The organism is Kitasatospora cinereorecta (genome assembly GCF_024172095.1).
In the GTDB taxonomy this organism is placed as follows: Bacteria; Actinomycetota; Actinomycetes; order Streptomycetales; family Streptomycetaceae; genus Kitasatospora; species Kitasatospora cinereorecta.
Map to the genome: position 1 here is coordinate 167,918 of NZ_JAMZDX010000003.1, position 56,586 is coordinate 224,503.

At 71.3% G+C, this 56,586-nt stretch carries 50 protein-coding genes and 3 tRNA genes (1 of these 53 running past the window's edge); 36 read left to right on the top strand and 17 right to left on the bottom strand.

Features of this window, described 5'->3' with window-relative positions; translation table 11 throughout:
• Nucleotides 1–609: 609 nt before the first annotated feature.
• Complete coding sequence (locus FHR36_RS14355) at nucleotides 610–1,215, bottom strand: TetR/AcrR family transcriptional regulator (RefSeq protein WP_253796969.1); 606 nt, start codon at nucleotides 1,213–1,215, stop codon at nucleotides 610–612.
• 79 nt (nucleotides 1,216–1,294) lie between these two features.
• Here FHR36_RS14355 and FHR36_RS14360 point away from each other — a divergent pair, with 79 nt between their 5' ends.
• Nucleotides 1,295–2,224, top strand: a complete 930-nt coding sequence (locus FHR36_RS14360) for an alpha/beta fold hydrolase (RefSeq protein WP_253796970.1) — start codon at nucleotides 1,295–1,297, stop codon at nucleotides 2,222–2,224.
• On the opposite strand, the gene FHR36_RS14365 is transcribed toward FHR36_RS14360, so the two are convergent.
• Nucleotides 2,187–3,446: an amidohydrolase family protein gene (locus tag FHR36_RS14365; protein WP_253796971.1), complete on the bottom strand. Its 1,260-nt coding sequence runs from the start codon at nucleotides 3,444–3,446 to the stop codon at nucleotides 2,187–2,189. The genes FHR36_RS14360 and FHR36_RS14365 overlap by 38 nt on opposite strands.
• Nucleotides 3,447–3,857: 411 nt before the next feature.
• Here FHR36_RS14365 and FHR36_RS14370 point away from each other — a divergent pair.
• The 9 genes from FHR36_RS14370 (at nucleotide 3,858) to FHR36_RS14410 (ending at nucleotide 9,007) form a co-directional block, all read left to right on the top strand.
• Nucleotides 3,858–3,930 (top strand) — tRNA-Thr (locus FHR36_RS14370).
• Nucleotides 3,931–3,970: 40 nt separating this feature from the next.
• Nucleotides 3,971–4,043 (top strand) — tRNA-Met (locus tag FHR36_RS14375).
• 84 nt (nucleotides 4,044–4,127) lie between these two features.
• The gene (rpmG, locus tag FHR36_RS14380) at nucleotides 4,128–4,292 is read left to right on the top strand and encodes a 50S ribosomal protein L33 (RefSeq protein WP_004571794.1); all 165 of its coding nucleotides are present in this window, start codon (nucleotides 4,128–4,130) and stop codon (nucleotides 4,290–4,292) included.
• A 108-nt stretch (nucleotides 4,293–4,400) separates the two neighbouring features.
• Nucleotides 4,401–4,859 carry a MaoC family dehydratase N-terminal domain-containing protein gene (locus FHR36_RS14385; RefSeq protein ID WP_253796978.1) on the top strand — a complete coding sequence of 153 codons (459 nt, stop codon included), beginning with the start codon at nucleotides 4,401–4,403 and terminating at the stop codon, nucleotides 4,857–4,859.
• Between the two features lie 2 nt (nucleotides 4,860–4,861).
• The gene (locus FHR36_RS14390) at nucleotides 4,862–5,284 is read left to right on the top strand and encodes a MaoC family dehydratase (RefSeq protein ID WP_301330243.1); all 423 of its coding nucleotides are present in this window, start codon (nucleotides 4,862–4,864) and stop codon (nucleotides 5,282–5,284) included.
• Between the two features lie 138 nt (nucleotides 5,285–5,422).
• On the top strand, nucleotides 5,423–6,001 hold the full coding sequence (locus FHR36_RS14395; protein WP_253796989.1) for a TetR/AcrR family transcriptional regulator: 579 nt from the start codon (nucleotides 5,423–5,425) through the stop codon (nucleotides 5,999–6,001).
• An 84-nt stretch (nucleotides 6,002–6,085) separates the two neighbouring features.
• Nucleotides 6,086–7,513: an MFS transporter gene (locus FHR36_RS14400; RefSeq protein ID WP_253796991.1), complete on the top strand. Its 1,428-nt coding sequence runs from the start codon at nucleotides 6,086–6,088 to the stop codon at nucleotides 7,511–7,513.
• A gap of 45 nt (nucleotides 7,514–7,558) precedes the next feature.
• A complete protein-coding gene (locus tag FHR36_RS14405; RefSeq protein WP_253796999.1) occupies nucleotides 7,559–7,957 on the top strand; it encodes a DUF3291 domain-containing protein in 399 nt (132 codons plus the stop codon).
• Between the two features lie 9 nt (nucleotides 7,958–7,966).
• Nucleotides 7,967–9,007, top strand: coding sequence for a UDP-N-acetylmuramate dehydrogenase (locus FHR36_RS14410; RefSeq protein WP_253797001.1), 1,041 nt, complete (start codon nucleotides 7,967–7,969; stop codon nucleotides 9,005–9,007).
• A gap of 12 nt (nucleotides 9,008–9,019) precedes the next feature.
• Here the strand turns inward: FHR36_RS14410 and FHR36_RS14415 are convergent, their stop codons facing one another.
• Nucleotides 9,020–10,039: an adenosine deaminase gene (locus FHR36_RS14415; protein WP_253797003.1), complete on the bottom strand. Its 1,020-nt coding sequence runs from the start codon at nucleotides 10,037–10,039 to the stop codon at nucleotides 9,020–9,022.
• A gap of 90 nt (nucleotides 10,040–10,129) precedes the next feature.
• Nucleotides 10,130–11,362: a pyridoxal phosphate-dependent aminotransferase gene (locus tag FHR36_RS14420; protein WP_253797011.1), complete on the bottom strand. Its 1,233-nt coding sequence runs from the start codon at nucleotides 11,360–11,362 to the stop codon at nucleotides 10,130–10,132.
• A gap of 238 nt (nucleotides 11,363–11,600) precedes the next feature.
• Between FHR36_RS14420 and FHR36_RS14425 the strand changes: the two genes are divergently transcribed.
• The 15 genes from FHR36_RS14425 to FHR36_RS14495 all read left to right on the top strand — a co-directional run bounded on the left by FHR36_RS14425 (nucleotide 11,601) and on the right by FHR36_RS14495 (nucleotide 29,630).
• Nucleotides 11,601–11,673 (top strand) — tRNA-Trp (locus FHR36_RS14425).
• A 144-nt stretch (nucleotides 11,674–11,817) separates the two neighbouring features.
• Nucleotides 11,818–12,180, top strand: a complete 363-nt coding sequence (gene secE / locus FHR36_RS39910; protein WP_253797013.1) for a preprotein translocase subunit SecE — start codon at nucleotides 11,818–11,820, stop codon at nucleotides 12,178–12,180.
• A gap of 155 nt (nucleotides 12,181–12,335) precedes the next feature.
• Nucleotides 12,336–13,199, top strand: coding sequence for a transcription termination/antitermination protein NusG (gene nusG, locus FHR36_RS14435; protein ID WP_253797015.1), 864 nt, complete (start codon nucleotides 12,336–12,338; stop codon nucleotides 13,197–13,199).
• 167 nt (nucleotides 13,200–13,366) lie between these two features.
• Nucleotides 13,367–13,801 carry a 50S ribosomal protein L11 gene (gene rplK / locus FHR36_RS14440; protein ID WP_253797017.1) on the top strand — a complete coding sequence of 145 codons (435 nt, stop codon included), beginning with the start codon at nucleotides 13,367–13,369 and terminating at the stop codon, nucleotides 13,799–13,801.
• 77 nt (nucleotides 13,802–13,878) lie between these two features.
• A complete protein-coding gene (gene rplA / locus FHR36_RS14445; RefSeq protein WP_253797019.1) occupies nucleotides 13,879–14,601 on the top strand; it encodes a 50S ribosomal protein L1 in 723 nt (240 codons plus the stop codon).
• Nucleotides 14,602–14,741: 140 nt separating this feature from the next.
• Nucleotides 14,742–15,641 (top strand): SCO4651 family lipoprotein, encoded by a 900-nt coding sequence (locus FHR36_RS14450; RefSeq protein ID WP_253797027.1) that lies wholly within the window; start codon nucleotides 14,742–14,744, stop codon nucleotides 15,639–15,641.
• 151 nt (nucleotides 15,642–15,792) lie between these two features.
• Nucleotides 15,793–16,584, top strand: coding sequence for an SCO4651 family lipoprotein (locus FHR36_RS14455; protein WP_253797029.1), 792 nt, complete (start codon nucleotides 15,793–15,795; stop codon nucleotides 16,582–16,584).
• A 306-nt stretch (nucleotides 16,585–16,890) separates the two neighbouring features.
• Nucleotides 16,891–17,454 carry a 50S ribosomal protein L10 gene (gene rplJ, locus FHR36_RS14460; RefSeq protein WP_253797032.1) on the top strand — a complete coding sequence of 188 codons (564 nt, stop codon included), beginning with the start codon at nucleotides 16,891–16,893 and terminating at the stop codon, nucleotides 17,452–17,454.
• An 86-nt stretch (nucleotides 17,455–17,540) separates the two neighbouring features.
• Complete coding sequence (rplL, locus tag FHR36_RS14465) at nucleotides 17,541–17,927, top strand: 50S ribosomal protein L7/L12 (protein ID WP_253797034.1); 387 nt, start codon at nucleotides 17,541–17,543, stop codon at nucleotides 17,925–17,927.
• Nucleotides 17,928–18,511: 584 nt separating this feature from the next.
• Nucleotides 18,512–21,988, top strand: coding sequence for a DNA-directed RNA polymerase subunit beta (rpoB, locus tag FHR36_RS14470; RefSeq protein WP_253797042.1), 3,477 nt, complete (start codon nucleotides 18,512–18,514; stop codon nucleotides 21,986–21,988).
• Between the two features lie 119 nt (nucleotides 21,989–22,107).
• Nucleotides 22,108–26,001: a DNA-directed RNA polymerase subunit beta' gene (locus FHR36_RS14475; RefSeq protein ID WP_253797044.1), complete on the top strand. Its 3,894-nt coding sequence runs from the start codon at nucleotides 22,108–22,110 to the stop codon at nucleotides 25,999–26,001.
• 230 nt (nucleotides 26,002–26,231) lie between these two features.
• A complete protein-coding gene (locus FHR36_RS14480; RefSeq protein ID WP_253799261.1) occupies nucleotides 26,232–26,900 on the top strand; it encodes a DUF4097 family beta strand repeat-containing protein in 669 nt (222 codons plus the stop codon).
• 76 nt (nucleotides 26,901–26,976) lie between these two features.
• Nucleotides 26,977–28,152, top strand: a complete 1,176-nt coding sequence (locus FHR36_RS39325; RefSeq protein ID WP_301330244.1) for a sensor histidine kinase — start codon at nucleotides 26,977–26,979, stop codon at nucleotides 28,150–28,152.
• Nucleotides 28,153–28,185: 33 nt separating this feature from the next.
• Nucleotides 28,186–28,869, top strand: a complete 684-nt coding sequence (locus FHR36_RS14490) for a response regulator (RefSeq protein ID WP_253797046.1) — start codon at nucleotides 28,186–28,188, stop codon at nucleotides 28,867–28,869.
• A 173-nt stretch (nucleotides 28,870–29,042) separates the two neighbouring features.
• A complete protein-coding gene (locus tag FHR36_RS14495; protein ID WP_253797048.1) occupies nucleotides 29,043–29,630 on the top strand; it encodes a hypothetical protein in 588 nt (195 codons plus the stop codon).
• A 1-nt stretch (nucleotide 29,631) separates the two neighbouring features.
• On the opposite strand, the gene FHR36_RS14500 is transcribed toward FHR36_RS14495, so the two are convergent.
• Together FHR36_RS14500 and FHR36_RS14505 are read right to left on the bottom strand one after the other, a co-directional pair.
• Complete coding sequence (locus FHR36_RS14500) at nucleotides 29,632–31,398, bottom strand: vWA domain-containing protein (RefSeq protein ID WP_253797050.1); 1,767 nt, start codon at nucleotides 31,396–31,398, stop codon at nucleotides 29,632–29,634.
• Nucleotides 31,395–32,459, bottom strand: coding sequence for an ATP-binding protein (locus tag FHR36_RS14505; protein WP_253797057.1), 1,065 nt, complete (start codon nucleotides 32,457–32,459; stop codon nucleotides 31,395–31,397). Before FHR36_RS14505 ends, FHR36_RS14500 begins: the two co-directional genes overlap by 4 nt.
• A gap of 111 nt (nucleotides 32,460–32,570) precedes the next feature.
• Here FHR36_RS14505 and FHR36_RS14510 point away from each other — a divergent pair, with 111 nt between their 5' ends.
• From FHR36_RS14510 to FHR36_RS14520, 3 genes are read left to right on the top strand one after another with little or no spacing between them, the layout of a single operon-like run.
• Nucleotides 32,571–33,335 carry an SIR2 family NAD-dependent protein deacylase gene (locus tag FHR36_RS14510; RefSeq protein ID WP_253797059.1) on the top strand — a complete coding sequence of 255 codons (765 nt, stop codon included), beginning with the start codon at nucleotides 32,571–32,573 and terminating at the stop codon, nucleotides 33,333–33,335.
• 3 nt (nucleotides 33,336–33,338) lie between these two features.
• Nucleotides 33,339–34,550, top strand: a complete 1,212-nt coding sequence (locus FHR36_RS14515) for a cytochrome P450 (protein WP_253797061.1) — start codon at nucleotides 33,339–33,341, stop codon at nucleotides 34,548–34,550.
• 16 nt (nucleotides 34,551–34,566) lie between these two features.
• Nucleotides 34,567–35,604, top strand: a complete 1,038-nt coding sequence (locus tag FHR36_RS14520; RefSeq protein WP_253797070.1) for an ADP-ribosylglycohydrolase family protein — start codon at nucleotides 34,567–34,569, stop codon at nucleotides 35,602–35,604.
• On the opposite strand, the gene FHR36_RS14525 is transcribed toward FHR36_RS14520, so the two are convergent.
• The 6 genes from FHR36_RS14525 to FHR36_RS14550 all read right to left on the bottom strand — a co-directional run bounded on the left by FHR36_RS14525 (nucleotide 35,570) and on the right by FHR36_RS14550 (nucleotide 42,830).
• The gene (locus tag FHR36_RS14525) at nucleotides 35,570–36,727 is read right to left on the bottom strand and encodes an amidase family protein (RefSeq protein ID WP_253797072.1); all 1,158 of its coding nucleotides are present in this window, start codon (nucleotides 36,725–36,727) and stop codon (nucleotides 35,570–35,572) included. The genes FHR36_RS14520 and FHR36_RS14525 overlap by 35 nt on opposite strands.
• A gap of 258 nt (nucleotides 36,728–36,985) precedes the next feature.
• On the bottom strand, nucleotides 36,986–37,699 hold the full coding sequence (locus FHR36_RS14530) for a VWA domain-containing protein (protein ID WP_253797075.1): 714 nt from the start codon (nucleotides 37,697–37,699) through the stop codon (nucleotides 36,986–36,988).
• A 4-nt stretch (nucleotides 37,700–37,703) separates the two neighbouring features.
• The gene (locus FHR36_RS14535) at nucleotides 37,704–38,879 is read right to left on the bottom strand and encodes an ADP-ribosylglycohydrolase family protein (RefSeq protein WP_253797077.1); all 1,176 of its coding nucleotides are present in this window, start codon (nucleotides 38,877–38,879) and stop codon (nucleotides 37,704–37,706) included.
• Between the two features lie 38 nt (nucleotides 38,880–38,917).
• Nucleotides 38,918–40,183, bottom strand: coding sequence for a DUF2786 domain-containing protein (locus tag FHR36_RS14540; RefSeq protein WP_253797079.1), 1,266 nt, complete (start codon nucleotides 40,181–40,183; stop codon nucleotides 38,918–38,920).
• A gap of 173 nt (nucleotides 40,184–40,356) precedes the next feature.
• Entirely contained in the window at nucleotides 40,357–41,934 is a 1,578-nt protein-coding gene (locus tag FHR36_RS14545) for a transporter (protein WP_253797081.1), read from the bottom strand.
• A gap of 116 nt (nucleotides 41,935–42,050) precedes the next feature.
• Nucleotides 42,051–42,830, bottom strand: coding sequence for an ABC transporter ATP-binding protein (locus FHR36_RS14550; RefSeq protein ID WP_253797088.1), 780 nt, complete (start codon nucleotides 42,828–42,830; stop codon nucleotides 42,051–42,053).
• 230 nt (nucleotides 42,831–43,060) lie between these two features.
• Between FHR36_RS14550 and FHR36_RS14555 the strand changes: the two genes are divergently transcribed.
• From FHR36_RS14555 to tuf, 5 genes are all read left to right on the top strand, one after another.
• On the top strand, nucleotides 43,061–43,636 hold the full coding sequence (locus FHR36_RS14555) for a DUF1707 and DUF4190 domain-containing protein (protein ID WP_253797090.1): 576 nt from the start codon (nucleotides 43,061–43,063) through the stop codon (nucleotides 43,634–43,636).
• 468 nt (nucleotides 43,637–44,104) lie between these two features.
• Nucleotides 44,105–44,476 (top strand): 30S ribosomal protein S12, encoded by a 372-nt coding sequence (gene rpsL, locus FHR36_RS14560; RefSeq protein WP_014144289.1) that lies wholly within the window; start codon nucleotides 44,105–44,107, stop codon nucleotides 44,474–44,476.
• 2 nt (nucleotides 44,477–44,478) lie between these two features.
• Nucleotides 44,479–44,949, top strand: coding sequence for a 30S ribosomal protein S7 (rpsG, locus tag FHR36_RS14565; RefSeq protein WP_030457432.1), 471 nt, complete (start codon nucleotides 44,479–44,481; stop codon nucleotides 44,947–44,949).
• Nucleotides 44,950–44,991: 42 nt separating this feature from the next.
• Entirely contained in the window at nucleotides 44,992–47,097 is a 2,106-nt protein-coding gene (fusA, locus tag FHR36_RS14570) for an elongation factor G (protein WP_253797100.1), read from the top strand.
• Between the two features lie 198 nt (nucleotides 47,098–47,295).
• Nucleotides 47,296–48,489, top strand: coding sequence for an elongation factor Tu (tuf, locus tag FHR36_RS14575; protein ID WP_253797102.1), 1,194 nt, complete (start codon nucleotides 47,296–47,298; stop codon nucleotides 48,487–48,489).
• Between the two features lie 283 nt (nucleotides 48,490–48,772).
• Here tuf and FHR36_RS14580 read toward each other — a convergent pair whose 3' ends face one another.
• From FHR36_RS14580 to rfbA, 5 genes are all read right to left on the bottom strand, one after another.
• Nucleotides 48,773–50,041 (bottom strand): acyltransferase family protein, encoded by a 1,269-nt coding sequence (locus FHR36_RS14580; RefSeq protein ID WP_253797104.1) that lies wholly within the window; start codon nucleotides 50,039–50,041, stop codon nucleotides 48,773–48,775.
• Between the two features lie 79 nt (nucleotides 50,042–50,120).
• Nucleotides 50,121–51,068: an NAD-dependent epimerase/dehydratase family protein gene (locus FHR36_RS14585; protein ID WP_253797112.1), complete on the bottom strand. Its 948-nt coding sequence runs from the start codon at nucleotides 51,066–51,068 to the stop codon at nucleotides 50,121–50,123.
• A gap of 30 nt (nucleotides 51,069–51,098) precedes the next feature.
• Nucleotides 51,099–51,995: a glycosyltransferase family 2 protein gene (locus FHR36_RS14590; RefSeq protein WP_253797114.1), complete on the bottom strand. Its 897-nt coding sequence runs from the start codon at nucleotides 51,993–51,995 to the stop codon at nucleotides 51,099–51,101.
• Between the two features lie 38 nt (nucleotides 51,996–52,033).
• Nucleotides 52,034–52,633: a dTDP-4-dehydrorhamnose 3,5-epimerase family protein gene (locus FHR36_RS14595; protein WP_253797116.1), complete on the bottom strand. Its 600-nt coding sequence runs from the start codon at nucleotides 52,631–52,633 to the stop codon at nucleotides 52,034–52,036.
• Nucleotides 52,630–53,505, bottom strand: a complete 876-nt coding sequence (gene rfbA, locus FHR36_RS14600; RefSeq protein ID WP_253797125.1) for a glucose-1-phosphate thymidylyltransferase RfbA — start codon at nucleotides 53,503–53,505, stop codon at nucleotides 52,630–52,632. The genes FHR36_RS14595 and rfbA overlap by 4 nt, the downstream gene beginning before the upstream one ends.
• Before the next feature lie 113 nt (nucleotides 53,506–53,618).
• Between rfbA and rfbB the strand changes: the two genes are divergently transcribed.
• From rfbB to FHR36_RS14615, 3 genes are all read left to right on the top strand, one after another.
• Nucleotides 53,619–54,596 (top strand): dTDP-glucose 4,6-dehydratase, encoded by a 978-nt coding sequence (rfbB, locus tag FHR36_RS14605; protein ID WP_253797127.1) that lies wholly within the window; start codon nucleotides 53,619–53,621, stop codon nucleotides 54,594–54,596.
• Nucleotides 54,593–55,933: a lipopolysaccharide biosynthesis protein gene (locus FHR36_RS14610; RefSeq protein ID WP_253797129.1), complete on the top strand. Its 1,341-nt coding sequence runs from the start codon at nucleotides 54,593–54,595 to the stop codon at nucleotides 55,931–55,933. Before rfbB ends, FHR36_RS14610 begins: the two co-directional genes overlap by 4 nt.
• A gap of 75 nt (nucleotides 55,934–56,008) precedes the next feature.
• Nucleotides 56,009–56,586 carry the 5' portion of a glycosyltransferase family 2 protein gene (locus FHR36_RS14615; protein ID WP_253797131.1) on the top strand. Its footprint extends 112 nt past the window's final position, so the window shows 578 of its 690 coding nt (coding positions 1–578); it begins with the start codon at nucleotides 56,009–56,011; the stop codon falls past the right edge of the window.

Sequence of the window (56,586 nt, forward strand, 5' to 3'; positions counted from 1 at the left end):
GTCAGTGGAGTTCCAGTCGGGAAGAGGGCCAGCTGCAATGAAGGTCTGCACTTCGGGTCTCACCCGAGAATGATCGGCTCCTGCGGTCGGTCGGGCAAGGTGGTGGGGTGATCACGACTCGGGCACGCGCCTACGCGGGTCCCGGTCCGGGCAGGTGGGTAAAGCCGCGGAGCCGCTCGCCCCAGCCCCGGCGGGGTTTTGGGCTCTGCCCTTGTCTGGCCTCTGCTGCCGGCGCGGCCGAGGCGCCGCCGGAGCGAGGCGAAGAGAGGAGCGTCGGCGAGCGGCCAGGGCCGCGCGCTGGCGCGCTGCGCGCGCCTTGATGTAGTAGCGAAACTCGCAACAGGCCGCCCCCTCCCGCGCACATGCACCCGTTGGGAGGGGTAGCCGAGAGCATGATCCGGACCAGGCACAGACCGGATCCGGTCCATGATCAAGAGTCCGCAGGTCAGAAGGTCCCTGGTGGGCGGCCTATTAGGTCTGCCGCGCAAGCTACGCAGGTTCGAACCCTGTACCAGCCACAGGATAGAGAACAGCCCCTGATCTGCGGAAACGCAGGTCGGGGGCTGTTTCGTTTTCCTGCGCTCCGGGGCTCTCCGGGCGGTGGTCGCTTCATGGCGTCAGGAAGAGCTCGTCCAGGTGGCGGGTGAGGATGGCCAGGGCGTCCTCGCCGGTGCGCTGGCCGGCGAGGACGCTGGAGCCGAGGCCGTTGACCATGGCGAGGAGTCCGGCGGCGGTGGTGTCGGGGTCCTTGGCGGGGGAGATCTGTCCGGCCTGCTGGGCTGCGCGAAGCTGCTTGGTGAGGAAGGCCTCCAGGATCCGGGGCTGCTGGGCGCCGTGCTTCTCCAGGACTTCGGGGTCGCCGAGCACCAGGGCGTAGTAGGCGGCGTAGGTGCGGGTGATCCGACGGCTCTCCGGGTCGGTGGGCAGGATGCAGGAGAGGACGGCGGTCACGGTGCCGCGCGGGGTGGGCGGGGTGCCGGCGGCTTCGATCCAGCGGGCCATCCGGGCCTGGAGTTGGGCGCCGAGTCTGGTCAGTGCGTCGAGCAGCAGACCCTGCTTGGACTCGAAGTAGTACTGGACCAGGCGCAGGGAGACGCCCGCCTCGGTGGCGACCGCCCGCATGCTGGCGGACTGCAGCCCCTGGGTGTCGGCGATCCGGAGCAGGGCTTCGGCGATCTGGCGCCGGCGTTCCTCGTGGTCGGGTCGCGGGTTCACGGGGCCGCCTCCACGGGGTCGGGCTGTCACGGTTCAGGCTCTCTGGTACACCCGTATCATGGCGTGATACAGATGTATCATGCGAATCAGCCAGTTCAGGAACGAGCAGGCCGGCGAACGGTTCCGGGCTGTGTACGAGCGGACGTTGACGGACCTGTGGCCCGGTCCGCGTACGGCGCTGGACCTGCCGACCGCGTACGGGACCACCCGCGTCTACCGGGCCGGTCCTCCGGGAGGCGAGCCGATCGTGCTGCTGCCCGGCTCGGGCGGGAACGCGTTGATGTGGCACCGGTACGTCGAGGCGCTGGCCCGGCACCGCCCGGTGTTCGCGGTCGATCCGGTCGGCGAGCCGGGCGCGAGCGTGCAGAGCGCTCCGATCGGTGGTGGTGAGGACGGCGCCGCCTGGCTGGAGGAGGTCCTGGCCGGGCTGGAGGTGTCGGCCGCCCACGTCGTCGGCTGCTCGTACGGCGGCTGGCTGGCGCTGAGCCACCACCTCCACCGCCCGGGCCGGACGGCCTCGCTGACTCTGTTGGACCCCGCGGGCTTCGCCGGGTTCGGACCTCGCTTCTACGCCTGGCTGATCGCCGGCGGACTCGCCGCGGCGGCGCCGCGCCCGCTCCGCCCGCGACTGGCCCGGCTGGTCGGCAACAGCGCCGTCCTGGAGAGCGAACTGATGGGGCTGATGCGGGCGTCGATGGGGTTTCGCCGCGCGCTCCCGGTGCCGCCGGTCTTCTCGGACGAGGAGCTGGGCCGCATCCGGGTCCCTGTGCTGTTCCTGCTCGGCGCGCGCAGCGCGATGCACGATGCGCGCGAGGTCGCGGTCCGGATCGGCGGGCTGGTGCCCTCGGCCCGGGTGGAGGTCGTGCCGGGCGCCGGTCATGCGCTGCCGACCGACTGCCCGGAGCTGGCGATCGAGCGGATCCTCGAAACGGCCGGGGTGGAACAAGGCCCCAGGCGGCGGGAGGGCCGGGTCAGCCGTGGGTGGTCTGGCGGGGGAGGGCGAGGGTGACGGTGTCGGCGAACTCGCGGACGGCGCTGGTGCGGCTGACCACCCGGCCGCTGTGGATGACGAGTCGGCTGTGGCCACCGGAGAGGGCGCCGGTCAGGCTGTCGCCGCGGACGGCGAGCAGTTCGGCCGGGAAGCCGGCGTCCACCCGGACGGGTGGGAGGCCGAGGGCGGCCCTGGCCTGGCCGGAGACGGCGTCGTAGGCGGCCTCGGGGCTGAGCGCGCCGCCGGCGGCGAGCACGTGGGCGGCCTCCAGCGGGTCGGCCCGGCCGACCGGGTTGGCGGGGTCGCGCAGGGCGCCGCCGCCGGCGGTGAGGGGGACCCGGGCGTCGCTCAGTTCCCGTACCAGGGAGGGGCGCAGGCCGGGCGGGGGGCCTTCGAGGCCGGTGCAGCCGCCGTTCTGGGGCAGGCAGACGACGCGCATGCCGGCGGTGGCGAGCACGGTGCAGCCGCCGGGGGTGAGCGAGCTGCACGGCCCGAGCGTCACCCGGGGCCGGTGGGGGGCCAGGGCGGCGGCGAGGCGGGCGAGTTGGGCCTGGTCGGCGCCGGCGGTGTGCAGGTCGACGGGGCAGTCGGCCTCGCCGGCGGCCTCGACCAGGATCTGCACGTAGCCGATCGGGTCGGGGTCGAGGTCGGGGCAGCCGCCGGCCGCGTCGGCGCCGAGCCGGAGCGCCTCGCGGAGCTGCGCGCGGCCGTCGGCGCCGGCCAGGCCGGTGAGCAGGCGGGGCATGGCGACGGCCTGGAGGTCGGCGAGCCCGCGCAGGGTCTGGCGGGCGGTCAGGACGGCCTCCAGGCGGCGCAGCCCGTGGACGTCGCCGATCCGGACGTGGGTGCGCTGGGCGGTGGCGCCGTAGCCGAGGGAGGTGAGGGCGGCCTCGGTGACCCGGCGGACCAGGTCGGCGGGGTCGTCCGGGGGCGGGCCGGGCAGGGCGGCGGAGAAGGCGGTGTCGTAGTGGCCGTGGGGTTCGGCGGGGGCGGGCAGCAGGAGGTAGCCGCCGAGGTCGATCCGGGCGCCGGTGGTGACAGTGGGCCGTCCGGGGGTGACGGGCAGCGGGCCGAGGCTGCCGACGGTACCGACGGCCTGGATGCGGTCGCCGCTGATCCGGACGTCCACCACCCGTCCGTCGATCAGCCGCGCGCCGGTGAGGAGCAGGACCGGGCCGTGTTCGAGCGGGTTGCCGGACGGCCCCTGGTCCGGCCCCTCGGCCGGTGAGCTGTCCGTCATGCGACCTCCTCGCGGCCGGCGGGTGTACTCGCAAGATCACTGACGATCGAGCCTATTGCGGCCCCGGCCGGGACGCTCGGAGGCGGGCATAAGTCGTATCGGTCGGGCCGCCCGGCGCCTCTCAGGTCGGGCCGCCCGGTACCTCCCGGGTCGGGCCGCCCGGCGCCTCGCAGGTCGGGCGGGTCGGAGCGTCCCGGACCGGGCGGTCGGGAGCGTCCCGGGCCGCGCCGCCGTGCGCGCCCGTCGCGCCGATCGGCGGGGTGCGGCCCGCAGGTCATCGAGACCGGGAGCCGGGCAGCTCGAACGGACGTGCCGGACGGGTGCGTCAGTACGACCCCGCCGACCTGCGGAGATCCGGCCCGGATACGGATTTCACCTCTGGCCGGGAAACGTGTAATCTCTTCCTCGTTCGCCCCTATAGCTCAGTCGGTAGAGCGTCTCCATGGTAAGGAGAAGGTCTGCGGTTCGATTCCGCATGGGGGCTCTGGTGAGAGGCTTCCGCTTCGGCGGTCGCTGATCATCTAAGCGGTGTAGCTCAGTTGGTAGAGCAAGCGGCTCATAATCGCTGTGTCACCGGTTCAAGTCCGGTCACCGCTACCCCGCGTAGTCGATCGGGGGGTCACTCTCCCGATCGGCTACTCTTGTCTGTGTTCTTATTCGTTGTCCCAGGAAGGCACTCCCGTGGCTGCCACCGACGTCCGCCCGAAGATCACGCTGGCCTGCGTGGAGTGCAAGGAGCGGAACTACATCACCAAGAAGAACCGGCGCAACGACCCGGACCGTCTTGAGATGAAGAAGCACTGCCCGCGTTGCAACGCCCACACGGCGCACCGCGAGACCCGCTGACTTTGCCTCGACTCCAGGCCGCACCCCACTCGGGGCGCGGCCTGGAGTCATTTCTGCGTCCCCTTCGTGACGATGCCCCGAGTGACGATCCTTCAGAGGAGTAGGCCCATGCCGCTCGATCCCTCGTTCATCGGGCGGACGTATCCGCCCACCGAGCCGTACGAGGTCGGCCGCGAGAAGATCCGCGAGTTCGCCGTCGCGGTGGGTGACGCCAACCCCGCGTACACCGACCGGGAGGCGGCCAAGTCGCTCGGCCACCCGGACGTCATCGCGCCGCCGACCTTCCCGTTCGTGATCACGTACGGCGCGGCGGCCCAGGTGGTGAACGACCCCGAGCTCGGGCTGGACTACAGCCGGGTGGTGCACGGCGACCAGAAGTTCTCGTACACCCGGCCGGTGCGGGCGGGTGACCGGCTGGCGGTGACCGTGAGCATCGACGCGATCAAGTCGCTGGCCGGCAACGACGTGCTGACGGTCCGTGGCGAGGTGCACGACGAGAGCGGCGAGCACGTGGTGACCGCGATCATGACGCTGGTCGCCCGGGCGGCCGACGAGGCGGGGGAGTGACGATGGCGATCAGCTTCGACGAGGTCGAGGTCGGCACCGAGCTGCCGGCGCAGTCGTTCCCGGTGACTCGCGCCACCCTGGTGCAGTACGCGGGCGCCTCGGGCGACTTCAACCCGATCCACTGGAACGAGAAGTTCGCGCTGGAGGTCGGCCTGCCCGACGTCATCGCGCACGGCATGTTCACCATGGCCGAAGCGGTCCGGGTGGTCACCGACTGGGTGGGCGACCCGGCCGCGGTGGTCGAGTACGGCGTCCGCTTCACCAAGCCGGTGCCGGTGCCGAACGACGGCGTGGGCGCGGTGATCGAGGTCACCGGCAAGGTGGCCGCGCTGCTGGAGGACCGCAAGGTCCGGGTCGACCTGGTGGCGACCAGCGGCGGGCAGAAGGTGCTCGGCATGTCGCGCGCCGTGGTCCGACTGGCCTGAGGTGCGCCGGAAGGGGCGCGAGGGAGATCTCTCGCGCCCCTTTCGCCCGTTCGGAGGTCTTCGGCGGTTGGCCGTGCTTCTTTTGGGGCAGCCGTGCTCCTCTTGCGAAAGTAGTGATTGGCCACTAACTTGAATTCCATGGTTCGGATGACGGCGGAGGAGCGGCGCGAGAGCGTCATCCGCGCGGCGATGGTCGAGTTCGCCCGCGGTGGGTACCGCGGCACGTCCACCGAGGCGATCGCCAAGCGGGTGGGCGTCTCGCAGCCGTACCTGTTCCGCCTCTTCCCGAGCAAGCAGGCGATCTTCCGGGCGGCCTCCGAGCGGTGCATGCAGGAGACCTGGCAGGCCTTCGACAGCGCGTCCGAGGGGCTCACCGGCGAGGCGGCCCTGGAGGCCATGTCCGCGGCCTACCTCGCGCTGATCGAGGACCGCGAGCGGTTGATGATGCAGATGCAGATCTACGTCTCGGTGTTCGCCGCCGAGGCGGGCGGCGACCAGGAGATCGGGGACGCGGCGCGGGCCGGCTGGCTCGAGCTGTTCGACCGGATCCGGATCCGGCTCGGTGGCGACACCGAGGAGGCGACCCGGTTCATGGCGTACGGGATGCTGATCAACACCCTGGTGGCGATGGGCTACCCGCCGGACCACCGGATCTGGGCGGGCTTCGAGAGCCCGAAGCACCCGGACGCCGACGGCTGCGTCCCGAAGTCCGACTGAAGGTCGCGCCTGCCCTGGCGCGTCCTTTTTTCGGCCCATGAAAGTTATTGAGCAATAACTACCTAGAGGCCCGAGGGGCACCCGATGAAGGACAAGCAAGCACTCTGGACGCTGGTGATCGCCAGCGTGGCCGGCTTCATGGCCGGCCTGGACAACCTGGTGGTGACCACCGCCCTGCCCGCCATCCGGCAGGAGCTCGGCGGCGGACTCTCCGACCTGGAGTGGACGGTCAGCGCCTACACCCTCACCTTCGCCGTCCTGCTGATGCTCGGCGCCGCGCTCGGCGACCGCTTCGGCCGCCGCCGGCTCTTCGTCGGCGGACTCGCCGTCTTCACCCTCGGCTCGGCCGGCGCCGCGCTCGCCCCGAACATCGGGACCCTGATCGCCGCCCGCGCCGTCCAGGGCAGCGGAGCGGCCGTGATGATGCCGCTCACCCTCACCCTGCTCACCGCCGCCTTCCCCGCCGCCAAGCGCGGCCTGGCCTTCGGCATCTGGTCCGGCGTCAACGGCCTGGCCATCGCCACCGGACCGCTGATCGGCGGCACCCTCACCGAACACTTCTCCTGGCAGTGGATCTTCTGGCTGAACGTCCCGATCGGCCTGCTGCTGCTCCCGCTCGCCCGCTCCCGCCTGGCCGAGAGCCGCGGCGTCAACCCGCGGCTGGACGTCCCCGGCACCGCCCTGGTCAGCCTCGGCCTCTTCGGCCTGGTGCTCGGCCTGATCCGCGGCAACCCCGACGGCTGGACCAGCCCGCTGGTGCTCGGCTCGCTGACCCTCGGCGTCCTGCTGATCGCCGCCTTCGTCGGGTACGAGCTGCGCGTGGCCGCCGCCCCGATGCTGCCGATGCGGATGTTCCGCAGCCGCACCTTCTCCGCGGTGAACGCCACCGGCCTGCTGATGTTCCTCGGGATGTTCGGCTCGATCTTCCTGATCAGCCAGTACCTGCAGAACGTCGGCGGGTACTCCCCGCAGGCGGCCGGTGTCCGGATGCTGCCCTGGACCGCCATGCCGCTCGTCGTCGCCCCGATCGCCGGCCTGCTCTCCGACCGGATCGGCGGCCGCCCGATCGTCATCACCGGGCTGGTGCTGCAGGCCCTCGGCCTGGGCGCGTTCGCCCTGATCGCCGACCGCACCACCGCGTACGGGCCGACCGTCCCGGTCCTGGTGGTCTGCGGCATCGGCATGGGGCTCTACTTCGCGCCGATGGCCGGCCTGGTGATGTCCGGCGTACGGACCGCGGAACAGGGCATCGCCTCCGGCGCCAGCAACGCCCTGCGCGAGGTCGGCGGCGCCCTCGGCGTGGCCGTGCTCTCCGCCGTCTTCTCGGCGCAGGGCGGCTACGGCAGCGCCCGGATGTTCACCGACGGCATGGTGCCCGCCCTGTACGTGGGCGCGGCGACCGTCGGGGCCGCCGCGGTGGCCGCCGCCCTGATCCCGCGCAGCCGCGCGGCCCGGACCCTCGGGCCGGACGCCGACCCGGTGCGGACCGCCCCGCAGCCGGCGCACCGCTAGCCACGTCCCACGACAGTCGAAAGACAGAAAAAGAGGACAACGGAGATGCCCACCATCCCCTGGACCGCCGGCCCGGCCACCGACCCGCACGGGGACGTGATCGTGATGGCGTCGCAGTTCCGGCTGCGGAGCTTGCGGCATGTGCCCGGCTTCCTGCGGGCCGCGCTGGCGATCCGGCGGCAGACGAGACGGGCACCCGGCGCGGTCGGGGTGAGCCTGCGGGCCGCCCCGCTGCGGCGGACCTTCTGGACCCTCTCCGCCTGGGAGAGCCGGGAGGCGATCGACGCCCTGGTGGCCGCCGAGCCGCACCGGACCGTGATGCGGACCATGCGCCCGGCCATGGCCAGTGCGGTCTTCACCTTCTGGGAGACGCCCGCCGACCGCCTGCCCGGCTGGCCCGAAGCCGACCGACGGCTCGCCGAGCAGCAGCGGGTCACCCCGTAGTCTGGGGTCGTGCTTGTTGAACACGACGCCCCGCTCGCCCCGCTCACCACGCTCCGGCTCGGCGGCCCCGCCCGCCGACTGGTGACCGCCACCACCGACGAGGAGATCGTCGAGACCGTGCGCGCGGCCGACGCGGCGGGGGAGCCGCTGCTGGTCATCGGCGGCGGCTCCAACCTGGTGATCGGCGACGCCGGCTTCGACGGCACCGTCCTGCGGATCGCCACCCGCGGCTTCGCCCTCGACGGCACCCTGTTGGAACTCGCCGCCGGCGAGGTCTGGGCCGACGCCGTGGCCCGCACCGTCGACGAGGGGCTGGCCGGCATCGAGTTCCTGGCCGGGATCCCCGGCTCCGCCGGTGCCACCCCCGTGCAGAACGTCGGCGCGTACGGCCAGGAGGTCGCCGAGACGATCACCGAGGTGGTCGCCTACGACCGGGTCCGGTACGAGACCGTCACCCTCACCGGCGCCGACTGCGCCTTCTCCTACCGGCACAGCCGTTTCAAGGCGGACCCCGAGCGCCATGTGGTGCTCCGGGTCCGCTTCCGGCTCACCGACGCCGGCGGGCAGTCCTCGCCGATCAAGTACGCGGAGGTCGCCCGGACGCTCGGTGTCGAGGCGAACCGGTCGGTGGACCTGCGGACGGCACACGACACCGTGCTGAAGCTGCGGGCCGGCAAGGGCATGGTGCTGGACCCCGAGGACCACGACACCTGGTCGGCCGGCTCCTTCTTCACCAACCCGATCCTCACCGACACCCAGTACCGCGCCTTCCAGGACCGGCTGGGCGAGGTGACCGCCCCCGCCTTCCCGGCGGGGGACGGCCGCACCAAGACCTCGGCCGCCTGGCTGATCGACCACGCCGGCTTCGGCAAGGGCCACGGCAGCGGCCCGGCCACCCTCTCCACCAAGCACACGCTCGCGCTCACCAACCGCGGCGCCGCGACCACCGAGGACCTGTTGGCGCTGGCGCGCGAGGTCCGCGACGGCGTTCGCGCGGCGTTCGGGGTGGAGCTGGTGAACGAGCCGGTGATGGTGGGCGTCGCGCTGTAGGCGCCCCGGTCCTCAGTTCACGAGCCAGGCGTCGATGTCGGCCAGGATCTCCTTCTGGACGTGCTCCGGCGCGCGCGAGCCCCGCACGGACTGGCGGGCCAGTTCGGCGAGTTCGGCGTCGGAGAAGCCGTGCACGTCGCGGACCAGGTCGTACTGGGCGGCGAGCCGGGAGCCGAACAGCAGCGGGTCGTCGGCGCCGAGCGCGAGCGGGACGCCGGCGTCGAAGAGGCGTCGCAGCGGGACGTCCTCGGCCTGCTCGTAGACGCCGAGCGAGACGTTGGAGGAGGGGCACACCTCGCAGGTGATCTGCCGGTCGGCGAGCCGCTGGAGCAGCCGCTCGTCCTCGGCGGCGCGCACGCCGTGCCCGATCCGGCCGGCGCCGAGGTCGTCCAGGCAGTCGCGGACGGATTCGGGGCCGGCGAGTTCGCCGCCGTGCGGGGCGGCGAGCAGGCCGCCGCCGCGGGCGATGGCGAAGGCGCGGTCGAAGTCGCGGGCGAGGCCGCGCCGCTCGTCGTTGGAGAGGCCGAAGCCCACCACGCCCTGGTCGGCGTAGCGGACGGCGAGGCGGGCCAGGGTGCGGGCGTCCATCGGCGACTTCATGCGGTTGGCGGCGACCAGGACGCGGATGCCCACGCCGGTGGCGGCCTCGGCGTCGCGGACGGCGTCCAGGATCAGTTCCAGGGTGGGCGTGAGGCCACCGAGCCGGGGCGCGTACGAGGTCGGGTCGACCTGGATCTCCAGCCAGCGGGAGCCGTCGCGGCGCTCGTCCTCGGCGGTCTCCCGGATCAGTCGGCGGATGTCGGACTCGTCGCGCAGGCAGGACCGGGCGGAGTCGTACAGGCGCTGGAAGCGGAACCAGCCGCGCTCGTCGGTGGCGCGCAGCTTCGGCGGTTCGTCCGAGATCAGCGCCTCGGGCAGCCGGACGCCGTGTTTGTCGGCCAGCTCCAGCAGGGTGGCGGGCCGCATCGAGCCGGTGAAGTGCAGGTGCAGGTGGGCCTTCGGGAGGCTCCGGACATCACGCAGGCGATCCATCTGCGAATCCTGCCGCATCGGGCGGGGAAACGGGAACCGCCCCTGTCGCATCCCTCGAAGGGGTGACAGGGGCGGTCGGGCGGGAGCCGGTCAGTCGCGGGCCTCGGCCAGCAGCTTCTGCACCCGGCTGATGCCCTCGACCAGGTCGGCGTCGCCCAGGGCGTAGGACAGCCGCAGGTAGCCCGGGGTGCCGAAGGCCTCGCCGGGGACGACCGCGACCTCGACCTCGTCCAGGATCAGCGCGGCGAGCTCGGCGGAGGTCTGCGGGCGCTTGCCGCGGATCTCCTTGCCCAGCAGGGCCTTGACCGACGGGTACGCGTAGAAGGCGCCCTCGGGCTCGGGGCAGTAGACGCCCTCGATCTCGTTGAGCATCGTCACGATGGTCCGGCGGCGGCGGTCGAACGCGGTCTTCATCTCGTCGACGGCCGACAGGTCGCCGGCGACGGCGGCGATGGCCGCGCGCTGGGCCACGTTGGAGACGTTCGAGGTGGCGTGCGACTGCAGGTTGGCGGCCGCGTTGACGACGTCCTTGGGGCCGATCATCCAGCCCACCCGCCAGCCGGTCATGGCGTAGGTCTTGGCCACGCCGTTGACCACGATGCACTTGTCGGCCAGCTCGGGCAGCAGGGCGGGCAGCGAGGTGAAGGTCGCGTCGCCGTAGACCAGGTGCTCGTAGATCTCGTCGGTGAGCACCCACAGGCCGTGCTCCAGCGCCCAGCGGCCGATCGCCTCGGCCTCGGCCTCGGTGTAGACCGCGCCGGTCGGGTTGGAGGGCGAGACGAAGAGCACCACCTTGGTGTTCTCGGTGCGGGCGGCCTCCAACTGCTCGACCGAGACCTTGTAGCCGGTGGTCTCGTCGGCGACCACCTCGACCGGCACACCGCCGGCGAGCTGGATCGACTCCGGGTAGGTGGTCCAGTACGGCGCCGGGACGATCACCTCGTCGCCCGGGTCGAGGATCGCGGCGAAGGCGTTGTAGATCGCCTGCTTGCCGCCGTTGGTGACCAGCACCTGGGAGGCGTCCACCTGGTAGCCGGAGTCGCGCAGCGTCTTGGCGGCGATGGCGGCCTTGAGCTCCGGGAGGCCGCCGGCCGGGGTGTACCGGTGGTTGGCCGGGTCCTGGCAGGCCGCGACGGCGGCGTCGACGATGTAGCCGGGGGTCGGGAAGTCGGGCTCGCCCGCACCGAAGCCGATGACGGGGCGGCCGGCCGCCTTCAGGGCCTTGGCCTTGGCGTCCACGGCGAGGGTGGCGGACTCGGCGATGGCGCCGACCCGGGCGGAGACCCGGCGGTCGGCAGGGCGGTTGGAGGTGGGTGCGCTCATGTCTGCATCGTTCCAGAACCGCGGAGGCCCGGGCACGACGGTTTCAACATGTGTACGGGGCCGTCCACGATCCGCACTCGTTCGGGCGGCCGGACGTGAATGAGGTTCGACCAAACGGCGAAGAACCCGTACACTCACTGCTCGACGGCTTCCGAACTGCGAATCCTCCCGGCGCGTACAACACGCACCACGGCGGATGCGGTAGGTTGGGGGCCACTGAGGAGCCGACAGGTTCTGAAGGGCACTAGCTCAATTGGTAGAGCACCGGTCTCCAAAACCGGCGGTTGGGGGTTCGAGTCCCTCGTGCCCTGCTGCTTGATCCGCACTGAGCCCGTTCGCTCCACAGAGCGAGCGGGCTTGATGCGGAGAGGGCCCCACCAAGCACTGCCTTTTCGCCGGATCGCCCGTGCTACCCAGCACGGACCTCGGCAGGACCCGGATTCAGGTGAGGACGAGTGACGGAGACCACGGGCTCCACCGCGACGCCTGAGAGCGGCAACCCCGAGGGTGCCGACGTGGCGGACGAGACCACGCCTGCGGATGGCAAGCTCTCCCGGCGTGACCGGCGGCGTGCCAACAAGGCCTCCGCGGGCGACGGTTCGAAGAAGTCCGGCAAGCGGGCCAAGAAGGGCCTGTTCGCACGGATCGCGATCTTCTACCGCCAGATCATCGCCGAGCTGCGCAAGGTCGTCTGGCCGAGCCGCAACGAGCTGGTCCAGTACACCACCGTCGTGGTCACCTTCGTGATCGTGATGATGCTGCTGGTGGCCGGCCTCGACTGGGGCTTCTCGAAGCTCAGCTTCTGGATCTTCGGCTGACGCCGGATCCTCCGAAAGACCTCACCCCGACCCGGGCCGATCGAATCGGCCCGGGTCGAGCTGTCGGTGCGAACCGCACGAACCGGACGAGACGGCTACCGTTGACTCGGTACTGTTGAGGTATCCGTTCCACAACCAGGAAAGAAGCAGCGACCGTGTCTGAGTCCCCCCTGTACGACGCCGACGAGACCGTCCGCGAGGCGGATGTCGCCGCCGAGCTGGACGCGGCCGAGGCTGCCGATGCCGAGGCCGCCGAGGAGATCGTGGACGCCGCGGACGCCGATGTGGACGAGGCCGAGGCCGCCGACGAGGCCGAGGCGGACGTGCCGGCCGAGGAGGCCGCGCTGCACGAGGTCGGCGAGGGGGAGGCCGATGAGGCTGCCGACGAGGCCGAGGCCGAGCCCGCCGTCGAGAGCGACCCGGTGGCCGAGTTCCGCGAGCAGCTCCGGATCGCCCCGGGCGAGTGGTACGTCATCCACACCTACGCCGGCTACGAGAACCGGGTGAAGCAGAACCTGGAGCAGCGCGCCGTCTCGCTGAACGTCGAGGACTACATCTTCGAGTCCCAGGTTCCGCAGGAGGAGGTCGTCCAGATCAAGAACGGCGACCGCAAGACCATCCGGCAGAACAAGCTCCCCGGCTACGTCCTGGTGCGCATGGACCTCACCCCGGAGTCCTGGGGCGTCGTCCGCAACACCCCCGGTGTCACCGGCTTCGTCGGCAACGCCTACGACCCGTACCCGCTGACGCTGGACGAGGTCGTCAAGATGCTTGCCCCGGACGTCGAGCGCGCCGCGGCCAAGGAGGCCGGCAAGGCCTCGCCGATCCGCCCGGTCGAGGTCCAGGTGCTGGACTTCGAGGTCGGCGACTCGGTCACCGTCACCGACGGTCCGTTCGCCACCCTGCAGGCGACCATCAACGAGATCAACCCCGACTCGAAGAAGGTCAAGGGCCTGGTCGAGATCTTCGGCCGGGAGACCCCGGTCGAGCTCTCCTTCGACCAGATCCAGAAGAACTGATCGTCCGATCGTCGGATCCGGGGCGGGGCCAGGGGGCCCTGCCCCGGATTCGTTTTGGTCCAGGACCGCATGAGCGGTTAGCCTGGTCCGATGTGTGTGTTGGCAGCCGCATGTCGCTGCGGCGGCGCACACACCAGCAATCACCTCTCGGAAGGACCCGGAGAGAAATGCCTCCCAAGAAGAAGAAGGTCACGGGGCTTATCAAGCTCCAGATCAACGCCGGTGCGGCCAACCCGGCGCCGCCGGTCGGCCCCGCGCTGGGCCAGCACGGCGTCAACATCATGGAGTTCTGCAAGGCCTACAACGCGGCCACCGAGTCGCAGCGCGGCATGATCGTGCCGGTGGAGATCACGGTCTACGACGACCGCTCCTTCACCTTCATCACGAAGACGCCGCCGGCCGCGCGCCTCATCCTGAAGGCCGCCGGCATCGACAAGGGCTCCAGCGAGCCGCACAAGACCAAGGTCGCCAAGCTGACCTCGGCGCAGGTGCGCGAGATCGCCACGGTGAAGATGCCCGACCTGAACGCCAACGACCTGGACGCGGCGGAGAAGATCATCGCCGGCACCGCCCGGTCGATGGGCATCACCGTCGAGGGCTGATCACCCCTTCTCGTCCACCGTGGTAGGGCCTGCGCGGCCCGTGAACACCACGAACTCCATCCATTTCAGGAGCAGCAGTGAAGCGCAGCAAGGCTCTCAAGGCCGCGGACGCCCAGGTCGACCGCAGCCGCATCTACGCCCCGCTCGAGGCCGTCCGCCTCGCCAAGGCGACCTCCACCACCAAGTTCGACGGCACCGTCGAGGTCGCCATGCGTCTGGGTGTCGACCCGCGCAAGGCCGACCAGATGGTCCGCAGCACCGTCATCCTCCCGCACGGCACCGGTAAGACCGCTCGGGTCCTGGTCTTCGCGACCGGCGAGCGTGCCGAGGCCGCGCGTGCTGCGGGCGCCGACATCGTCGGCTCGGACGAGCTGATCGACGAGGTCGCCAAGGGCCGTCTGGACTTCGACGCCGTCGTCGCCACCCCGGACCTCATGGGCAAGGTCGGCCGCCTCGGCCGCGTGCTCGGTCCCCGTGGCCTGATGCCGAACCCGAAGACCGGCACCGTGACCCCGGACGTGGCCAAGGCCGTGAACGAGATCAAGGGCGGCAAGATCGAGTTCCGCGTCGACAAGCACTCGAACCTCCACCTGATCATCGGCAAGACCTCGTTCTCCGACGAGCAGCTGGTGGAGAACTACGGCGCCGCGCTCGAGGAGGTCCTCCGGGCCAAGCCGGCCGCCGCCAAGGGCCGTTACATCAAGAAGATCGCGTTCTCGACCACCATGGGCCCCGGCGTCCAGGTCGACCCGAACCGCACCCGCAACCTCCTCGTCGAGGAGGACCCGGCTGCGGTCTGACCCTCTCGCTGAGAGCGTCCGATCTGCGTACCAGGTCTGAAACAACGGGCCCGTACCCCCCTGGGGTGCGGGCCCGTTGCCCTGTCCGTCGACTAGAGTCCTCTCGCTCGTATGAGAAAAAGCTAAGAGGGGGACTCTTCATGCGCACCCTGCGTATCGCCTCGGCCGTTGCCGTCTCGGCCCTGCTGGTCGGCGGCCTGACCGCGTGCAACGGCAAGTCCGGCAGCGGCCAGGACGCCAAGGCCGGCGCCTCGGCCGCGGCCTCGGCGGGCGCCTCGGGCGCCGCGAACGGCGCGTCCGCCGGCGCCGGTGCCGCGGCCGGCAAGGACCTCGCGCCGAAGGAGGCGCTGCTCGCCTCCGCCGCCGTGATGGACAAGCTCGGCAGCGCGAAGCTCACCACCAAGGGCGCCACCGCCGACGACTCGGGCACCGGTGCCATCGTCTGGAAGGCCCCGCAGGCGTTCCAGATCACCACCAAGAACGAGGGCAAGGACTACCAGGTCCTGTTCACCGGCGACGTCATGTACGTCGGCGCCACCCCCGAGCTGGCCTCGGTGGCCGGCGGCAAGAAGTGGATGAAGATCGACCTCAAGGCGGCCGCCGCCTCCGGTGCCCCGGGCACCGAGGACGCCGGTTCCTTCGCCGCGATGACCCAGCTGATGAACCCGGCGGTTCAGCTGGCCGTGGCCGCGCCCAACGCCACCAAGGTCGGCGCGGAGAAGGTCGACGGGGTGGACACCGTGCACTACCGCAGCCAGGTCGACATCGACGCGCTGGTCGCCGGCATGACGCTGGCCCCGGACATGAAGGCCAAGGTCACGGAGCAGCTGAAGAAGGACGGCACCAAGACCACCTTCGACCTGTGGATCAACGCCAAGGGCGAGCTGGTCCAGCAGTCCGGCACCGAGCTGGGCGCCGGTGGCGCCGGCGCCACCACGGTCAAGTACAGCGAGCTGGGCACCGTGACCGCGCCCAAGGCCCCGGCCGCGAGCGATGTCTTCGACCTGGCCGACCTGATGAAGCAGCTCGGTCAGCACTGACCTGGTGCCGCGCCGGCGCCGGCCGCCCCGGGTGCTCACGGGCACCCGGGGCGGTCGGCCGTCGCGGCCCGGGGCACGCATGGCATGGTGGGGGTCCCGCGCGGATGCGCGGGCAGACGCGCGACGGCGGACGGAGAGGGGGAGGGGACCGATGGCGGCACGGTGGCGTACGGCGGCGGTCGTGGTGCTCTCCGCACTGCTCGCGGCCGGCTGCGCGAGCGGCGGGTCCAAGACCCCGGACGCACCCAGCAGCCCGGCGGCGAGCACCGCGCTGGCCACCCCCACCGACCGCTCCCCGCACGGGGTGCTGCTCTCCGCCCAGCTCGCCGTCCACGACGCCCGCCGGGCCGCCTTCCGCTACTCGCTCGGCGGCGAGCACGTCCAGGGCACGGTGTTCTGGGCGCCCAAGACGGTGCTCCAGCTGAAGCGCGACACCTCGGCGGTCCAGCTGATCGTGCTGGACACCTCCGCCTACCTGGGGGGCGACCAGGCGACCGCCGAGCGGCTCGGCGGCCGGCACTGGGAGAAGTACCCGGGCAAGGAGGTCCCGTACTCGGGCCTGGTCGACCGGCTCAATCCGCTGGTCGCGGTGACCGCGGCGGCCGCCGCCGACACCCCCGAACTGGTCGGCGAGGAGAAGCTCCAGGACTCCACCGCCCAGCACTACCGGGTGACCACCACCGCCGCCGGGTACGCGGCCGCCCAGACCCAGCTCTCGGCCGCCCGCCGGCAGGCCCTGGAACAGGCGCTCGGGCCGGGCCCGGTGGTGCTCGACCTCTGGCTGAACGACAAGGACCAGCCGGTCCAGGTCCGCCGCTCGGCGTCGTCCGGCACCGACGTGATCGGGTACGCCGAGTACGGCGGCCCGCTGTCGGTCCAGGCCCCGGCCGAGGCGGACACCGCGGACGCCGCCGGACAGAGCCTCCCGCCGGTCGCGCCCTGAAGGCGCGGCACCGGGGGAGCGGATTTTGTGCTGCGCGGCTCGGCGGGTACGGTGGTGTCTGCCAAAGACCGCTGGTCGTGGCCTTCGCCCGCAAGGGTGTCGGCACCGAAGGTTCCGCGCTTGCGCGGGCGGCCCGCGCAGGTTGTCTGGAGCTACTGATTTCCGGCCTTTCGAGGCCGTTGAGGTCCTGCGAGCCCCGTGCGCCTGCGCACGGGGCTCTTTCGTCTTCCCGCGGTCGATGGCGCCGAATGGTCGACTTCTCGAAGGTCGGCCCGACTTCGACATCACGGAAGGAGGCGTAAGCCTATGGCCAGGCCCGACAAGGCTGCTGCCGTCGCCGAGATCACGGACATGTTCCGTGGCTCGAACGCGGCCGTGCTGACCGAGTACCGCGGTCTCTCGGTGAAGCAGGTCAAGACCCTGCGTCGCTCGCTGGGCGAGAACGCCCAGTACGCCGTGGTGAAGAACACGCTGACCAAGATCGCGGCCAATGAGGCTGGGATCTCCGGGCTGGACGACCTGTTCGCGGGTCCGACGGCTGTCGCCTTCGTCACCGGTGACCCGGTGGAGTCGGCGAAGGCTCTGCGTGACTTCGCCAAGGAGAACCCCGCCCTGATCATCAAGGGTGGTGTCCTTGACGGCAAGGCGCTGACCGCTGACGAGATCAAGAAGCTCGCGGACCTCGAGTCCCGCGAGGTTCTGCTCTCCAAGCTGGCCGGTGCCATGAAGGGCAAGCAGTCCCAGGCTGCCGCGCTCTTCCAGGCTCTGCCGTCGAAGCTCGTCCGTACCGTGGAGGCCCTCCGCGTCAAGGTCGAGGAGGGCGGTGCCGGTACGCCGGCTCCCGCCGCCGAGGAAGCGGCTGCGGAGTAATTCCGCAGGCCAACGCCTCGCTGCGGGCCGTGCGCCCGCCAATCCGAACATCCGGCACCCGCCGATTTAGTGGAAGGACGCCAATCATGGCGAAGCTGTCTCAGGAAGACCTGCTCGCGCAGTTCGAGGAGATGACCCTCATCGAGCTCTCCGAGTTCGTGAAGGCGTTCGAGGACAAGTTCGACGTCACCGCTGCCGCCCCGGCCGCCGCCGTCGTCGTTGCCGGCGGTGCCGGTGGCGCCGAGGCCGCTGTCGAGGAGCAGGACGAGTTCGACGTCATCCTCGACGGTGCGGGCGACAAGAAGATCCAGGTCATCAAGGAGGTGCGCGCCCTCACCTCCCTCGGCCTGAAGGAGGCCAAGGACCTCGTCGACACCGCTGGTGCGAAGGTTCTCGAGAAGGTCGCCAAGGACGTTGCCGAGAAGGCGAAGGCCCAGCTCGAGGGCGCCGGCGCCAAGGTCACCGTCAAGTGACTCCACGCCCTCTCTGAGAGGGCTGCGGGCCGGGCCGATCACCCTTCGGGGTGGTCGGCCCGGCCTTTTGTGCGTCCGGTGGGGGGCTGTGGGCTCCGCCACTGTCCGTGCGGACGGGTATGGTGATCGTCATCGCCGGAACCAGCGGCCACCACGGCGGCTGTAACGCCGCAGAGGTCCCGAGCGATGGGCATTGCGAGGTCCACACCCTGGTGCGGGCCTTGACGAACGGCACGCGGCGCGCGATTCTCGTGGCGCGTGCTGGAAGCGAACCGGTGTCGGATGCATATTCGGCGGCGGCACTGGGAACCTTCTCAGTGACTCGTTGTGAGTGCGGTGGCCCGGCCAGCGAACAGCGCTGACCCGGGCTGTCGGTTGTACGGGAGGAGCGTCCGATTCGGTCTCCGAATCAGGGCTTGTCAACAGTGTCGCCATTGGCTACACTGTCCCTTTGCGCTGCCTGTTAGCTGCTCCGTGACTCGTCGCCCGGAGTGGTCCCTGTCCTGACCTGGGGTTTAACCCCTCGGCTAAGGTCCGGCCGGTATGCGCGTAGTGAGCTCCGAGCCCTCGGAAGGACCCCCCTCTTGGCCGCGCCGCGCAACGCCTCGAACAATTCCGCCGCATCCACCGCCCCGCTCCGCGTCTCGTTCGCGAAGATCAAGGAGCCCCTCGAGGTACCGAACCTCCTCGCCCTGCAGACCGAGAGCTTTGACTGGCTGCTCGGCAATGCGGCCTGGAAGGCCCGGGTCGAGGCGGCGTTGGACTCTGGTCAGGACGTCCCCACCAAGTCCGGTCTGGAGGAGATCTTCGAAGAGATCTCCCCGATCGAGGACTTCAGCGGGTCGATGTCGCTGACCTTCCGCGACCACCGTTTCGAGCCGCCGAAGAACTCCATCGACGAGTGCAAGGACCGCGACTTCACGTACGCGGCCCCGCTCTTCGTCACGGCGGAGTTCACCAACAACGAGACCGGTGAGATCAAGTCCCAGACGGTCTTCATGGGCGACTTCCCGCTCATGACCAACAAGGGCACCTTCATCATCAACGGCACCGAGCGTGTCGTCGTCTCGCAGCTGGTGCGCTCCCCCGGCGTCTACTTCGACTCCACCCTGGACAAGGTGTCCGACAAGGACATCTACTCCGCCAAGATCATCCCGTCCCGGGGTGCCTGGCTGGAGATGGAGATCGACAAGCGTGACATGGTCGGTGTCCGCATCGACCGCAAGCGCAAGCAGTCGGTCACCGTGCTGCTCAAGGCGCTCGGCTGGACCAACGAGATGATTCTCGAGGAGTTCGGCGAGTACGAGTCGATGCGCGCCACCCTGGAGAAGGACCACACCCAGGGTCAGGACGACGCCCTCCTCGACATCTACCGCAAGCTGCGCCCGGGCGAGCCGCCCACGCGTGAGGCCGCGCAGACGCTGCTCGAGAACCTGTACTTCAACCCGAAGCGCTACGACCTCGCGAAGGTCGGCCGCTACAAGGTGAACCGCAAGCTCGGCAACGCGGAGTCGCTCGACTCCGGCGTGCTCACCGAGCCGGACATCATCAACACCATCAAGTACCTGGTGAAGCTGCACGCCGGCGAGACCGAGTGGCGCGATGACGAGGGCCGCGACATCGTCATCGAGGTCGACGACATCGACCACTTCGGCAACCGCCGCCTGCGCAACGTGGGCGAGCTGATCCAGAACCAGGTCCGTACGGGTCTCGCCCGTATGGAGCGCGTCGTGCGCGAGCGCATGACCACCCAGGACGTCGAGGCGATCACGCCGCAGACCCTGATCAACATCCGGCCGGTCGTCGCCTCCATCAAGGAGTTCTTCGGCACCAGCCAGCTGTCGCAGTTCATGGACCAGACGAACCCGCTGTCGGGCCTGACCCACAAGCGCCGTCTGTCCGCCCTCGGCCCCGGTGGTCTGTCCCGTGAGCGGGCCGGCTTCGAGGTCCGTGACGTGCACCCCTCGCACTACGGCCGCATGTGTCCGATCGAGACCCCCGAAGGCCCGAACATCGGTCTGATCGGCTCGCTCGCCTCCTACGGCCGGGTCAACGCCTTCGGCTTCATCGAGACCCCGTACCGCAAGGTCGTCGACGGTGTCGTGACCGAGGCCGTGGACTACCTCACCGCCGACGAGGAGGACCGTTACGTCATCGCGCAGGCCAACGCGCCGCTGACGAACGAGCTCACCTTCGCCGAGCCGCGTGTCCTGGTTCGCCGCCGCGGCGGCGAGATCGACTACATCCCCGGCACCGAGATCGACTACATGGACGTCTCGCCGCGCCAGATGGTGTCGGTCGCGACCGCCATGATCCCGTTCCTCGAGCACGACGACGCCAACCGCGCGCTCATGGGCTCGAACATGATGCGCCAGGCCGTCCCGCTGCTGCGCAGCGAGGCGCCGCTGGTCGGCACCGGCATGGAGTACCGCTGCGCGGTCGACGCCCAGGACGTCATCACGGCCGAGAAGCCGGGTGTGGTCCAGGAGGTCTCCGCCGACTACGTCACCGTGGCCAACGACGACGGCACCTACACCACGTACCGTGCCGCCAAGTTCACCCGCTCGAACCAGGGCACCGCCTTCAACCAGAAGGTGCTCGTGGACGAGGGCGCCCGGGTCGAGGCCGGCCAGGTGCTGGCCGACGGCCCCTGCACCGACCAGGGTGAGATGGCGCTCGGCAAGAACCTCCTCGTGGCGTTCATGTCGTGGGAGGGCCACAACTACGAGGACGCGATCATCCTGTCGCAGCGCCTCGTCCAGGACGACGTCCTCTCCTCGATCCACATCGAGGAGCACGAGGTCGACGCCCGTGACACCAAGCTGGGCCCCGAGGAGATCACCCGGGACATCCCGAACGTCTCCGAGGAGGTCCTCGCCGACCTCGACGAGCGCGGCATCATCCGGATCGGCGCCGACGTCGTCACCGGCGACATCCTGGTCGGCAAGGTCACCCCGAAGGGTGAGACCGAGCTGACCCCGGAGGAGCGCCTGCTCCGCGCGATCTTCGGTGAGAAGGCGCGCGAGGTCCGCGACACCTCGCTGAAGGTGCCGCACGGTGAGTCCGGCAAGGTCATCGGCGTCCGCGTGTTCGACCGCGAGGAGGGCGACGAGCTTCCCCCGGGTGTGAACCAGCTGGTCCGCGTCTACGTGGCCCAGAAGCGCAAGATCACCAACGGTGACAAGCTCGCCGGCCGCCACGGCAACAAGGGTGTCATCTCCAAGATCCTGCCGGTCGAGGACATGCCGTTCCTGGAGGACGGCACCCCGGTCGACATCATCCTGAACCCGCTGGGTGTCCCGTCCCGAATGAACCCGGGACAGGTCCTGGAGATCCACCTCGGCTGGCTCGCCCAGCAGGGCTGGGACGTCTCCGGCCTCGCCGACGAGTGGGCCCAGCGCCTGCAGGAGATCGGCGCGGACAAGGTCGAGGGCGGCACCAACCTCGCCACCCCGGTCTTCGACGGCGCCCGCGAGGACGAGATCACCGGCCTGCTGGACAACACCACCCTCACCCGTGACGGTGAGCGCCTGGTGAACTCCACCGGCAAGGCCCGGCTCTTCGACGGCCGCTCCGGCGAGCCGTTCCCGATGCCGATCTCGGTCGGCTACATGTACATCCTCAAGCTGCACCACCTGGTCGACGACAAGCTGCACGCCCGTTCGACCGGCCCGTACTCGATGATCACCCAGCAGCCGCTCGGTGGTAAGGCGCAGTTCGGTGGTCAGCGCTTCGGTGAGATGGAGGTGTGGGCCCTCGAGGCGTACGGCGCCGCGTACGCGCTCCAGGAGCTCCTCACCATCAAGTCCGACGACGTCCTCGGCCGCGTGAAGGTCTACGAGGCCATCGTCAAGGGCGAGAACATCCCCGAGCCCGGCATTCCCGAGTCCTTCAAGGTCCTCATCAAGGAAATGCAGTCGCTCTGCCTCAACGTGGAGGTGCTGTCCTCGGACGGCCAGTCCATCGAGATGCGGGACTCCGACGAAGACGTGTTCCGCGCCGCCGAGGAGCTCGGCATTGACCTGTCCCGGCGCGAGCCGAGCAGCGTCGAAGAGGTCTGACGGAGGTGGGGCCGGCCTGCGCGTTTGAATTCAACGACGCGACCCAGGCCGGCCCGCCCCCAGGCCCCCCTCAGACCAACAGACAGACTCTCGAATCACGAAAGAGGGCTTGACGACCAGTGCTTGACGTCAACTTCTTCGACGAGCTCCGCATCGGCCTGGCCACCGCCGACGACATCCGCCAGTGGTCGCACGGCGAGGTCAAGAAGCCGGAGACCATCAACTACCGCACGCTGAAGCCCGAAAAGGACGGCCTCTTCTGCGAGAAGATCTTCGGTCCCACCCGGGACTGGGAGTGCTACTGCGGTAAGTACAAGCGGGTCCGCTTCAAGGGCATCATCTGCGAGCGCTGCGGCGTCGAGGTCACTCGCGCCAAGGTCCGCCGCGAGCGGATGGGCCACATCGAGCTGGCCGCCCCGGTGACCCACATCTGGTACTTCAAGGGCGTTCCGTCCCGCCTGGGCTACCTGCTCGACCTGGCGCCGAAGGACCTCGAGAAGGTCATCTACTTCGCCGCCTACATGATCACCTGGGTGGACGACGAGCGTCGCCAGCGCGACCTGCCGTCCCTCGAGGCGCACATCTCGGTCGAGCGCCAGCAGATCGAGAACCGCCGCGACGCCGACCTCGAGGCCCGCGCCAAGAAGGCCGAGACCGACCTGGCCGAGCTGGAGGCCGAGGGCGCCAAGGCCGACGTGCGCCGCAAGGTGCGCGAGGGCGCCGAGCGCGAGATGAAGCAGCTCCGCGACCGCACCCAGCGCGAGATCGACCGCCTGGACGAGGTCTGGACCCGCTTCAAGAACCTCAAGGTCCAGGACCTGGAGGGCGACGAGCTCCTCTACCGCGAGCTGCGTGACCGCTTCGGCACGTACTTCTCGGGCTCCATGGGTGCCGCGGCGCTCAAGGACCGCCTGGAGAGCTTCGACCTGGCCGAGGAGGCCGAGCGCCTCCGCGAGATCATCCGCACCGGCAAGGGCCAGAAGAAGACCCGTGCGCTCAAGCGCCTCAAGGTCGTCTCCGCCTTCCTGCAGACCAGCAACAAGCCCAAGGGCATGGTGCTGGACTGCGTCCCGGTCATCCCGCCGGACCTGCGTCCGATGGTGCAGCTGGACGGTGGCCGCTTCGCGACCTCCGACCTGAACGACCTGTACCGCCGCGTGATCAACCGCAACAACCGCCTGAAGCGCCTCCTCGACCTCGGTGCCCCCGAGATCATCGTGAACAACGAGAAGCGCATGCTCCAGGAGGCCGTCGACGCGCTCTTCGACAACGGCCGTCGTGGTCGCCCGGTCACGGGCCCCGGCAACCGTCCGCTGAAGTCGCTGTCCGACATGCTCAAGGGCAAGCAGGGTCGTTTCCGTCAGAACCTGCTCGGCAAGCGCGTCGACTACTCGGCCCGTTCGGTCATCGTCGTCGGCCCGCAGCTCAAGCTGCACCAGTGCGGTCTGCCCAAGGCCATGGCGCTGGAGCTCTTCAAGCCGTTCGTGATGAAGCGCCTGGTCGACCTGAACCACGCGCAGAACATCAAGTCGGCCAAGCGCATGGTCGAGCGCGCCCGTCCGGTCGTGTGGGACGTCCTCGAAGAGGTCATCGCCGAGCACCCGGTCCTGCTGAACCGTGCGCCCACCCTGCACCGCCTCGGCATCCAGGCCTTCGAGCCGCAGCTGGTCGAGGGCAAGGCCATCCAGATCCACCCGCTCGTCTGCACCGCGTTCAACGCGGACTTCGACGGTGACCAGATGGCCGTCCACCTGCCGCTCTCCGCGGAGGCGCAGGCCGAGGCCCGCATCCTGATGCTGTCCTCGAACAACATCCTCAAGCCGGCCGACGGCCGTCCGGTCACCATGCCGACCCAGGACATGGTGCTCGGTCTGTTCTTCCTCACCTCGGACCGCGAGGAGGTGAAGGGCGGTGGCCGCTCCTTCTCCTCCACCGCCGAGGCGATCATGGCCTTCGACGCCCGCGAGCTGGACGTCCAGGCCCCGATCGACCTGCGGATGCCGGCCGGCACCGTGCCGCCGCGCGGCTGGGTCGCCCCGGTCGACGAGGACGGTCAGTCCACCTGGTTCGAGGGTGAGCCCTTCCGCATCACCACGACCCTGGGCCGCGCGCTCTTCAACGAGCTGCTGCCCGAGGACTACCCGTTCGTCGACTACGAGGTCGGCAAGAAGCAGCTGTCGGCCATCGTCAACGACCTGGCCGAGCGCTACCCCAAGGTCGTCGTCGCCGCGACGCTGGACAACCTGAAGGCGTCCGGCTTCCACTGGTCGACCCGTTCCGGTGTCACCGTCTCGATCTCGGACGTCATCGTCCCGCCGAGCAAGCCCGCCATTCTGGAGGGCTACGAGGCGCAGGCCGAGAAGGTCCAGAAGCAGTACGAGCGCGGTCTGATCACCGACAACGAGCGCAAGTCCGAGCTGGTCGGCATCTGGACCCGCGCGACCAACGAGGTCGCCGAGGCCATGGCCGCGAACTTCCCGAAGACCAACCCCATCTTCATGATGGTCGACTCGGGTGCTCGTGGAAACATGATGCAGATGCGTCAGATCGCCGGTATGCGTGGTCTGGTGTCGAACGCGAAGAACGAGACCATCGCGCGCCCCATCAAGGCGTCGTTCCGTGAGGGTCTCTCCGTGCTGGAGTACTTCATCTCCACCCACGGTGCCCGTAAGGGTCTCGCCGACACCGCCCTGCGTACCGCCGACTCCGGCTACCTCACCCGTCGTCTGGTCGACGTCTCCCAGGACGTCATCATTCGCGAGGAGGACTGCGGCACCGAGCGCGGCCTCAAGCTGTCGATCGGTTCCGTGGGCGCCGACGGCGTGCTGCGCAAGGCCGACGACGTCGAGACCAGCGTCTACGCCCGCATGCTCGCCGAGGACATCACGGTGGACGGCAAGCTCCTTGCCACCGCCAACACCGACCTCGGTGACGTGCTGATCGACGAGCTGATCCGCCACGACATCAGCGAGGTCAAGACCCGCTCGATCCTCACCTGTGAGTCGGCGGTCGGCACCTGCGCCATGTGCTACGGCCGCTCGCTGGCCACCGGCAAGCTGGTCGACATCGGTGAGGCGGTCGGCATCATCGCCGCCCAGTCCATCGGTGAGCCCGGCACCCAGCTGACCATGCGTACCTTCCACACCGGTGGTGTGGCCGGTGACGACATCACCCAGGGTCTGCCGCGTGTCGTCGAGCTCTTCGAGGCCCGTACCCCCAAGGGTGTGGCCCCGATCTCGGAGGCGCAGGGCCGGGTCCGCATCGAGGACACCGAGAAGACCCGCAAGATCGTCGTCACGCCGGACGACGGCAGCGACGAGATCGCCTACCCGGTCTCCAAGCGTGTGAAGCTGCTCGTCAGCGAGGGCGAGGCGGTCGAGGTCGGCCAGAAGCTGACCGTCGGTGCCACCAACCCGCACGACGTCCTGCGCATCATGGGCCAGCGTGCCGTCCAGATCCACCTGGTCGCCGAGGTCCAGAAGGTCTACAACTCGCAGGGTGTGTCGATCCACGACAAGCACATCGAGATCATCATCCGGCAGATGCTCCGCCGCGTGACGATCATCGAGTCGGGCGACGCCGAGCTGCTCCCGGGCGAGCTCGTCGAGCGCGGCCGCTTCGAGACCGAGAACCGTCGTGTGGTCTCCGAGGGCGGTCACCCCGCCTCCGGCCGTCCGCAGCTGATGGGTATCACCAAGGCCTCGCTGGCCACCGAGTCCTGGCTGTCGGCCGCCTCCTTCCAGGAGACGACCCGGGTCCTCACCGACGCGGCGATCCACGCCAAGTCGGACCCGCTGCTGGGCCTCAAGGAGAACGTCATCCTCGGTAAGCTCATCCCGGCCGGTACGGGTCTGCCCCGCTACCGCAACATCCGGGTCGAGCCGACCGAGGAGGCCAAGGCCGCCATGTACTCGGCCGTCGGCTACGACGACTACGACCTGTCGCCCTTCGGCGCCGGCTCCGGCCAGGCGGTCCCGCTGGACGACTACGACTACGGCCCGTACACCGGCTGAGTCTCCCTCCTTGCCCGGCATCGGGCAGGAGGGGCCCATGCTCCTGAACCGCAGGGCGGTCACCCCACTCGGGGTGGCCGCCCTGCGGCGTTTGTGCGTCCGCTCGGCCTGATCCCTCGTGCGGGGGAGTGGGCGGGATGGGTCCGGTGGGGGATCCGGAGCGGCGGGCGGGCGGGGGAGGCTGCTCGGGTGGGCGCGGAGGGGCCGGGCCCGGGACGGGAGGGGCCGTGATGCGGCGGGCGTGGGCGTGGGTCGGGGTGGCCGCGGTGGCGGCGGGGGCACTGGCGGGGTGCTCGATCGGGCCGCAGCAGCACCGGGAGGTCGCGTACGGGGTCGACGAGCCGGTGCGGGTGCTGGTGGTGCAGGGGGCGACCGGGGACATCGAGGTGGTCGGCGGGGGCAGCGCGGTGAAGGTGGTGGAGCGCCACCAGTACCGGGGGAAGGACCCGGAGGCGGTCCACCGGGTCGCGGACGGCACGCTGACCCTGTCCTACCGCTGCTCGGACTGCTCGGTGGGCTACCGGGTGGAGGTGCCCGAGGGCACCGTGGTGCAGCTGCACAACTCCACCGGCGATGTGCGAGTGAGCGGCATGGCCGGGCGGGTGGAGGCGGAGAGCTCGACCGGGCAGGTGGTGGCGAAGGGGCTGAAGGCGTCCTCGGTGCGGCTGGAGAGCAGCACCGGTGACGTCAGCGCCTCGTTCGCGGACGCTCCCGCCGAGGTGACGGCGACCAGTTCGACCGGCAGCGTCAGGGTGACGGTGCCGGCCGGCCGGGCGTACGCCGTGGAGGCCGAGACCGGCACCGGCGACGTGCACATCGGGGTGGAGCGCTCGGCCGCCGCCGAGCGCCGGATCACCGCCCGGACCGGCACCGGTGACGTGACGGTCGCCGGTGCCTGAGCCGGGCGGCCCGGGAGCACGCCGGGCGGCGGGCGTACGGCATGATCGTCCCCCGGGGCTCGGGGGAGGGGCGGACATGGAGTGGGCGCTGCGCGAGCGGGCGGTGCGGGTGCGGGCCCGGGTGTCAGGGCGGCTGGGCCGGGCGGAGCCGGTCGTGGTGGACGTGCTGCTGGCGGTGTTCTCGGCGGCCGTGTCGCTGTGGTCGGTGTACGACGACGACACCGCGTGGCCCTGGTGGGTGTACCTGCTGGCGACCGCGTCGTCCGTCCCGCTGCCGTGGCGGCGGCGGTTCCCGGGTGCGGTGCTGCTGGCCAGCAGCGTTCCGGCGGCAGTGCTGTCGGTGGTCGCCCACTCGGTGATGCCGCAGGTGCAGGTCTTCGCCGTCGTGACGATCTACACCCTGGCCGACCGCGGGCGGGACTGGCAGCGGCTGCTGACCCTGGTGGTCCTGGTGGTCGGCAATATCGTCGGCACCCACTCGCCGAGCGGCGCGCTGTTCAGCCTGGTGGTGTCGGTGGGCAGCTTCGTCTTCGGCTCGCTGGTCCGGGAGTTGCGCCGCCTCGCCCGGGTGGAGGCGGAGCGGGCGGAGCAGGTCGGGCTGCGGGCGGCCAGCGACGCGGCGCGGGCGGTGGCCGAGGAGCGGGCCCGGATCGCCCGGGAGATGCACGACATCCTGGCGCACGCGGTCTCGCTGATGGTGATCCAGGCGGAGGCCGGTCCGCTGGTGGTGCGCAGCGACCCGGACCGGGCGATCCGGGCGTTCGACGCGATCGCCGACTCGGGGCGGGACGCGATGGTGCAGTTGCGGCGGGTCCTCGGCGTGCTGAAGGAGGCGGGGGCCGGTCCGGAGCTGGCGCCGCAGCCCCGGCTGTCGGAGCTGGCGGCGGTGGTGGAGCGGGTCCGGGCGTCGGGCGTGCGGGTCGAGTCGCGGATCGAGGAGTCCGGGCCGGCGGAGGTGCAGGCGGCGGCCTACCGGATCGTCCAGGAGGCGCTGACCAACACCGTCAAGCACGCCGGGGCCACCCGGGTGTCGGTGCTGGTGGTGCGCAGCGGCGCGGACCTGGCGGTGGAGGTCACCGACGACGGGTGCGGGGCGGCCGGCGCGCAGGACGCGGTGAGCGGACGGTCGGGCGGGCGCGGGCTGGTGTCCATCCGCGAGCGGGCCGCGGCCTGCGGCGGCAGCGCCCAGGCCGGTCCAGGACCGGACGGGCGCGGGTTCACGGTGGCGGCCCGGCTGCCGCTGCGGGCGTAACAGGGCATGGCAGGCCGAGTGAAGGGGTGGGAGATGCCGATTCGGGTGGTGGTCGCGGACGACCAGGAGCTGGTGCGGGCCGGGTTCCAGATGATCCTGGACGCCCAGCCGGACATCGAGGTGGTGGCGGAGGCGGCCGACGGCGCGGAGGCGATCGAGGCGGTTCGCACGCACGCCCCGGACGTGCTGCTGCTCGACGTCCGGATGCCGGTGATGGACGGGCTGGAGGCGGCCCGGCGGGTGTGCGCCGAGTTCCCCGCCTGCAAGGTGATCATGCTGACCACCTTCGACATCGACGACTACGTCTACGACGCGCTGTACGCCGGGGCCAGCGGCTTCCTGCTCAAGGACGTCCGCCGGGACGACCTGGCGCACGGCGTACGGATGGTCGCCTCCGGCGAGGCGCTGCTCGCCCCCTCGGTCACCCGGCGGCTGATCGGCGAGTTCACCGCCCGCCGGGGTGCGGCGATCGGCCCGGCGCAGCCACCCAGGGCGCCCTCCCGGTTGCTGGAACAGCTCACCGCCCGGGAGGCGGAGACCCTGCGGCTGCTCGCCCGGGGGTTGTCCAACGCCGAGATCGCCGCCCAGCTGGTGGTCAGCGAGCACACCGTGAAGACCCATGTCAGCAATGTGCTGGGCAAGTTGCAGCTGCGCGACCGGGTGCACGCGGTGGTGTTCGCGTACGAGTCGGGCGCGGTGGTGGCGGGCGAGGACTGACCTCCCTCGCCCGTGCGGGGGAGGCGCCGGGATCACCGGTACCTCCCTCGCCCGTGCGGGGGAGGCGCCGGGATCACCGGTACCGGCGATCCGCCGGGGCGGGGTGCGGCAGCAGGATTCTGACGAACAGCAGGACTCCTGACGAACCTGCTGACGACACCGAGGAGTTCGCGATGAACCTGCGTACCCGGGCCCTGCTGGCCTCCCCCCTGCTGCTCGCGCTGTACGGCGCGGTCCGGCTGATCCCCGGCTCCCGGCAGCCCGGGCCGGGCTGGACGGCGGGCCACACCGCGCTGCTGGCCGCGATGGTGCTGCTGGGCGTGGGCTTCGTCGAGCTGTACCGGCGGATCCGGCCGCGCACCGCGCCCGGCCGGGTGGCGGCCGCGCTGTCGCTCGCCGTCGCGATGCTCGGCCTGGCGGCCTCGCTGGGGCAGGTCTCGATCGACCTGTACGTCGGCGCGGTGGCGGCCGACAAGGCCGAGCAGCACGCGATGTTCGACCGGATCCAGGCGCACCCCGGGGTGATGCCGGCCTTCTACTCGGTGGGCCCGCTGCTGTTCTACGTCGGGCTGCTGGCGCTGGTCTGCGGGCTGGCGGCGGTGCGCCGGCTGCCGTGGTGGAGCCCGGTGCTGGTGCTGGCGGCGACCGTGCTGATGGGGGCCTCGCTGGACCTGCTGTCCGTCGGCGCCCTGCTCTACCTGGCCGCCTTCCTGCCGCTGACCCGCCCGGCCCGGTCCGCCGGCCCGGTCCGGGCCGTCTGACTCAGCGCATCCGGAACACCGGACTGCGGGGCGTGAACGGCAGCCCGCTGCCCTGCGGGACCAGGAACGCGTGCTCGCGGCGGACCCGGACCACGTCGCACTCCCCGTCGGTGATCACCAGGATCGGGGCGGCGGACGGGAAGTCCTCGGCCCGCTCCAGCAGGTCGATGCCGGGCTGCAGCACGGTGCCGCCGCGCCCGCGGACCCGGACCCGCCCGGCGATCTCCTCGGCCGGCAGGAAGCCGGCGTCGTGCGGCGCGGCGTCGCAGAACACCACCCGGGCCGCCGGGACGTCCCGGGCGGCGGCGTACGAGGCGATCGCCCCGAGGGCCTTGCCGAGCAGGACGCGGCTCATCGAGCCGGAGGTGTCCAGGACGACGCCGAAGGTGCAGCGGGCCACCTCCTCGGGCGGGAGGTAGCGGCCGGCCCGCGGAATGTCCGGGGTGGACGCCTGCCGCCGGGAGGGGCGGGCGTAGCTGCGCACGGCGGTCGGCGAGGGCACGAACTCGTCGAACCAGCGGGCCAGTCGGGCGTCCCAGGGGAGCGGCGGATGGGCCAGCGCCCGGATCTCCTCCACCAACCCGAGGGGCAGCAGCCCCCGTTCGCGCTGGTGCAGGTCGAATCCCTGCTGCAGGCCGCGCCGGTAGAAGTCGTCCAGGTCGACGTAGTCGCGCGGCGGGCCGAGCGGCTCCCCGATCAGGTCGGACTTGCCCTTCCCGGCCAGGGTGGCGAGGCGCCGGATCCGGCGCTGGTCGCGGACGATGCGGTCGTACACCTCCTCCGCCGACAGGCCCTTCAACTGCGGGTCGTGCAGCAGTCCTTCGGGCATCTCGCCGACGCCCATCTCGATCAGCCAGCCGTTGATCACGTAGTCGGCGGCGATGTTGAACAGGTACGGGTCGCGGGCGCCGCAGCGGTCCTGGTGGCGCAGTGCGGCGTGCAGCATTTCGTGGCCGAGGATGAACCGCCACTCCTCGTCGCTGTGGTGCAGCAGCGGGTTGAGGTAGATCTCGCCCGCGTCGGTGTTGACCGCGGCGACCGCGATGCCCTGGGCGCGGGCGAGTTCGGCGTCGGCGACCAGGGTGATGCCGGCCGCGATGCCGCCGAGCAGCGGGTAGGAGGAGATGAACCAGTTGAGCGCCCTGGTCCAGGGCCGCTCGGGCAGGCGCTGCCCGGTCAGCTCCTCGCGGCGGCCGCCGGCCACGTCCATCGCGGCGGACATGGTGCGGGTCAGCGCGGTGGCGAAGCCCACCGTCCAGTCCTCGGGCGCCCAGCTCGGGTGGTGGGCGACCAGCAGCTGGTCGCTGCCCCGGCCGGCGGTGCCGGGGATCCGGGGCAGGCCGTCGCGCCGCCAGCGGGCGGCCAGCGTCTCCTCGTCCCCGGCCACCGGGGGCGGCAGCTCGAACGGGGCCCGGCCGATCGCGAAGGAGGCCAGGAAGCGGTTGACCACCGCGCAGCGGGCGGCCAGCTCGTACGCGTCGGCGGCGCGCCTGGGGGTGCCGGCCGCGGGCACGTGGCCGAAGCCGAGGTGCAGCAGGCAGTGCGCCAGCACCCAGGCCCACTCGGCGGGTTCGGCCCGGCGCCGGGGGTCGATGTGCACGGTGCCGGCCGAGTCGACCACCGCCCAGCCGTCCTCCGGCTGCAGCGGGCAGTCGGGGTTGCGGCAGAACTTCGCCTCGACGGAGGCCAGCGCGTGGTTGGCGCGCAGGATCCGCTGCCCCTCCTCGAACGCCTCGGCGGCCGGGTCGGGGCGGGTCTGCGGCTTCACCGGCGGGCCTCGACCAGCCGGGGCATGTCGCGGGCCGCCTCGATCAGGAACCAGGCGGGCAGCACCGGGTTGCCGTCCGCCCCGTCCGCGATCACCGTCTGGGCCACCTCGACCGAGATCTCGGCCAGCTGCACCAGCAGCGACTTGGCGCGGAAGGCGGTCTGGCGCAGCGCCGGTGAGATGTGCTCCTTGCGAGCCGGCAGCTCCTTGACCAGCCGGCCCCGGAACGCGTCCGCGAGGTAGTAGAGCAGGTCCCGGTCCTCCAGCCGGTTCGGCCAGCGGGCGTCGCCCTTGAGGATCGAGTCCAGCCCGTACGCGTTGCGCACGATCTTGGCGTAGCCGCCGAACGCCACCGCGTGCTGCGGGGTGAGCAGGCCGTGGGCGAGCACCTTGAGGGTCACCTCGTCCAGCGTCGGGCCGAAGGAGTGCAGGGCGTCGGAGAGCATGTGCCAGGCGCGCGGGGTGGAGAACGGCTCCTCGGTCTTCGGCGGCGCCGACCACAGGTGGTCCGGCCGGTCGGTGAGGTAGTCGACCACCCAGGGGTGGATGCCGCTGCCCGCCGCCCAGTCGAGCCAGTCGCCGGCGCTGGCCCGCAGATGGACGTGGACCAGCCGGTTGACCAGCGCGGACGCCATCGGACGGGCCAGCGCGCCGTCGGTCGCCCGGTTGCCGGCGCCGATCACGATCGAGCCGGGCGGCAGCTCGTACGAGCCGATCCGGCGGTCCAGGATCAGCGAGTAGAAGGCCTTCTGCACGTCCGGGGTGGCGGCGTTCAGCTCGTCCAGGAACAGGCAGTACGGCTCGTCGCGGGCGATCGACTCCGGCGGGCAGAACCGGGAGCGCCCCTCGGGGGTGATCTGCGGGACGCCGACCAGGTCCTCCGGCGCCAGCTGGGTGCCGATCAGGCTCACGCACTCCAGCCCCAGCGAAGCGGCGAACTCCCGCACCAGCGAGGACTTCCCGATCCCCGGCGCGCCCCACAGGAAGACCGGCCTGACGGTGGCCAACCCCAGCAGCAGCTCGGGGACCTGGGACGGCGACACGGTGACGGCACCCTGCAAGACGGGACACTCCTTCGACGGGGAATTCCCCGTCAGTCTCCGACCCCCGCCCCGCCGCCGCACCCGGTTTTCCGGTGGCGGCGGCCGCCGTCGGCGCCGTACCGTCCGGGCATGAACGCCAAGCGCCCGCTGGTCGCCGTGATGACCGGCGCCGGCATCTCCACCGACTCCGGAATCCCCGACTACCGCGGCCCGCAGGGCCTTTGGCAGCGCGACCCGAGCGCCCAGGAACTGGTCACCATCGGCCCGTACCTGGCCGATCCGGACGTCCGCCGCCGCGCCTGGCTGCTGCGCCGCGACGCCGGCGCGCTCGCCGCCGAGCCCAACGCCGGCCACCGCGCCCTGGTCGACCTGGAGCGCGCCGGCATCGCGGTGCGGGTGCTCACCCAGAACGTCGACGGCCTGCACCAGCGCGCCGGACTGCCCGCCCGCAAGGTGATCGAACTGCACGGCACCGCCCAGGAGGTGCAGTGCGTGCGCTGCCGGGCCCGCACCCCGATGGGGGAGGCGCTGGCCCGGGTCGCCGCCGGCGAGGACGACCCGGCCTGCCTGGCCTGTGGCGGGCTGCTCAAGCCCCGTACGGTCATGTTCGGCGAGCTGCTCGACCCCGTCGTGCTGCAGCAGGCGGACGCCGTCGCCCAGGCCTGCGACCTGTTCGTCGCGGTCGGCAGCAGCCTCCAGGTCCACCCGGCCGCCGCCCTCCCGCAGATCGCCCTGGAGCACGGCGCCCGGCTGATCGTGGTCAACGCCGAGCCCACCCCGTACGACGACGCCGCCGAGGAGGTCGTCCGCGAGCCGATCTCCACCGCCCTTCCGGCCCTGGTGAAGCGGATCGTCGCCGGTGCCTACGATGGCACCCCGACGAGCAGGGAGTGATCGATGGCGACCGGCACCTTCGACCCGTGGTCCGCGGAGTTCGTGGCCCATCCGTACCCGGCCTACGCCGAACTGCGGGAGAAGGAGCCGGTCGTCCGGTACGAGCCCAGCGACCAGTGGCTGATCTCCCGGTACGCCGACGTCAGCGCCCTGCTGCGGGACCGCCGGCTCGGCCGCACCTACACCCACCGCTTCACCCACGAGGAGTTCGGCCGGCCCGCGCCCGACCCCGCGCACGAGCCCTTCCACACCCTCAACGACCACGGCCTGCTCGACCTGGAGGCCCCCGACCACACCCGGATCCGCCGGCTGGTCTCCAAGGCCTTCACCCCGCGCATGGTCGAGTCGCTGCGCCCCACCGTCCGCAGGCTCGCCGACGAGCTGGTGAGCGGACTGCTCGCGGACGGCGGCGGCGACCTCATCGCCCGGGTCGCCGAACCCCTCCCGGTCGCGGTGATCGCCGAGATGCTCGGCGTGCCCGCCGCCGACCGGCACCTGCTGCGGCCCTGGTCGGCCGACATCACCGGCATGTTCGAACTCAACCCCACGCCCGAGGCCGCCGCACGGGCCGTCCGGGCCAGCACCGAGTTCTCCGACTACCTGCGGGCCCTGATCCGCGAACGCCGGGCCGCCCCCGGCGAGGACCTGATCAGCGGGCTCGCCCGGGTCGCCGACGGCGGCGAGGTGCTCAGCGAGCAGGAGATGGTCTCCACCTGCGTACTGCTGCTCAACGCCGGCCACGAGGCGACCGTCAACACCACCGGCAACGGCTGGTGGGCGCTGTTCCGCAACCCCGGCGAACTCGCCCGGCTGCGCGCCTCGGTGGACGAACTGCTGCCCACCGCCGTCGAGGAGCTGATGCGCTACGACACCCCGCTGCAGATGTTCGAACGCTGGGTGCTGGAGGACATCGAGGTCGGCGGCGTGACCATCCCGCGCGGCTCCGAGGTGGCCCTCCTCTTCGGCTCCGCCAACCGCGACCCGGAGCGCTTCCCCGACCCCGACCGGCTCGACCTCGGCCGCACCGACAACCCGCACATCACCTTCGGCGCCGGAATCCATTTCTGCCTCGGCGCCCCGCTCGCCAGAATGGAGCTCACCGAGTCGTACGGCGCACTGCTGCGCCGGGCGCCCCGGATGGAACTGCTCCAGGAGCCCACCTGGCGCCCCGGGTACGTGATCCGGGGACTGGAGCAACTGCTGGTCGAGGTCTGAGCGGAGGGGTACGGCGATGGGGCACGCGACAGGGGCCATGCTCGGGCTGGCGATCGGCGACGCGCTCGGCAAGCCGGTCGAGTTCGCCACCTACGACGAACTCCTCCGCGGCACCCCCGACTGGCGCCTGCTCCCGCTGCCGAAGAATGCCCTGGTCACCGACGACACCCAGATGACCCTCGCCCTCGCCCGCGCCCTCAGGGACGCCATGGACGACGGGCCGCTCGTCCCGCTGCGCCTCCAGCTGCCGCTGCGCGAGGAGTTCGTGGAGTGGTGGCGCTCCCCGGAGAACAACCGCGCCCCCGGCATGACCTGCATGCGGGCCTGCTGGCGCCTCAGCATGCCGGACCGCCTCTGGCAGGACGCCAGCGACATCGGCTCCAAGGGCTGCGGCGCCAACATGCGGGTCGCCCCGCTCGGCCTGGTCGACGAGCTGACCGACCGCCGGCTCTCCGGCGCCGCCCAACTGCAGTCCGCACTCACCCACGGCCACCCGACCGCGCTGGCGGCGAGCGAGCTGACCGCGTTCACCGTGCGGTGGCTCGCCGCCGGCGTCGAGCCGCGCGAGCTGCCCGCCCTGCTGCGCGCCCACGCGCACGCCAACCGCACCCGCTACGACGCCTTCTGGCTCGGCGACCTGGCCGCCCGCGCCCACGACCACTCGCCCGAGGAGTTCATCGCCCGCGGCTGGGACGAGTGCCTGGCCGTCCTCGACCGGCTCGACGCCGCCCTCGCCCGGCCCACCCCGGACCGCGACCCGTGCGAGATCACCGGCGCCGGGTGGATCGCCGAGGACGCCTTCGCCACCGCGCTGCTCTGCTTCCTGCTGCTGCCCGACGACCCGGTGGCGGCGGTGCGGCGCGCCGCGTACTCCTCCGGTGACTCCGACTCGATCGCCTGCCTCACCGGCGCCTTCGCCGGCGCCCGGCACGGCGAGGTCGCCTGGCCGGCCGACTGGGTGGAGCGCATCGAGCACCGCGACGAACTGCTCGCCTTCGGCCGGCTCTGGGACCGTCCGCTCACGCCGGAGCGCTCGGCCACTCCGGCGGGCTGAACGGCTGCGTCCGCTCGAAGAGTTCGGCCAGATCGAGGAGCAGGCCGTCCGCGCCGGGCGCGGCCACCAGCTGCAGGCCGACCGGGCAGCCGTCCGCCGTGAACCCGGCCGGCACCGACAGCGCCGGATGCCCCGACAGGTTGAACGGGCAGGTCAGCGCGGTGGAGAACCGCCCGTCCGGACCGTCGTGACCGTGCGGGCGGTTCGGCGTGGTCGGGGTCAGCAGCAGCTGTGCGCCGCCGAAGAACGCGGCCAGCCGGTCCCGGTTGACCCCGTCCGCCGCCGGACCGCCGGACCGCACCCGCTGCCACGCCCCGGTCGCATCGGTGAGCACCGGCGGCGCCGCGTCCAGCACCACCCCGCACACCGCCGCCAGCCGCCCGGCCGCGGCGGACGCCACCTCGGCGACCTCCGGATCCGTGTCGGCGCACCCCGCGTCGGCCGACCAGGCAGCGGTCACGCCGGCGTGGTCCGTCCGCGGGTACGGGCGGCCGGCGACCGCCTCCAGCCACGCCCGCAGGTCCTCCGCGCGCCGCGCGATCGGACCGGGCACCGCCAGCCCCGTCGGATCGGTCGCCGGCACCGCACCCGTCGTCGGCTTCAGACCGCTCACCCCGCACCACGCCGCCGGGATCCGCACCGACCCGGCCCCGTCCGCGGCCGCCGCCAACGGCACCATCCCGACCGCCACCGCTGCCGCCGACCCCGCCGAGGACCCGCCCGGCACCCGGTCGGCCCGCCACGGATTGACCGTCGGACCGCGATCCGTCCACCCCCACGTCTTCCACTCCGTACCCGGCGCCGGCACCGACGTGGCACCCACCGGTACGCAGCCCGCTGCCACCAGCGCCCGCGCCTGCGGCGTCGACCGGCCGCCCCACGCCTTCAACCCCACCGGCACCCCCGCCAGCGGCAGGCGCTCCCGCCGCACCGCCCGGTCGACCGCCGCCGCCACGGCCCGCGCCTCGCCCGACCACACCTCACGGAACGCCCGGATCCGGCCGTCGCGCTCCGCCACGACCGCCAGCGACGCCTCCACCACCTCGACCGCCGACACCTCGCCGCGACCGACCAGCCCGGCGATCTCCCGGGCGCCGAGGGCGCGGTACGCGGCAGGATCCATGGTCGCCAGGGTGATACGGCGCTGCGCGCGGGGCAAGCGGGAAACCAGTAGGGGCGCGAGGAACTGCGCGACCGACCATGCACTCACGTAGAGCAGTGGCTCCTCGTGCAGTTCTCCGCGCCCCTGGAAGTGGGGTACGCGGCAGGCTCACGGCGGTGCACTGGGGGCAAACGGTGAACCACCGGGGGCGCGAGGAACTGCGCGCGCGGCCACCGCTCTACCCGGGTGTGTGGCTGGTCGCGCAGTTCCTCGCGCCCCCTAGAGGATGCCCCTACCAGCGAGGCTCGCGAGCCATTCGGGGAAGCCGTCGAGGAGGCGGTCGTAGAGGTCGGCGTCGGGCACGTTGCGGGGGTCGCGTCCGGCCGGGAAGAAGCCCGCGTTGTCGACCAGGCGCCGGGCCGGGACGGGCAGTTCGTCGAGCCTGCGGAGGAAGGCGAACTCCGCGTGGCGCGGGTCGCCGAATCCCACGAACTGCCAGTAGATCGGCAGTTCGGAGGCGAGGCAGAGCATGTCCTGCGCCGCGGAGCGCGAGGTCGGCCCGCCGTCCGTCTGGAACACCACCAGCGCCGGGTCGGTCGACCCGGACTGCTGGTAGTGCCGGATCACCGCCTTCATCGCCAGGTGGTAGTTGGTCCAGCCCATGTGCCCGAGCTTGGCGTGCAGGTGGGCGATCCGGTCGCGGTAGTCCGTCACCGACAGCTCGGCGATGCCGTCCACCGCGGTGGAGAAGAACACCACGGGCACCCGGCCGTCGTCGTCGAGCGTCGCGGACAGGGCCAGCACCCGCTCGGCGAAGTGCTGGACGGCGCCCGAGCGGTACATGCCCCGCATCGAGCCGGACCGGTCCAGCACCAGGTACACCGCGACCCGCGCGCCGCCCAGGCCGCGCTTGTCCAGACTGACCCGCGCCGACTTGTACAGGCTGACCAGGCCGGGCGCGTCCGCCGACACCTTCTCCAGACTCAGTGCCATCGGGTCACGGCCTGCTGCGGAAGCGCGAGTACGGCGGGGCGGCCGGGGGAGCCGGGGGAGCGGCCGGCGCGGGCGGTGCCGAGACGACCGGGGCGGGGACGACCGGGGCCGGGGTCGAAGCGGCCGGCCGGTACGCCGGGTGGCGGCCGGCGACCATCCGCTCCTCCCCGTACGCGTACGCCATCAGCAGGTCGTCGGCGACCTGCCGGATCACCTCGCGTCCCTCGACCACGGCCAGCCACTCGGGCGGCAGCCCGCCGACGCCGTACATCGCGCCGACCAGGTTGCCGCAGACGGCGCCGGTGGAGTCGGAGTCGCCGGAGTGGTTGACGGAGAGCACCAGGGCCTGCCGGGCGTCCGCGCCGGCCAGGGCGCAGTACACGGCCATCGCCAGGCACTCCTCGGCGATCCAGCCGAGACCGACCTGCTCGACGGCGGCGGCGGTGGCGTGCCCGGTGTCGGCGACCTTGACCGCGCGGCGCAGCGCCGTCACCGTCTCCTCGGAGCGCCGGTACTCGGCGGTCTGGGCGATGGTCTCCTCGACGGCGCGGCGCAGCTCCGTCCCGGTCGCCAGCCGCTCGACCAGGGCGGCGAACGCGCCTGCGGCCAGGTACCCGGTGGGGTGGCCGTGGGTCTGCTGGGCGCACTCGGCGGCGAACTCGAACGCCCGCCGCACCCCCAGCCCGACCAGCCCGAACGGCGCCGAACGCATCACCGTGCCGCAGCCCTTGGACTCCGGGTTGACCCGCCCGCGCAGCCCGAACGGGATGGCCGGCTCGTACCGCGGGTGCCCGGTCAGCCCGCTCAGGCAGGCGTTGCCCGGCGCCCGGGAGGCGTACAGGAACGGCTGGGCGAGCAGCCAGCCGTCCGGCCGGCGCTCGGGGCCGGACAGACGCTGGGTCAGCAGCCAGCGCTGGTACGCCTGTCGCACCGACTCGGGCGTGCCGCCGCGCAGCAGGCCCTCCGCCGTGAACAGCGTCATCTGGGTGTCGTCGGTGACCTCGCCGCCCCGGCCGGCCGCGGCCAGGTCGGTCAGGCCGTACGGCCCGAACCGCGACCGGATGTCGTCCAGCCGCAGGAACTCCACCGGCCAGCCCAGCGCGTCGCCGAGCGCGCCGCCGAGCAGCGAACCGCGCACCCGGTCCGCGTAGTCCAGATGATCCGCCGCGGCCACCGTCATCTTCTCCCCCTCGTCAGGCCCCTGGTAGGTACCCGGTCTCAGCGCTCGATCGCCCCGGAACGGCCGTGCAGCGCGGCCCGGTCGGCGGCGGCCCGGCCGGCCGCCCATCCCTCGCCGTCGCTCACCCGCACCCGCTGCGACACCAGTTTCGGGAACATCTTGCCCACCGCGTCGTCCACCGCCTCCGCGCGGGCCTTGAGAACGGGCAGCAACCGCTCGTCCGGCGCCACCAGTTCCGCCGTGCCGTCCTCGCGCAGGTGACGGCCGGCGGCCGCGTCCGAGGTGGCCTGCTCGGTGGCGGCGGCCAGCCGTTCACGGATCCGCGCAGCGTACGCGACCAGGAAGGACTGCCGGAAGGCCTTGGTCCGCGGCGCGCCGTCACGGTGCTTGCGGCTGCCTGCCCGGTGCATCGCCGACGTCGCCTGCACCAGCAGCGACGTGTACAGCAGCTCCACCGCGTCCAGATCGGCGTCGAAGCCGATCACCGTGCAGAAACCGAACTCCTTCGCCCACACCACCCGGCACCGGTTGGCCGCGGCGACCGCGTCCAGCAGCATCGTCTTCGGGCCCTCGTACGGGTTGTCCACCCCGATCCGCACCGCCGCCGGGGTGTTCGCCGACGGAGCCCCCGCGGCGATCAGCGCCTCGTCGATCGAGTGCTGGGCCATCAGCTGCTGCGCCTTGCCGGTCAGCGCCTCGGCCTCCTCCGGGAAGTCCGTGGACTCCGCCTTCGCCAGCAGCGCCCGGATCCGCCCCAGCATCCGCGGCTCACCCGCCACCGGCGCGCTCGCCCGCGGCGCCGACTGCCCGGGAACGGGACCGACCGGGGTGATCGGCGGCAGCAGCGCCCAGGCGCGCAGCAGCTCCAGGGCAGCCGTCGCCAGCGCGAACCGGTCCAGCCGGTGACGTCCGGCGAACGCGCCGAGGAACGCCTCGTCCCCGGACCACCACACCTCGGCGGGCAGCTCGCGCAGCTGCTCGTGCCAGCGCCGGTCCAGCGTCGCGGCGGGGTGGCGCCGCCCCTCCGCCGCGATCAGGTCCACCGCGAGCGCCAGATGCACTGCGCCCAGCTCCCGCCGGGCCACCCGCACCAGATCGGCAGGCCGCCAGCCCGCCGACCAGCACCGGCCGACCGACCGCTCGGCGAACCCCAGCAGCGCCCGGCTCACCTCCGGCCACTGATCGGCCGACGCGGCGAGTACGGACGCGCCGCCGTCCAGTGCGTGGTCCAGCGCCTCGGGAGCCGCCGCGACCACCCGCTGCACCACCTCGGCCAGCAGCCCGTCGGTCTTCCCCTGCGCCACGATGCCCTCTCCTGTCGGCCCGGTCTCCGCCCCATGATGCAGCAACGAGCCCTCAAACCAGCGGCGCGTGGGGGCACCTCCCGGCCGAAGGCTGGGGGAGAACTGCGCGACCAGCCACCGCTCTACCTGAGTGCATGGTCGGTCGCGCAGTTCCCCGCGCCCCTGAAGAAGCTCTACCGCTCGATTGCGTGGGCGAGGATCTCCGGGACGCGGCTGGGCAGACGGCGGGCCGCGAGGTGGAGGCCGAGCACGGCGAGGCCGGCGCCGTAGGCGAGGCCGAGGGGGAGCAGCGGCCAGGTGGGCAGGTCGGCGAGGACGAACCAGAGCAGGACGCCGCCGAGCGGCAGCGTGAGCAGGGCCACGCCGAGCATCGCGCCGAAGGTGTTGAGCAGCACCACCCCGGATTGCCCGGGCGCGGCACTGCGCATCGGGCTGGCGTCGACGGGCATCGCGTACGGCAGCAGCACGCTCAGCAGGACGCCGAGTCCGACGCCGGCGCCCAGCGCGCCGAGGGTGATGCCGAGAGCGGGTGCGAGGGCGTCCCACTGGCCGGTGGCGGCGGCGAGGACGGGGCCGAGCACGAGGAGCACCGGTACGGCGTACAGCAGGACGGCGGCGGCCCGGCCGCGCAGTTCCTGGCGGGCGTCCTGCCGGGTGGCGAGGGTCTGGGCGACCATCCAGAAGGCGGAGCCGTCCATGCCGAAGAGGTTGATGCTCTGCAGTCCGAGCATCAGGCCGCCCATGACCAGGACGTAGACCGAGGACCAGCCCTGGACGACCGAGAGGGCGCAGAACACGCCGGTCATGCCGATGCTGGTGAAGATCGCCGCCTTGGCGCGCGGCTCCCGCCAGGCGTACCGCAGGTGGCGTTGCAGGGCGGCGCCGGTCCGGTTGTCGGGCAGCAGCCGCCAGGCGCGGCCGGAGCGAGTGCCGACGGTGGCGACCTGGGTGGAGGCGTCGTGGGAGACCATCAGGGTGGTGAGGCTGCGCAGCCACCAGCGGAGCAGGGCGGCGAGCAGGGCGCCGGTGAGGGCGAGTTGCAGCAGGGCGAGCGGCCAGTCGCCGTCGGCGGCGGTGCGTACGGCGTCCAGCGAGCTGACCGGGGGGATCCAGCGCAGGACGGCGGCGTAGGGGCGGACCGGGGAGAGGTCGACGCCGGTGCCGGGGCTGCGCAGGGCGCTCTGCATGCCGAGGTTGCCGAGCTGGGTGAGGACGGCGAACAGCAGGCCGCCGAAGATGGCGAAGTCCTTGCCGCGGCGGCTGGAGAGCAGCCGGGCGTTGGCGGCGGCGACGGCCCGGGAGAGGGTCAGCAGGGTGACCAGGGTGAGCGGGACGCCGACCACGGCGGCGGCGATCGAGGCGGGTCCGCCGGTCGCGCCGGCGGCGGCGCCGGTGAGCAGCAGCAGGCCGAGTATCGGGCCGGGGCCGATCAGGGCGCCGAGCAGGGTGCCGGCGACCATCGGGCGGGGGCGCAGCGGGAGCATGGTGAGCCGGGTGGGGTCGGCGCTCTCGTCGCCGGAGAACAGGAACAGCGGGAGGGCGGCCCAGCAGACGGTGAGCGCGGCGGTGAGCACGGCGGCGGCGTCGGCGGCGGCGGTGCGGTCGTCGAGCAGGAGCAGTCCGGCGGTGATCCCGGCGGTGACCAGCAGGCCGAAGGCCGAGCCGATGATGTAGCCGACCAGCCGTTCGGGGCTGCGGCGCAGCCCGTTGCGCAGCAGCCGCAGCTTGAGCGAGACCAGGGTCCGGACCACCGTGCGGTCGTCGGCGTACCCGTGGCCGGCAGGTCCCGCAGGTCCCGCAGGTCCGGCAGAGGCCGAGGCAGAGGCAGGGACGGGGGCAGGGGACGGGGCGGGGACGGGGGCGGTGGTCACCGGTCCGCACCGCCCAGCCAGCCGAGCGCCGCGCCGTCGGCCTCGCGGACACCGACCAGGTCGAGGAAGGACGCGTGCAGCGAGCGGTCGCCGCGGACGGCGTCCAGGGTGCCCTGGGCGACGACCTGTCCGGCGTTGACCACGGCGACCCAGTCGCACAGCGACTCGACCAGCTCCATGACGTGGCTGGAGAAGACCACGGTGGAGCCGGCGGCGGCGTAGCGGCTGAGGACGCCCCGGATGGTCTGCGCGGAGACCGGGTCGACGCCCTCGAACGGCTCGTCGAGGAAGAGCACGTCCGGGTTGTGCAGCAGCGCGGCGGCCAGGCCGATCTTCTTGCGCATGCCGGTGGAGTAGTCGGCCACCAGCTTGTCGGCGGAGCCGGCCAGGTCGAGGACGGCGAGCAGTTCCTCGGCCCGCCGGTCGACCTCGGCGCCGGGCAGGCCGCGCAGCCGGCCGTTGTACTGGAGCAGCTCGCGGCCGCTGAGCCGCTCGAACATCCGCAGGCCCTCGGGCAGGATGCCGATCCTGGCCTTGACCGCGGCGGGGTCCTGCCAGACGTCCGCGCCGTGGATCAGGACGGTGCCGTGGTCGGGCCGCAACAGACCGGTCGCCATCGACAGGGTGGTGGTCTTGCCGGCGCCGTTCGGGCCCACCAGACCGATGAACGACCCGGCGGGCAGGTCGAGGGTGAGTCCGGCGACGGCGGTCTGGGCGCCGAAGCGCTTCCACAGATCGCGGATCGAGACGGCGGGCGGCGGCGTGGGCCCCTGCATGGCGGTGGTTCCTCCGTACGGATCGAGCCGGACCGATCATGGTCCTGCGATGCGACCTTATGACCGGTCCGGGCGGCTTCCCATCCCCCGAACGGCCGATTTCCGTTCCCGGCCGATCCGGTTCCGATCCTCGGCAACTACTCGCGGCCTCCGTTCGTCCTGCATCCTGTAGGGGCGCGACTTGGGGACCGCGGGCCGGGACGGCCCGGGAGGGCCGGGAGGTGGCCGAGATGACCGTTCAGCCGCCGTGGGGGCAGCAGCCGTCGCCGTACGGCTCGCCGTGGCAGCCCGCACACACGCCGCAGTCCGCGATGCGGGCGGCGCACACCGACCGCGAGCGCACCGTGGACGTGCTGAAGGCCGCGTACGCCGAGGGCCGGCTGACCGCCGAGGAGTACTCACAGCGCTTCGACGCCGCGCACCGCGCCCAGACCTACGGTCAGCTCGCACACCTGGTGGCGGACCTGCCGGCCGGTCCGATGGTGGCGCCGTTCGGCGCGGCCGTCCCGGTCGTGCCGCCCGCGTTCGGCCCGCCGGCCTTCGGTCCGGTCCCGGTGCGGCGCCGGATGAACGGGCTGGCGCTCGGCTCGATGCTGCTCGGCGTGCTGTGCGTGCCGACGTTCGGCGCGACCGCGCTGCCGGCCGTGGTCACCGGCCACGTGGCCCGGGCCCAGCTGCGCGCCCGCGGCCAGGACGAGGAGGGCGACCGGATGGCGGTGGTCGGCCTGGTGCTGGGCTGGATCTCGATCGGGGCGTGGGCCGCGCTGTTCCTGCTGGCGATCGTGGCGGGCGCCTCCGGACCCTGAGCGCGCCCCGTCGGCCGATCGGGCCGCGTCGGCGTACGGTGGAGGCGGTGAAGGGACCACGGTGGGCCGATCCGGAGCTTGAGTCCGGGTGGCCGGGCGTGGTATCGGCGGCGTTCCATCACCGGCGGTCGACCGTGCCGTCGGGGCCTGTCGCCGGGCCTCCCCCGAGCAGGGCGGGGGCACGCCCGCTGGGCCGTGTCCCATTTGTTTTGACCGGCGCCGATGCGCTAGGTAGGCTCTGACCTTGTGCCTGGGGTGTGCCCGGGTCCTTGTGCGTGCCAGCAGACCGGCCGCCGCAGCGGAGAGGGTTCGCCCCCGCCGCCGCGCCGACGCTGCGGATCAAGCTCATGGGATTCCGTGATTCTTCCCCCGAAGAGGCCCAACACGCCCGACCTCGTGGGTCGGAGCGTGATGGGAACACCGCAGGTTAGTTACACCCAGCCTTGGCACACAGAAAACGGAGAAACGGTGCCTACGATCCAGCAGCTGGTCCGAAAGGGCCGGCAGGACAAGGTCGAGAAGAACAAGACGCCCGCTCTGAAGGGCTCTCCGCAGCGTCGCGGCGTCTGCACGCGTGTGTACACGACCACCCCGAAGAAGCCGAACTCGGCGCTTCGCAAGGTCGCCCGTGTGCGCCTCACCAGCGGGATCGAGGTCACCGCTTACATTCCGGGCGAGGGCCACAACCTGCAGGAGCACTCCATCGTGCTGGTCCGCGGTGGCCGTGTGAAGGACCTTCCTGGTGTCCGCTACAAGATCATCCGCGGCTCGCTCGACACCCAGGGTGTCAAGAACCGCAAGCAGGCCCGCAGCCGCTACGGCGCCAAGAAGGAGAAGTAAGAATGCCTCGTAAGGGCCCCGCCCCGAAGCGCCCGGTCATCATCGACCCGGTTTACGGCTCCCCGCTGGTGACCTCGCTGGTCAACAAGATCCTGCTGCACGGCAAGCGCTCCACCGCCGAGCGGATCGTCTACGGCGCCCTCGAGGGTGTCCGTGAGAAGACCGGCGCCGACCCGGTTGTCGCGCTGAAGCGCGCGCTGGAGAACGTCAAGCCGACCCTCGAGGTCAAGTCCCGCCGTGTCGGTGGCGCCACCTACCAGGTGCCGGTCGAGGTCCGCCCGGGCCGCGCCAACACCCTGGCGCTGCGCTGGCTCGTCGGCTACTCCCGCGCCCGTCGCGAGAAGACCATGACCGAGCGTCTGCTCAACGAGATCCTCGACGCCAGCAACGGTCTGGGCGCTTCCGTGAAGCGTCGCGAGGACACCCACAAGATGGCCGAGTCCAACAAGGCCTTCGCGCACTACCGCTGGTAGTCCGAACCCCGTCACTTAGAGACAGAGAGAGAACGAGCCACCATGGCTGCAACCTCCCTTGACCTGGCCAAGACCCGGAACATCGGGATCATGGCCCACATCGACGCGGGCAAGACCACCACCACCGAGCGGATCCTGTTCTACACCGGTGTCTCGTACAAGATCGGTGAGGTCCACGATGGCGCTGCCACCATGGACTGGATGGAGCAGGAGCAGGAGCGCGGCATCACCATCACGTCGGCCGCGACGACCTGCCACTGGACCCTCGACGGTTCCGACCACACCATCAACATCATCGACACCCCGGGCCACGTCGACTTCACCGTCGAGGTGGAGCGTTCGCTGCGCGTGCTCGACGGTGGCGTGACGGTGTTCGACGGTGTCGCCGGTGTCGAGCCCCAGTCCGAGACCGTGTGGCGGCAGGCTGACCGCTACGGCGTCCCGCGCATCTGCTTCATCAACAAGCTGGACCGTACGGGCGCGGACTTCTACTTCTGCGTGAAGACCATCGTGGACCGCCTCGGCGCGACCCCGCTGGTCATGCAGCTGCCGATCGGCGCCGAGGCGGACTTCGCCGGTGTCGTCGACCTGGTGAAGATGAAGGCCCTGGTCTGGTCGGCCGACGCGCCCAAGGGCGAGATGTACGACACCGTCGACATCCCGGCCGACCTCGCGGACAAGGCCGCCGAGTACCGCGAGCAGCTGATCGACACCGTGTCGAACGTCAGCGACGAGGTCATGGAGCTGGCGCTCGAGGGTGAGGACATCCCCGAGGACCTGCTCATCGCCGCGATCCGCAAGGGCACGCTGAACTCGGACTTCACTCCGATCTTCTGCGGCTCGGCGTTCAAGAACAAGGGCGTCCAGCCCCTGCTCGACGCGGTCGTGAAGTACCTGCCGTCGCCCCTCGACATCGAGGGCATCGAGGGCACCAAGCCGGGCAACGACGAGGAGAAGATCGTCCGTCAGGCCTCTGACGACGAGCCCCTCGCCGCCCTCGCGTTCAAGATCATGTCTGACCCGCACCTGGGCAAGCTGACCTTCGTTCGCGTGTACTCCGGCCGCCTGGAGTCCGGCACCTCGGTGCTGAACTCCGTCAAGGGCAAGAAGGAGCGCATCGGCAAGATCTACCGCATGCACGCGAACAAGCGTGAGGAGATCGACTCGGTGGGCGCCGGCGACATCATCGCCGTGATGGGTCTCAAGCAGACCACCACCGGTGAGACGCTGTGCGACGAGAAGCAGCCGGTCATCCTGGAGTCCATGGACTTCCCGGCCCCGGTCATCCGCGTCGCCATCGAGCCCAAGTCCAAGGGCGACCAGGAGAAGCTGGGTGTCGCCATCCAGCGTCTCGCCGAGGAGGACCCGTCCTTCCAGGTCAACACGGACGAGGAGACCGGCCAGACCATCATCGCGGGTATGGGCGAGCTGCACCTCGAGGTGCTCGTCGACCGTATGCGCCGTGAGTTCAAGGTCGAGGCCAACGTCGGCAAGCCGCAGGTCGCGTACCGCGAGACGATCCGCAAGGCCGTCGAGCGCATCGACTACACGCACAAGAAGCAGACCGGTGGTTCCGGCCAGTTCGCGAAGATCCAGATCGCGATCGAGCCGATCGAGTCCGGCGACGGCTACGAGTTCGTGAACAAGGTCACCGGTGGCCGCGTGCCGAAGGAGTACATCCCCTCGGTCGACGCCGGTTGCCAGGAGGCCATGGAGTTCGGTGTCCTCGCCGGCTACCCGCTCCAGGGTGTCCGCGTGACCCTGCTCGACGGTGCGTCGCACGACGTCGACTCGTCCGAGCTCGCGTTCAAGATCGCCGGTTCCATGGCGTTCAAGGAAGGCGCCCGCAAGGCCGGTCCGGCCCTGCTGGAGCCGATGATGGCCGTCGAGGTCACCACGCCCGAGGACTACATGGGCGAGGTCATCGGCGACATCAACTCTCGTCGTGGCCAGATCCGGTCCATGGACGAGCGTCACGGCGCCCGCGTGGTCAACGCGCTGGTGCCGCTCTCCGAGATGTTCGGCTACGTCGGTGACCTGCGCAGCAAGACCTCTGGTCGCGCAAGCTACTCGATGCAGTTCGACTCGTACGCCGAGGTTCCGCGGAACGTGGCGGACGACATCATCGCCAAGGCCAAGGGCGAGTGACGTCCCGGCAATCGGGACCAATCAGAACCTTTAGGCTGTAAGGAGGTCGTCCTGGGTGGATCCACCCGGATCGCCCAGGACCCTCCGGCACCCCCACCCCGCGGGACGGCTATGGGGCGCAAACCCGCGCCCCGTTCCCAACCCATCCAGACCAACTGACGTCGTACGGCGTACAGAACTGTCCTCAGGAGGACTGCAGTGGCGAAGGCGAAGTTCGAGCGGACGAAGCCCCACGTCAACATCGGCACCATCGGTCACATCGACCACGGCAAGACCACGCTGACCGCGGCCATCACCAAGGTGCTGCACGACGCGTACCCGGACATCAACCCCTTCACGCCGTTCGACCAGATCGACAAGGCGCCGGAGGAGCGGCAGCGCGGTATCACCATCTCCATCGCGCACGTCGAGTACCAGACCGAGGCGCGTCACTACGCCCACGTCGACTGCCCGGGTCACGCGGACTACATCAAGAACATGATCACCGGTGCGGCCCAGATGGACGGTGCGATCCTCGTCGTCGCCGCCACCGACGGCCCGATGCCGCAGACCAAGGAGCACGTGCTCCTGGCCCGCCAGGTCGGCGTCCCCTACATCGTTGTCGCCCTGAACAAGGCCGACATGGTGGACGACGAGGAGATCCTGGAGCTCGTCGAGCTCGAGGTCCGTGAGCTCCTCTCCGAGTACGAGTTCCCGGGCGACGACCTGCCGGTCGTCCGCGTCTCGGCGCTGCGCGCGCTCGAGGGCGACAAGGAGTGGGGCGAGAAGCTCCTCGGCCTGATGCACGCCGTCGACGAGGCCATCCCGACCCCGGAGCGCCTGGTCGACCAGCCGTTCCTGATGCCGATCGAGGACGTCTTCACGATCACCGGTCGTGGCACCGTCGTCACCGGCCGCATCGAGCGTGGTGTCCTCAAGGTCAACGAGACCGTCGACATCATCGGCATCAAGACCACCAAGACCACCACCACGGTCACCGGTATCGAGATGTTCCGCAAGCTGCTCGACGAGGGCCAGGCCGGTGAGAACGTCGGTCTGCTGCTCCGTGGCATCAAGCGCGAGGACGTCGAGCGCGGCCAGGTCATCATCAAGCCGGGTTCGGTCACCCCGCACACCGACTTCGAGGCCCAGGCCTACATCCTGTCGAAGGACGAGGGTGGCCGTCACACCCCGTTCTTCAACAACTACCGCCCGCAGTTCTACTTCCGTACCACGGACGTGACCGGCGTCGTGACCCTCCCCGAGGGCACCGAGATGGTCATGCCGGGCGACAACACCGCCATGACGGTCGCGCTGATCCAGCCGGTCGCCATGGAGGAGGGCCTGAAGTTCGCCATCCGTGAGGGTGGCCGCACCGTCGGCGCCGGCCAGGTCACCAAGATCGTCAAGTAATGTGACGGCCTAGGGCCTGCCTGCACCACAGGCAAACGGAAGGGCCCCCAGTACCGCGAGGTACTGGGGGCCCTTCCGCGTTCCCGCGCCCGGTCCGGGCCGCACGGGACCGTCGGTGCCGGCCGTGGCAGGCGGTAGGTGTGACCGGCGCACGTGTGGCCGGCCCCGGTGGCACGGGACCCATCCTCTGCCGTGCGGCCGGGCGGGGCCCCACCCGAACAGGGCCCGGGAACGCCGGAGGCCCCCACCGCACCTGCGGTGGGGGCCTCCGGGGCGTTCGGTGTCAGGCGGAGACGGTGGGGGAGGGCTTCTGCTCGGCCGCGCCCTGGGGCTGCTCGGCGGCGGCCTGGGCGGCCGGCGAGGCGGCCGCGGAGCGGGCCTTGATGCGGCGGACGATCCGCGGGGTCCAGTTCTTCATCTTCATCGCCGGCGACTCGACCAGGTGCCAGGACAGCGCCGCCAGCACGACGGTGCCGGCCATCGCGGCGAGCAGGTACACCGGCTTGCCGTACTTGGCGTAGCCGAGCATGGCGAGCGCCTGCTCGACGGTGAAACCGTAGATGTAGATGCCGTACGAGTAGTCCCGCTTGCGGCCGATCTTCTGGAAGGGGCGCGGGAGGCGGAGCGCCAGCCAGATCAGCAGGTACGCGAAGGCCGGGTAGCCGAACACGAAGACGCCGCCGAAGTGCAGGGTCAGCGCCAGCACGAGGGCCGACACCGCCGCCAGGCCGTCGTGGATCGGCAGCCGCTCCCGGTAGAGGTTGAAGGTGGCGCCGATCAGGAAGACGAAGCCCAGGTGGATCAGGAAGTGGTTGGACATCGCGCCGAGGAACGGCACGTTGACCGCCGAGCCCATGTCACCGGGGATGCCGCGCCAGCCGGGAGCGTCCAGCCAGTCGTTGACGATCAGGACGAGCAGCGCGCCGCACAGCAGCGGCACCAGCTTGCGGGCCCGCATCAGCACGCCGCCGACGGCGAACAGGCCGACCATGACGTAGCAGAGGATCTCGTACTTCAGCGACCACAGCGCGCCGTTGACGCCCGGGTCGAAGTTGGTGCCGCGGTTGCGGCCCTCGGCCATCACGCCGGAGATGTCCCAGCCGTTGCTGATCGAGGTGTTCCAGGTGCCCTCGAGGTAGGACACCGGGCCGCCCGGGTGGTGCAGGTACCCGTGGATGGTGCCGTGCAGGTAGTAGTACAGCGCCGGGACGATCAGGAGGGCGGAGACCAGCAGCGAGCCCCACAGGCCGGGCAGGATGCGCAGGGCGCGGTGCCAGGCGAAGCGGCCGATGGTGGTGCGCGCGCCGCTTCCCGTGATCATGAAGCCGGAGAGCACGAAGAAGCCGACCACGGCCATCTTGCCGATGTCGGTCTGCAGGCCGCTGTGCTTCCACAGCGGGTCCAGGTGGCCCCAGGCGATCGGGAACATGTGCGAGACCACCACGGAGGAGGCCAGCACCAGACGGAGCACACCGAAGCTGTTGGCCCGGGAGGAGTAGAGCTCCGCCAGGGTCCCGCGATAGCCCGGCAGGGCGCGCACGCTGCGAGTCATTGGGTTGGTTCAGGCTTCCTGCGAGGGGGACGCACTGGAGGTTCGCTCCGGTGTACGGGCCGCCGTGAGTATAAGGGGGTCAGTTCCCCGGGGTCGCGGCGGCCGTCCAGAGCGCCGCCACCGCCTCGCGCAGGCTGCGGCGCGGACGCCAGCCGAGCGCCCGCTCGATCGCGGAGACGTCGAGCTGCTGCCACTCGGTCTCGGGGCCGCTGCCCGCCGGGGCCGGCACCTCGGTGATCTCGGTCGGCACGCCGCTGGTCTCGATCAGCAGCTCCACCAGCTCGCGGGCCGAGCTGGCCCGGCCGAGGCCGACGTTGAGCACCGGGGGAGCGGCGACCGGGGTGAGCGCGGCGATGATCGCGTCGACGGTGTCCTGGAGGTCGACGAAGTCGCGCTGGGCGGTGAGCGGCTGCAGCGACAGTTCGGCGGTGACGCCGGCGGCGCGGGCCTCGGCGAGCTTGGCGGCCATCACGCCGAGCAGGCTGTGGCCGGGCTGGCCGGCGCCGACCACGTTGCCGAGGCGGAGCACCACGGCGTCCAGGCCGCGGGTGCGCACGGCGTCCGCGATCAACTCGGTCGCCTGGAGCTTGAGCTGCCCGTAGACCATCGACGGCGCCGGGACGGAGTCCTCCGACAGGCTCACGCCGATCGGGCAGAGCCCGTACTCGTGCACCGTGCCGAGGTGGACCAGCCGGGGCGCCCGCTCCATCGAGGCGAGCGCCTCCAGCAGCCGGGAGACCATGCCGACGTTGGCGCCGACCATCTGCTCGTCGGTCAGGCCCCACATGCCGCCGGCCGCGTTGACGACCACGTCGATCTTCTCGGCGGCCAGCAGCTCGGCCAGCGCGGCGGGCTCGTCCTCGGCCAGGTCGAGGCGGGCGAAGTCGCCGGGCAGGGCATCCGCCGGCGCCTTGCGGGCGACGGTCAGCAGGCCGTAGCCGTGCTCGGAGAGGCTGGCGAGGATCGCCCGCCCGATGAAGCCGGTGCCGCCGAGGACGGCGACGCGGGGCAGGGAGGTGACGGACATCGCGAGGTCTCCGGGGATGCGTGGGCGGTACTAGCGGACGTCGTTGCCGGCGACGTGGCGCAGCAGGGTCTTCGCGCCGTCGCTCTGCCGGTTCTTCAGCGCGCCCGGGAGCATGGTGAGCGCGTGGATGCGGGAGGACAGGTGCAGCCGGGAGGCCTTGGCGGCCTTCGGCCAGCCGTGCTCGTCGAGCCGGTCGGCGACGTCCTGGAAGAAGCGGTTGGCCTCGGCGAAGCGGGCGCCGGTGAACGCCTGCTTGGAGGAGATGGAGACGGCGTGCCGGCGGTACTGGAAGCAGACCGTGTCGGAGATCAGCATCCGCTCGCCGGCCTGCAGCAGGTCGATCACCAGGGCCAGGTCCTGGGTGACCTCCAGGTTGTCCCGGAAGCCGATGGAGCGGACCGCCTCGGTGCGCCAGCAGATGGACGGGAAGAACAGCCAGTTGCCGCGCAGCAGGTTGGTGGCGAGCTCCTCGCCGCCCATCACCCGGCTGCCGTTGACCTTGGGCGCGTAGATCCGCTTCTTGGCCTGGTCGGCCAGGCCCTCGGTGGGCACGCCGTCGCCGTCGATCACCTGGACGCCGGGCTGGACCATGCCGATGCCCGGGTTGGCCGCGAGCGCGGCGCGGACGGTGGCGACGTAGTCGGGCAGCATGACGTCGTCGGTGCCCATCATCACGAAGTGCTCTTCGCGGACCAGGCCCAGGCACTTGCGGTAGTTGCCGGTGACGCCGAGGTTCTGCTCATTGCGCTGGTACGAGACGCGCTCGTCCCCGAGCTGCTCGAACCAGCCGGGGACGTCGGGCTCCTTGCCGTCGTCCACCACGGTGAGGCGCCAGTTCGGGTCGCTCTGGGCCAGGATGCTGCGGACGGCGGTCTGCATCAGGGAGACATCGCCGTAGTAGGGCAGCATGATGTCGAGAGTCGTCATGAACGGAACACCCGGGGTTTCGAGGTGGACGGGGAGGGTCAGCTGTCGCGCAGCGACTGACGGTACCGCAGGCACTCCTGGTAGTCCGGGAGCAGCCCGCTCTCCTTGGCCTCGGCCAGCGAGGGCGCCGCGGCGTCCCGGGCGGACAGCTGCGGGACGTCGGCCGGCCAGTCGATCGCCAGGTCCGGGTCGAGCGGGTGGACCGAGTGCTCACCGGTCGGGTTGTAGGTCTCGGAGCAGACGTACGACAGCGTGGCGTCGTCGGTCAGCGCGCAGAAGCCGTGGCCGAGGCCCTCCGAGATGTACACCGCGCGGCGGTCGACGTCGTCGAGCCGGACGAACTCCCAGCGGCCGAAGGTGGGGGAGCCCACCCGGATGTCGACGATCACGTCGAGGACCGCACCGCGCACGCAGGTCACGTACTTGGCCTGGCCGGGCGGCACGTCGGCGAAGTGGATGCCGCGCACCACGTCCTTCGCCGAGACCGAGAGGTTGCCCTGGGCCATCCGCAGCGGGTGGCCGACGACCTCGGCGAGGTGGTCGAAGCGGTACCACTCCATGAACAGGCCGCGCGGGTCGCCGTGCTGCTGCGGGGTGATCTCCCAGGCGCCCTCGACGGAGAGCTCGCGGAACTTCATCGGGCGTTCTCCTCGTCCAGCAGGGCTTCCAGGTACTGGCCGTAGCCGCTCTTCTTCAGCGGCTCGGCGAGCTCGCGCAGCTGGTCGTCGTCGAGGAACCCGGCGCGCCAGGCGGTCTCCTCCAGGCAGCCGATCTTGAAGCCCTGGCGCTCCTCGATGACCCGGACGAACTCCGAGGCCTGCACCATCGAGACGAAGGTGCCGGTGTCGAGCCAGGCGGTGCCGCGGTCCAGGACCGTCACCTGGAGCTCGCCGGACTGCAGGTAGGCGTCGTTGACGGCGGTGATCTCCAGCTCGCCGCGGGCGCTGGGGGTGATGGTGCGGGCGATCTCGACCACGCGGTTGTCGTAGAAGTACAGACCCGGCACCGCGTAGCGGGACTTCGGCTTCTCCGGCTTCTCCTCGATGGAGATGACCTGGCCGTCCTCGTCGAACTCGACCACGCCGTAGGCGGTCGGGTCGGCGACCGGGTAGGCGAAGACCATGCCGCCCTTGGGGTCGGTGCGCTGCGCGAGGCGGGTGCCGAGGCCGCTGCCGTGGAAGATGTTGTCGCCGAGGATCAGCGCGACCGGCTCGTCGCCGATGAAGTCGGCGCCCAGCACGAAGGCCTGGGCGATGCCCTCGGGGCGCTCCTGGACCGCGTACTGCAGGTCGAGGCCGAACTGCGAACCGTCGCCCAGCAGTCGCTGGAACTGCTCCTGGTCCTGCGGGGTCGTGATGATCAATATCTCCCGGATCCCGGCCATGACCAGGGTGGAGAGCGGGTAGTAGATCATCGGCTTGTCGAAGACCGGGAGGAGCTGCTTGGAGACGGCCCGGGTCAGCGGCCACAGACGGGAGCCGGTTCCGCCGGCCAGGAGGATGCCACGCATGGGGGTCACCATACGTGCCGCCCCCGCGAGGGCCCAACATGGCGGACGCCACGCCGAAGGGCCAGGGTGCACCGGCCGGGGCCTTCGTACGTGGTAGTAGACTCCGCACCACTATGCGCATCCTCGTGACCGGCGGTGCCGGCTTCATCGGTTCAGAGTTCGTCCGTCAGCAGTTCGACGCGGACGCGGACGCCCAGATCACGGTCTTCGACAAGCTGACCTACTCGGGCGTCGAGGCCAACCTCGCCCCGGTCGCGGGCCACGCGGGCTACACCTTCGTGCAGGGCGACATCTGCGACGCCGACGCCGTCGACCGGGTGATGGCCGGTCACGACGTGGTCGTGCACTTCGCCGCCGAGTCGCACGTCGACCGCTCGATCGCCGGCGCCGGCCCGTTCGTGATGACCAACGTGGTCGGCACCCAGGTGCTGCTCGACGCGGCCCGCAAGCACGGCGTCGGCCGCTTCGTGCACGTCTCCACCGACGAGGTCTACGGCTCCATCACCGAGGGCTCCTGGACCGAGGAGTGGCCGCTCGCGCCCAACTCCCCGTACTCCTCCTCGAAGGCCGGTTCCGACCTGCTGGCGCTGGCCTACCACCGCACCCACGGCATGGACGTGGTGGTCACCCGCTGCTCCAACAACTACGGGCACTACCAGTTCCCGGAGAAGGTCATCCCGCTGTTCGTCACCAACCTGATGGACGGCAAGAAGGTCCCGCTGTACGGCGACGGCGGCAACATCCGCGACTGGCTGCACGTCTCCGACCACTGCCGCGGCATCGACCTGGTGATGCGCAAGGGTCGCTCCGGCGAGGTCTACAACATCGGCGGCGGCACCGAGCTGACCAACAAGGAGCTCACCGGCCTGCTGCTGGAGGCGGCCGGCCTGGGCTGGGACATGGTCGAGCACGTCACCGACCGCAAGGGCCACGACCTGCGCTACTCGCTCTCCATCGAGAAGATCCGGACCGAGCTCGGCTACGAGCCCCAGGTCCGCTTCGAGGACGGCATCGCCGCGACCATCGCCTGGTACCGCGAGAACCGCGCCTGGTGGGAGCCGCTCAAGGTGAAGGCCGCCCAGCAGTCGTGACCGAGAGAAGCAGTGCGGCGACCGCCAAGCGGTCGCCGCTCGCCGCCCTCCTGAACTCCCTGCCGCCGGGCACCACGCTGGTGATCGGTGGCACGGTCGTGCTCGGGGCCGCCTCGTACATCCACCTGATGGCGGCCGGACACAGCCTCGGCACCGACGACATGGCCGCCGTCTCGGTGCTCTGGACGATCCTGATGTCGGTCGGCCTGGGCCTGTTCTTCCCGGTCGAGCAGGAGCTCACCCGGATCGTCGCCGCGCACCGCGTCGACGGTCGCGGCACCGCCGGCGTGGTCCGGCGGATCGGCCTGATCACCGCCGTCGTGCTCGCCGCGCTCGCGGCCGCCATGGCGGCGGCGGCCCGTCCGCTGGCCGACACCTTCTTCGACGGCCGGCTCGGCATGGTCGCCGCCCTCGGCCTCGCCTTCATCGCGATGGCGGCCGGCAACGTCACCCGCGGCATCCTGGCCGGCGCCGGCCGCTTCGGCCCGTACGGGCTGCAGCTCGGCATCGACGGCGGCCTGCGGATCGGCCTCGCGGTCGCGCTCGGCCTCGGCGGGGTGCGCTCCCCGCTGGCCTTCGCCCTGATCCTCACCGTGGCCCCGCTGATCGCGGTCGCCGCCACCCTCCGCCCGGTGCTGCGGGACGTCACCGCCGGCACCGCGCCCGGCTGGAAGCCGCTGGCCGCCGGACTCGGCCCGCTGGTGGTCTCCACCCTGCTCTCCCAGGTCGTGGTGAACGCCGCCGTGGTCAGCACCAAGCTGCTGGCCCCGGCCGACGCCGCGCTCACCGCCGGCCTGCTGAACGCGATCGTGCTGGCCCGGGTGCCGCTGTTCGTCTTCGGCTCGCTGCAGGCCTCGCTGCTCTCCGGGCTCTCCACCGCGGCCGCGGCCGGCGACCGCCCGGGCTTCACCCGGCTGCTGGTGCGCACCTGCCTGGTGGTCTCCGCGCTCGGCGTCCTGGGCGGTGTGCCCGCGACCATTCTCGGCCCCTGGCTGATCCGGGTACTCTTCGGTGCCCAGGACGTGCTGAGCCGTGCCGACTTCTTCTGGCTGTCGGCCGGCACGCTCAGCTACATGCTGGCCATGGTGCTCGGCCAGGCACTGATGGTGCTGCACCGCCACCGGGTCCAGCTGCTCTGCTGGGCGATCGGGACCGCGGTCCTGATCGGCACCACCCTGCTGCCCGGCCAGGTCGCCACCACGGTCTGCCTGGCGTACACCCTGGGTTCACTGGCCGCGGTGCTGTCCATGGCAGTCTCGGTCCGGCTGACCTTCCCGCGCGAACCGGGGGCAGACGGCAACGGTGCCCACCGGCCCACCCTCGTGGACTCGGTATGATCCGCCGCGCCCACCCGGACCTCCCCTTCCACCCCATCTCGACCTCGCGGCCAGACGCTGCAGCATGGAGCTTCGATGTCCGACTATGACGATGTGTGGCTGGTCATCCCGGCCTACAACGAGGGCACCGTCATCGCCGACGTTGTCGAGAACGCCCGCAAGGTGTTCCCCAACATCGTCGTGGTGGACGACGGCAGCACCGACAACTCGGCCGAGCACATCCTGACCACCGGCGCCCACCTGGTCCGCCACCCGGTCAACCTCGGCCAGGGCGCAGCCCTGCAGACCGGTCTGGCGTACGCGCTCAAGCAGCCCGGCGCCGCCTACTTCGCGACCTTCGACGCGGACGGCCAGCACCAGACGCCGGACGTCGAGAAGATGGTCGCCCTGCTGCGCGACGACCAGGCCGACGTCGTGCTCGGCTCGCGCTTCATCGAGCAGACCGGCGAGGTCCCGTGGATCAAGCGGGTCGTGCTGCGCACCGCCGCCACGATCAGCCCCACCGCGCGCAAGCTCAACCTGACCGACTCGCACAACGGCCTGCGGGTGCTCAACCGCAAGGCCGCCGCCCAGCTGCGCATCACCATGAACGGCATGGCCCACGCCTCGGAGATCGTGGCGTTCCTGGCCAGTGCGGACCTGCGGGTCACCGA

Bases quoted from the DNA above. Each gene is read 5' to 3' on its own strand.
- FHR36_RS14580 (WP_253797104.1), bottom strand. From the start codon at position 50,041: ATGACTCGCAGCGTGCGCGCCCTGCCGGGCTATCGCGGGACCCTGGCG.
- FHR36_RS14520 (WP_253797070.1), top strand. From the start codon at position 34,567: ATGGGGCACGCGACAGGGGCCATGCTCGGGCTGGCGATCGGCGACGCG.
- FHR36_RS39325 (WP_301330244.1), top strand. From the start codon at position 26,977: ATGGAGTGGGCGCTGCGCGAGCGGGCGGTGCGGGTGCGGGCCCGGGTG.
- rplJ (WP_253797032.1), top strand. From the start codon at position 16,891: ATGGCCAGGCCCGACAAGGCTGCTGCCGTCGCCGAGATCACGGACATG.
- FHR36_RS14395 (WP_253796989.1), top strand. From the start codon at position 5,423: ATGGTTCGGATGACGGCGGAGGAGCGGCGCGAGAGCGTCATCCGCGCG.
- FHR36_RS14405 (WP_253796999.1), top strand. From the start codon at position 7,559: ATGCCCACCATCCCCTGGACCGCCGGCCCGGCCACCGACCCGCACGGG.
- FHR36_RS14400 (WP_253796991.1), top strand. From the start codon at position 6,086: ATGAAGGACAAGCAAGCACTCTGGACGCTGGTGATCGCCAGCGTGGCC.
- FHR36_RS14490 (WP_253797046.1), top strand. From the start codon at position 28,186: ATGCCGATTCGGGTGGTGGTCGCGGACGACCAGGAGCTGGTGCGGGCC.
- FHR36_RS14365 (WP_253796971.1), bottom strand. From the start codon at position 3,446: ATGACGGACAGCTCACCGGCCGAGGGGCCGGACCAGGGGCCGTCCGGC.
- FHR36_RS14515 (WP_253797061.1), top strand. From the start codon at position 33,339: ATGGCGACCGGCACCTTCGACCCGTGGTCCGCGGAGTTCGTGGCCCAT.
- FHR36_RS14595 (WP_253797116.1), bottom strand. From the start codon at position 52,633: ATGAAGTTCCGCGAGCTCTCCGTCGAGGGCGCCTGGGAGATCACCCCG.
- FHR36_RS14450 (WP_253797027.1), top strand. From the start codon at position 14,742: ATGCGCACCCTGCGTATCGCCTCGGCCGTTGCCGTCTCGGCCCTGCTG.
- FHR36_RS14530 (WP_253797075.1), bottom strand. From the start codon at position 37,699: ATGGCACTGAGTCTGGAGAAGGTGTCGGCGGACGCGCCCGGCCTGGTC.
- FHR36_RS14525 (WP_253797072.1), bottom strand. From the start codon at position 36,727: ATGGATCCTGCCGCGTACCGCGCCCTCGGCGCCCGGGAGATCGCCGGG.
- FHR36_RS14420 (WP_253797011.1), bottom strand. From the start codon at position 11,362: ATGAGCGCACCCACCTCCAACCGCCCTGCCGACCGCCGGGTCTCCGCC.
- FHR36_RS14495 (WP_253797048.1), top strand. From the start codon at position 29,043: ATGAACCTGCGTACCCGGGCCCTGCTGGCCTCCCCCCTGCTGCTCGCG.
- FHR36_RS14480 (WP_253799261.1), top strand. From the start codon at position 26,232: ATGCGGCGGGCGTGGGCGTGGGTCGGGGTGGCCGCGGTGGCGGCGGGG.
- FHR36_RS14385 (WP_253796978.1), top strand. From the start codon at position 4,401: ATGCCGCTCGATCCCTCGTTCATCGGGCGGACGTATCCGCCCACCGAG.
- FHR36_RS14390 (WP_301330243.1), top strand. From the start codon at position 4,862: ATGGCGATCAGCTTCGACGAGGTCGAGGTCGGCACCGAGCTGCCGGCG.
- FHR36_RS14455 (WP_253797029.1), top strand. From the start codon at position 15,793: ATGGCGGCACGGTGGCGTACGGCGGCGGTCGTGGTGCTCTCCGCACTG.
- FHR36_RS14360 (WP_253796970.1), top strand. From the start codon at position 1,295: ATGCGAATCAGCCAGTTCAGGAACGAGCAGGCCGGCGAACGGTTCCGG.
- FHR36_RS14590 (WP_253797114.1), bottom strand. From the start codon at position 51,995: ATGACGACTCTCGACATCATGCTGCCCTACTACGGCGATGTCTCCCTG.
- FHR36_RS14415 (WP_253797003.1), bottom strand. From the start codon at position 10,039: ATGGATCGCCTGCGTGATGTCCGGAGCCTCCCGAAGGCCCACCTGCAC.
- rfbA (WP_253797125.1), bottom strand. From the start codon at position 53,505: ATGCGTGGCATCCTCCTGGCCGGCGGAACCGGCTCCCGTCTGTGGCCG.
- FHR36_RS14555 (WP_253797090.1), top strand. From the start codon at position 43,061: ATGACCGTTCAGCCGCCGTGGGGGCAGCAGCCGTCGCCGTACGGCTCG.
- FHR36_RS14550 (WP_253797088.1), bottom strand. From the start codon at position 42,830: ATGCAGGGGCCCACGCCGCCGCCCGCCGTCTCGATCCGCGATCTGTGG.
- rplL (WP_253797034.1), top strand. From the start codon at position 17,541: ATGGCGAAGCTGTCTCAGGAAGACCTGCTCGCGCAGTTCGAGGAGATG.
- rplK (WP_253797017.1), top strand. From the start codon at position 13,367: ATGCCTCCCAAGAAGAAGAAGGTCACGGGGCTTATCAAGCTCCAGATC.
- fusA (WP_253797100.1), top strand. From the start codon at position 44,992: ATGGCTGCAACCTCCCTTGACCTGGCCAAGACCCGGAACATCGGGATC.
- FHR36_RS14585 (WP_253797112.1), bottom strand. From the start codon at position 51,068: ATGTCCGTCACCTCCCTGCCCCGCGTCGCCGTCCTCGGCGGCACCGGC.
- FHR36_RS14535 (WP_253797077.1), bottom strand. From the start codon at position 38,879: ATGACGGTGGCCGCGGCGGATCATCTGGACTACGCGGACCGGGTGCGC.
- rpsG (WP_030457432.1), top strand. From the start codon at position 44,479: ATGCCTCGTAAGGGCCCCGCCCCGAAGCGCCCGGTCATCATCGACCCG.
- FHR36_RS14510 (WP_253797059.1), top strand. From the start codon at position 32,571: ATGAACGCCAAGCGCCCGCTGGTCGCCGTGATGACCGGCGCCGGCATC.
- rfbB (WP_253797127.1), top strand. From the start codon at position 53,619: ATGCGCATCCTCGTGACCGGCGGTGCCGGCTTCATCGGTTCAGAGTTC.